The organism is Nostoc sp. (assembly GCF_036917615.1).
GTDB lineage: Bacteria > Cyanobacteriota > Cyanobacteriia > Cyanobacteriales > Nostocaceae > Nostoc.
Genome location: NZ_JBALCZ010000019.1, coordinates 1 through 57,671, shown reverse-complemented (window position 1 = coordinate 57,671; position 57,671 = coordinate 1). Strand labels below are relative to the sequence as shown.

General features: G+C 42.8%; 49 protein-coding genes, 2 tRNA genes, 2 pseudogenes, 1 riboswitch and 1 other annotated feature (1 of these 55 running past the window's edge). Of the genes and pseudogenes, 23 read left to right on the top strand and 30 right to left on the bottom strand.

Annotated features, from left to right (window positions below; translation table 11 throughout):
* From V7K85_RS05825 to V7K85_RS05810, 4 genes and pseudogenes are all read left to right on the top strand, one after another.
* Positions 1-1,237, top strand: the 3' end of a protein-coding gene (locus V7K85_RS05825; protein WP_334811713.1) for a tetratricopeptide repeat protein. The gene continues 1,349 nt to the left of window position 1, outside the view; only the last 1,237 of its 2,586 coding nucleotides appear in the window; its start codon lies off the left edge, out of view; it ends in the stop codon at positions 1,235-1,237.
* An 18-nt stretch (positions 1,238-1,255) separates the two neighbouring features.
* Positions 1,256-1,429 (top strand): annotated as a pseudogene (locus V7K85_RS05820) (tetratricopeptide repeat protein); the annotation flags it as partial.
* A complete protein-coding gene (locus tag V7K85_RS05815; RefSeq protein WP_334812032.1) occupies positions 1,430-1,759 on the top strand; it encodes a tetratricopeptide repeat protein in 330 nt (109 codons plus the stop codon).
* Positions 1,760-2,007: 248 nt separating this feature from the next.
* Positions 2,008-3,177, top strand: a complete 1,170-nt coding sequence (locus V7K85_RS05810) for a trypsin-like peptidase domain-containing protein (protein WP_334811711.1) — start codon at positions 2,008-2,010, stop codon at positions 3,175-3,177.
* A gap of 127 nt (positions 3,178-3,304) precedes the next feature.
* On the opposite strand, the gene V7K85_RS05805 is transcribed toward V7K85_RS05810, so the two are convergent.
* From V7K85_RS05805 to V7K85_RS05790, 4 genes are all read right to left on the bottom strand, one after another.
* Positions 3,305-4,513 (bottom strand): 4-hydroxy-3-methylbut-2-enyl diphosphate reductase, encoded by a 1,209-nt coding sequence (locus tag V7K85_RS05805; protein ID WP_334811709.1) that lies wholly within the window; start codon positions 4,511-4,513, stop codon positions 3,305-3,307.
* Positions 4,514-4,631: 118 nt separating this feature from the next.
* Positions 4,632-5,465 (bottom strand): SGNH/GDSL hydrolase family protein, encoded by an 834-nt coding sequence (locus V7K85_RS05800; protein WP_334811707.1) that lies wholly within the window; start codon positions 5,463-5,465, stop codon positions 4,632-4,634.
* A 196-nt stretch (positions 5,466-5,661) separates the two neighbouring features.
* A complete protein-coding gene (locus V7K85_RS05795) occupies positions 5,662-7,092 on the bottom strand; it encodes an ammonium transporter (RefSeq protein ID WP_442940548.1) in 1,431 nt (476 codons plus the stop codon).
* A 439-nt stretch (positions 7,093-7,531) separates the two neighbouring features.
* Positions 7,532-7,855 carry a YnfA family protein gene (locus V7K85_RS05790; RefSeq protein WP_334811703.1) on the bottom strand — a complete coding sequence of 108 codons (324 nt, stop codon included), beginning with the start codon at positions 7,853-7,855 and terminating at the stop codon, positions 7,532-7,534.
* A 272-nt stretch (positions 7,856-8,127) separates the two neighbouring features.
* Here V7K85_RS05790 and V7K85_RS05785 point away from each other — a divergent pair, with 272 nt between their 5' ends.
* From V7K85_RS05785 to V7K85_RS05765, 5 genes are all read left to right on the top strand, one after another.
* The gene (locus V7K85_RS05785) at positions 8,128-12,822 is read left to right on the top strand and encodes a GAF domain-containing protein (protein ID WP_334811701.1); all 4,695 of its coding nucleotides are present in this window, start codon (positions 8,128-8,130) and stop codon (positions 12,820-12,822) included.
* Between the two features lie 195 nt (positions 12,823-13,017).
* Positions 13,018-13,443, top strand: coding sequence for a DUF4363 domain-containing protein (locus V7K85_RS05780; protein WP_334811700.1), 426 nt, complete (start codon positions 13,018-13,020; stop codon positions 13,441-13,443).
* A gap of 20 nt (positions 13,444-13,463) precedes the next feature.
* On the top strand, positions 13,464-14,105 hold the full coding sequence (locus tag V7K85_RS05775; RefSeq protein ID WP_334811698.1) for an RNA-guided endonuclease InsQ/TnpB family protein: 642 nt from the start codon (positions 13,464-13,466) through the stop codon (positions 14,103-14,105).
* A complete protein-coding gene (locus tag V7K85_RS05770; RefSeq protein WP_334811697.1) occupies positions 14,105-14,386 on the top strand; it encodes a peptidase in 282 nt (93 codons plus the stop codon). The genes V7K85_RS05775 and V7K85_RS05770 overlap by 1 nt, the downstream gene beginning before the upstream one ends.
* A 737-nt stretch (positions 14,387-15,123) precedes the next feature.
* Complete coding sequence (locus V7K85_RS05765; protein WP_334811696.1) at positions 15,124-16,122, top strand: RNA polymerase sigma factor, RpoD/SigA family; 999 nt, start codon at positions 15,124-15,126, stop codon at positions 16,120-16,122.
* Positions 16,123-16,388: 266 nt separating this feature from the next.
* On the opposite strand, the gene V7K85_RS05760 is transcribed toward V7K85_RS05765, so the two are convergent.
* The 5 genes and pseudogenes from V7K85_RS05760 to V7K85_RS05740 form a co-directional block, all read right to left on the bottom strand.
* Positions 16,389-17,048 (bottom strand): ThiF family adenylyltransferase, encoded by a 660-nt coding sequence (locus V7K85_RS05760; protein ID WP_334811695.1) that lies wholly within the window; start codon positions 17,046-17,048, stop codon positions 16,389-16,391.
* Between the two features lie 5 nt (positions 17,049-17,053).
* Positions 17,054-17,886: pseudogene (locus tag V7K85_RS05755) on the bottom strand (hypothetical protein).
* A 144-nt stretch (positions 17,887-18,030) separates the two neighbouring features.
* Positions 18,031-18,086 (bottom strand) — a sequence feature (23S ribosomal RNA rRNA prediction is too short).
* Between the two features lie 168 nt (positions 18,087-18,254).
* Entirely contained in the window at positions 18,255-19,688 is a 1,434-nt protein-coding gene (locus tag V7K85_RS05750) for a hypothetical protein (protein ID WP_334811694.1), read from the bottom strand.
* Between the two features lie 310 nt (positions 19,689-19,998).
* The gene (locus tag V7K85_RS05745; RefSeq protein WP_298918255.1) at positions 19,999-20,187 is read right to left on the bottom strand and encodes a hypothetical protein; all 189 of its coding nucleotides are present in this window, start codon (positions 20,185-20,187) and stop codon (positions 19,999-20,001) included.
* Between the two features lie 104 nt (positions 20,188-20,291).
* Positions 20,292-20,360, bottom strand: a tRNA-Ser gene (locus tag V7K85_RS05740).
* Positions 20,361-20,604: 244 nt separating this feature from the next.
* Here V7K85_RS05740 and V7K85_RS05735 point away from each other — a divergent pair.
* Positions 20,605-21,141 carry a hypothetical protein gene (locus tag V7K85_RS05735; RefSeq protein WP_334811693.1) on the top strand — a complete coding sequence of 179 codons (537 nt, stop codon included), beginning with the start codon at positions 20,605-20,607 and terminating at the stop codon, positions 21,139-21,141.
* A 264-nt stretch (positions 21,142-21,405) separates the two neighbouring features.
* On the opposite strand, the gene V7K85_RS05730 is transcribed toward V7K85_RS05735, so the two are convergent.
* The 12 genes from V7K85_RS05730 to V7K85_RS05675 form a co-directional block, all read right to left on the bottom strand.
* Complete coding sequence (locus tag V7K85_RS05730) at positions 21,406-21,606, bottom strand: hypothetical protein (protein ID WP_334811692.1); 201 nt, start codon at positions 21,604-21,606, stop codon at positions 21,406-21,408.
* A 113-nt stretch (positions 21,607-21,719) separates the two neighbouring features.
* Positions 21,720-21,790 (bottom strand) — tRNA-Lys (locus tag V7K85_RS05725).
* A 575-nt stretch (positions 21,791-22,365) separates the two neighbouring features.
* Complete coding sequence (locus V7K85_RS05720) at positions 22,366-23,862, bottom strand: aldehyde dehydrogenase family protein (protein WP_334812029.1); 1,497 nt, start codon at positions 23,860-23,862, stop codon at positions 22,366-22,368.
* 194 nt (positions 23,863-24,056) lie between these two features.
* A complete protein-coding gene (locus tag V7K85_RS05715; protein ID WP_334811691.1) occupies positions 24,057-24,935 on the bottom strand; it encodes a pentapeptide repeat-containing protein in 879 nt (292 codons plus the stop codon).
* 299 nt (positions 24,936-25,234) lie between these two features.
* Positions 25,235-25,957 carry a cyclase family protein gene (locus V7K85_RS05710; RefSeq protein ID WP_334811690.1) on the bottom strand — a complete coding sequence of 241 codons (723 nt, stop codon included), beginning with the start codon at positions 25,955-25,957 and terminating at the stop codon, positions 25,235-25,237.
* Positions 25,958-25,971: 14 nt separating this feature from the next.
* Positions 25,972-26,259 carry a hypothetical protein gene (locus V7K85_RS05705; RefSeq protein ID WP_334811689.1) on the bottom strand — a complete coding sequence of 96 codons (288 nt, stop codon included), beginning with the start codon at positions 26,257-26,259 and terminating at the stop codon, positions 25,972-25,974.
* Between the two features lie 442 nt (positions 26,260-26,701).
* Entirely contained in the window at positions 26,702-30,001 is a 3,300-nt protein-coding gene (locus V7K85_RS05700) for a PAS domain S-box protein (protein WP_334811688.1), read from the bottom strand.
* A gap of 976 nt (positions 30,002-30,977) precedes the next feature.
* The gene (locus tag V7K85_RS05695; RefSeq protein ID WP_334811687.1) at positions 30,978-32,156 is read right to left on the bottom strand and encodes a cysteine desulfurase family protein; all 1,179 of its coding nucleotides are present in this window, start codon (positions 32,154-32,156) and stop codon (positions 30,978-30,980) included.
* A gap of 3 nt (positions 32,157-32,159) precedes the next feature.
* The gene (locus tag V7K85_RS05690; protein ID WP_334811685.1) at positions 32,160-32,786 is read right to left on the bottom strand and encodes a restriction endonuclease subunit R; all 627 of its coding nucleotides are present in this window, start codon (positions 32,784-32,786) and stop codon (positions 32,160-32,162) included.
* A gap of 173 nt (positions 32,787-32,959) precedes the next feature.
* Entirely contained in the window at positions 32,960-33,439 is a 480-nt protein-coding gene (bcp, locus tag V7K85_RS05685; RefSeq protein WP_334811684.1) for a thioredoxin-dependent thiol peroxidase, read from the bottom strand.
* A gap of 165 nt (positions 33,440-33,604) precedes the next feature.
* Positions 33,605-34,516: a hypothetical protein gene (locus V7K85_RS05680; RefSeq protein ID WP_334811683.1), complete on the bottom strand. Its 912-nt coding sequence runs from the start codon at positions 34,514-34,516 to the stop codon at positions 33,605-33,607.
* Positions 34,517-34,518: 2 nt separating this feature from the next.
* The gene (locus V7K85_RS05675) at positions 34,519-35,370 is read right to left on the bottom strand and encodes a serine/threonine-protein kinase (protein WP_334811682.1); all 852 of its coding nucleotides are present in this window, start codon (positions 35,368-35,370) and stop codon (positions 34,519-34,521) included.
* Between the two features lie 244 nt (positions 35,371-35,614).
* Here V7K85_RS05675 and V7K85_RS05670 point away from each other — a divergent pair, with 244 nt between their 5' ends.
* The 6 genes from V7K85_RS05670 to V7K85_RS05645 all read left to right on the top strand — a co-directional run bounded on the left by V7K85_RS05670 (position 35,615) and on the right by V7K85_RS05645 (position 42,391).
* On the top strand, positions 35,615-36,511 hold the full coding sequence (locus V7K85_RS05670; protein WP_334811681.1) for an FAD-binding domain-containing protein: 897 nt from the start codon (positions 35,615-35,617) through the stop codon (positions 36,509-36,511).
* A gap of 62 nt (positions 36,512-36,573) precedes the next feature.
* Positions 36,574-36,990 carry a hypothetical protein gene (locus V7K85_RS05665; protein WP_334811680.1) on the top strand — a complete coding sequence of 139 codons (417 nt, stop codon included), beginning with the start codon at positions 36,574-36,576 and terminating at the stop codon, positions 36,988-36,990.
* Between the two features lie 370 nt (positions 36,991-37,360).
* Positions 37,361-37,449, top strand: a riboswitch (adenosylcobalamin-variant (AdoCbl-variant) riboswitch).
* Complete coding sequence (cobG, locus tag V7K85_RS05660) at positions 37,436-39,061, top strand: precorrin-3B synthase (RefSeq protein WP_334811679.1); 1,626 nt, start codon at positions 37,436-37,438, stop codon at positions 39,059-39,061. (Overlaps the previous riboswitch by 14 nt.)
* A 55-nt stretch (positions 39,062-39,116) precedes the next feature.
* Positions 39,117-39,743 carry a precorrin-8X methylmutase gene (locus tag V7K85_RS05655; protein WP_334811678.1) on the top strand — a complete coding sequence of 209 codons (627 nt, stop codon included), beginning with the start codon at positions 39,117-39,119 and terminating at the stop codon, positions 39,741-39,743.
* Between the two features lie 2 nt (positions 39,744-39,745).
* On the top strand, positions 39,746-40,450 hold the full coding sequence (locus tag V7K85_RS05650; protein ID WP_334811677.1) for a precorrin-2 C(20)-methyltransferase: 705 nt from the start codon (positions 39,746-39,748) through the stop codon (positions 40,448-40,450).
* A gap of 477 nt (positions 40,451-40,927) precedes the next feature.
* Positions 40,928-42,391 (top strand): calcium-binding protein, encoded by a 1,464-nt coding sequence (locus V7K85_RS05645; RefSeq protein WP_334811676.1) that lies wholly within the window; start codon positions 40,928-40,930, stop codon positions 42,389-42,391.
* A gap of 126 nt (positions 42,392-42,517) precedes the next feature.
* Here V7K85_RS05645 and V7K85_RS05640 read toward each other — a convergent pair whose 3' ends face one another.
* From V7K85_RS05640 to V7K85_RS05615, 6 genes are all read right to left on the bottom strand, one after another.
* Complete coding sequence (locus tag V7K85_RS05640; protein WP_334811675.1) at positions 42,518-43,204, bottom strand: PHP domain-containing protein; 687 nt, start codon at positions 43,202-43,204, stop codon at positions 42,518-42,520.
* 446 nt (positions 43,205-43,650) lie between these two features.
* Positions 43,651-44,814 (bottom strand): AIR synthase related protein, encoded by a 1,164-nt coding sequence (locus tag V7K85_RS05635; RefSeq protein WP_334811674.1) that lies wholly within the window; start codon positions 44,812-44,814, stop codon positions 43,651-43,653.
* A 63-nt stretch (positions 44,815-44,877) separates the two neighbouring features.
* Positions 44,878-45,084: a hypothetical protein gene (locus V7K85_RS05630; protein WP_334811673.1), complete on the bottom strand. Its 207-nt coding sequence runs from the start codon at positions 45,082-45,084 to the stop codon at positions 44,878-44,880.
* Between the two features lie 30 nt (positions 45,085-45,114).
* Positions 45,115-45,663, bottom strand: a complete 549-nt coding sequence (locus tag V7K85_RS05625) for a hypothetical protein (RefSeq protein WP_334811672.1) — start codon at positions 45,661-45,663, stop codon at positions 45,115-45,117.
* A gap of 45 nt (positions 45,664-45,708) precedes the next feature.
* Entirely contained in the window at positions 45,709-46,524 is an 816-nt protein-coding gene (locus V7K85_RS05620; protein ID WP_334811671.1) for a cytochrome c peroxidase, read from the bottom strand.
* A gap of 3 nt (positions 46,525-46,527) precedes the next feature.
* On the bottom strand, positions 46,528-46,698 hold the full coding sequence (locus V7K85_RS05615) for a hypothetical protein (protein ID WP_334811670.1): 171 nt from the start codon (positions 46,696-46,698) through the stop codon (positions 46,528-46,530).
* A 604-nt stretch (positions 46,699-47,302) separates the two neighbouring features.
* Here V7K85_RS05615 and V7K85_RS05610 point away from each other — a divergent pair.
* From V7K85_RS05610 to V7K85_RS05590, 5 genes are read left to right on the top strand one after another with little or no spacing between them, the layout of a single operon-like run.
* Complete coding sequence (locus V7K85_RS05610; protein WP_334811669.1) at positions 47,303-47,701, top strand: hypothetical protein; 399 nt, start codon at positions 47,303-47,305, stop codon at positions 47,699-47,701.
* A gap of 2 nt (positions 47,702-47,703) precedes the next feature.
* Positions 47,704-48,540 (top strand): hypothetical protein, encoded by an 837-nt coding sequence (locus V7K85_RS05605; RefSeq protein WP_334811667.1) that lies wholly within the window; start codon positions 47,704-47,706, stop codon positions 48,538-48,540.
* Positions 48,537-49,265 (top strand): HAMP domain-containing protein, encoded by a 729-nt coding sequence (locus V7K85_RS05600; RefSeq protein ID WP_334811666.1) that lies wholly within the window; start codon positions 48,537-48,539, stop codon positions 49,263-49,265. Before V7K85_RS05605 ends, V7K85_RS05600 begins: the two co-directional genes overlap by 4 nt.
* An 18-nt stretch (positions 49,266-49,283) precedes the next feature.
* Positions 49,284-49,922 carry an adenylate/guanylate cyclase domain-containing protein gene (locus V7K85_RS05595; RefSeq protein WP_334812027.1) on the top strand — a complete coding sequence of 213 codons (639 nt, stop codon included), beginning with the start codon at positions 49,284-49,286 and terminating at the stop codon, positions 49,920-49,922.
* Positions 49,919-50,269 (top strand): hypothetical protein, encoded by a 351-nt coding sequence (locus tag V7K85_RS05590; protein WP_334811665.1) that lies wholly within the window; start codon positions 49,919-49,921, stop codon positions 50,267-50,269. Before V7K85_RS05595 ends, V7K85_RS05590 begins: the two co-directional genes overlap by 4 nt.
* A 726-nt stretch (positions 50,270-50,995) precedes the next feature.
* On the opposite strand, the gene V7K85_RS05585 is transcribed toward V7K85_RS05590, so the two are convergent.
* From V7K85_RS05585 to V7K85_RS05575, 3 genes are all read right to left on the bottom strand, one after another.
* A complete protein-coding gene (locus tag V7K85_RS05585) occupies positions 50,996-51,598 on the bottom strand; it encodes a superoxide dismutase (protein ID WP_334811664.1) in 603 nt (200 codons plus the stop codon).
* Positions 51,599-52,092: 494 nt separating this feature from the next.
* Positions 52,093-53,700 carry a bifunctional pantoate--beta-alanine ligase/(d)CMP kinase gene (locus V7K85_RS05580; RefSeq protein ID WP_334811663.1) on the bottom strand — a complete coding sequence of 536 codons (1,608 nt, stop codon included), beginning with the start codon at positions 53,698-53,700 and terminating at the stop codon, positions 52,093-52,095.
* 380 nt (positions 53,701-54,080) lie between these two features.
* Complete coding sequence (locus tag V7K85_RS05575) at positions 54,081-55,187, bottom strand: septal ring lytic transglycosylase RlpA family protein (RefSeq protein WP_334811662.1); 1,107 nt, start codon at positions 55,185-55,187, stop codon at positions 54,081-54,083.
* An 897-nt stretch (positions 55,188-56,084) separates the two neighbouring features.
* Between V7K85_RS05575 and glsA the strand changes: the two genes are divergently transcribed.
* On the top strand, positions 56,085-57,068 hold the full coding sequence (gene glsA, locus V7K85_RS05570; RefSeq protein ID WP_334811661.1) for a glutaminase A: 984 nt from the start codon (positions 56,085-56,087) through the stop codon (positions 57,066-57,068).
* A 256-nt stretch (positions 57,069-57,324) separates the two neighbouring features.
* Positions 57,325-57,594, top strand: coding sequence for a hypothetical protein (locus V7K85_RS05565; RefSeq protein ID WP_334811660.1), 270 nt, complete (start codon positions 57,325-57,327; stop codon positions 57,592-57,594).
* The last annotated feature ends 77 nt before the right edge of the window (positions 57,595-57,671 follow it).

Sequence of the window (57,671 nt, the reverse complement as noted above, 5' to 3'; positions counted from 1 at the left end):
CATTAATACAAGTATTGAACCCAATGGAATAGGAGAAAAACAAGAAATAGGATTAGGTTTAGGAGTCCCAATTAATAGCATTTTCGGTTTGCTGACAAAATCTGGATTGAAACCAGAAGTGTTAAAGGTAGTAACTCAAGCACCTCCTAAACTAACAGAAACAGAAATTAATACACTAAAAAATCATCCTTTATTCGTTGCTCAAAAGCCTTCACAAAATGCTACTGAGTACGATTGGCTAAATTATGGCAATCAACTGTGGCGTTTAGAGAAATACTCGGAATCTGTGGCAGCTTTGCAACAAGCAATTAAGCTCAAACCAGATTTTTATGAAGCTTATTTTGCTCTTGGTTTAGCGGAATATGCCCAGAAAAAATATCCACAAGCCTTAGTAGCTTACGAGCAAGCAATCAAAATTAACCGCGATTCTGATAAAGTTTGGTCATACAAATATGGAATACTATTCTATTTGCAAAAATACCCAGAAGCACTAGTAGCAATTGACAAAGCAATTGAATACAATAGTAGCGATGTTGGTTTTTATCTACAACGCAGTGTGGTACTTAACAAATTAAAACGCTACCCGGAAGCTCTAGTGGCAGTGACTAAAGCAATTGAGATGAAACCCCTATTTTTAGGGTACAATATACGGGTTTTGATCCGCTATCGCTTGAAAGATTATCAAGCAGTGTTAGCAGATTTGAATCAAGCGATTAAACTTCAACCTGATGATGCTGATAGCTATAGTACACGCGGTGATGTTTATTTAGAATTGAAAAATTATCAAGCAGCACTTGCAGATTTTAATCAAGCAATTCAACTCCAACCCGATGGTGCTGTTAACTATAATTTACGGGGTATTGTTTATTCAGAGTTAAAAAATTATCAAGAAGCAGCACTTGCAGATTATAATCAAGCGATTAAACTTCAACCTGATGATGCTGATAACTATATTTCACGGGCTGATGTTTATTTCCACTTAAAAAATTATCAAGCAGCACTTGCAGATTATAATCAAGCGATTAAACTTCAACCTGATGATGCCTACGCCTACTTTCACCGGGGTATTGTTTATTCAAAGTTAAAACATTATCAAGCAGCATTAGCAGATTATAATCAAGCGATTAAACTTCAACCTGATGATGATTTTAAGTATAGTTTACGGGGTGATGTTTATTCGCAGTTAAAAGATTATCAAGCAGCACTAGCAGATTTTAATCAAGCGATTAAACTTTAACCTGATGATGCCCTATATTACCTTATGCGGAGTATTGCTTACTTTAAATTGAAAGATTATCAAGGGGCACTTGCAGATTTGAATCAAGTTATTAAACTTCAGCCTGATAATGCCAATGCCTACTCTTTACGAGGCGTTATCTACCAGAAACAAGGAAGCGATCGCGCCGCACTAGCAGATTACAATCAGGCGATCGCTAAAGATGGAAAATTAGTAGCACCTATCATCAACATTGGCTACATCAAATACGAAAAAGGAGATGTAGAAGGAGCAATACAGCAGTGGGAAAAAGCAGTTCAAATTGATGGTAGTGTAGCAGAACCACAAATGGCGATCGCAGTTGCTTTATATGCCAAAGGTGAGCAAGAAAAGGCTCTCAACATGGCACTAGCCGCCTTACGTTTAGATAAAAGCTATGCTGATATCGAAGTTCTCAAACAAAATCTTTGGGGGACGCACTTAGTTGCAGAAGCACAAAAACTCTTGACAACTCCTAGTATTCAGGCTTTTATCAAGCAGTAGCAGAGGTTGTGATGTTGAGAAAAACTTCACCTAAATAGTGTTTTCTCAGATATTGAAGAATTTGTTCTCAAATTCTGAGTTGGTTTGGTGATTCAGAATAAGATGCTTATCAGTTGAATTCGATGTCTCATGCCAAAACGCAAGGAAGAGTCCGAAAGGAACAATTTCTGAAAGCAGTCTTTTAAGTATACTTCACGCGGATTTGTCTTGTTACTAAGGTTATTTCATTTATTAAGGATGGTTGGAAAATGAACAGAAAATTTTTAACAATCGGAACTTCAGCAGTTTTGACAACTGTTCTTGGGGGAATTTGTGTTGGTAGTTTATTTGGTTGCCAACTACCTGGAATGGCTAAAAACCCTCAAATATTTGAGCCTAATTTACGAGGAGAGAATACTAAAGAAATCAAATCAAGTATTCTTGTAGCAGAAAATTCTGAAGAACAAAACCGGATTAAACTATACGAAAAAGCTAGTCAATCTGTAGTTGCGATCGCTACTGGTTTCGGACATGGTAGTGGCTTTATTGTGAGTCCAGATGGTTTAGTTTTAACTAATGCTCACGTTGTCAAAGATAGTTCTAAAACTGTTGCAATAGTACTGGCTGATGGTACACAAGTTTTAGCTGATGTGGTTGGTTTTGGATCTGACGGTTTAGATTTAGCTGCACTGAAGATTCGCAATCAAAAAAATCTACCCTACCTGCGTTTAGCTACACCCGGATCAGCACAAGTAGGTCAATCTGTCTATGCTATTGGTACTCCCCTGAGTCTGGAATTGCAAAATACTTTAACCTATGGTATTATCAGCCGCATTGATAAAAAATTGGGCTTAATTCAACATGATGCTGCTGTTAATCCCGGCAATTCTGGAGGCCCACTGCTAAACTCTAATGGGCAAGTAATTGGTGTCAACAGTGCAATTTTTAATGATACTGATATCGATCCCAAATTGAAAAGATTTATTGGCATTAGTTTTGCAATTCCTACAGAATTAATCCAGCCTTTTTTGGTAGCTATAGAACAAGGTAATGCTCAGTTAGCAAGTGGACGTAAAGAACCTAATAATAGTAAAGATACGGATTTACCTTTGAATGGTCAAGTTTTACAAGCGGGACTGAAAAATGGCGATCGCATTTTACCAAATAATAGCTATTTTCACACTTATGTGTTTGAAGGTAAAGCAGGTCAACAGATAACTATTGAGATGGATAGTCAGCAAATAGACTCTCACTTATACTTACTGCTTCCTGCTAAAGAACGACTAATAGCAGAAAATGACGACATTTCCCCAAAGGATTTTAATGCTCGATTGACTGTTACCTTACCAGAAAATGGTATCTACTATCTGTTGGCTAACACTTTTGAAGCAGGAGAATCTGGTAGTTACAGTTTACGCGCAGCGATATCTCAGCAGTAATTTATTTTTAGTTGGTGAACTATTGGGTATAAATAAACATACTCAAATCCCCGACTTCCCAAAGAAGTCGGGGATCTATCTCCTGAGTATTTTATATTTAATTAGGTTGCTATACACCCCCTAAAATTTAAACTGCTGCTGCTCTTGCCTTGACTGCAAAAATTTTATTAATCACATCTTCTACCACCTTATCTGGCGTGGAAGCACCAGAAGTAATTCCCACAACAATTTCTCTGTCTGGTAACCAGTTTTTTGTAGTTATTAACTGCCCATTTAATTGTCGATGTTCAATGGAATATCCTGATTTAATCCGTTCAACAGTATCAATATGATAAGAAGGAATTCCCCGCTCAAAAGCAATTTGTTGCAATTGAGTAGTATTCGATGAATTAAACCCACCAATTACTACCATTAAATCTAAATTATGCTCCACCAATTCCAACATGGCATCTTGCCGTTCTTGGGTGGCATCACAGATAGTATTGAAGCTTTGAAAATGCTGATTTAACTCTGTGGGGCCATACTTCTGCAACATAGTCCGTTCAAAAAGCTTGCCGATTTGCTCAGTTTCGCCTTTAAGCATCGTAGTTTGGTTGGCAATGCCAACCCTTTCTAAATCTTGATCAGGGTCAAATCCTGCTGAACAAGCTTTAGCAAATTTTGTCAAAAATTCTTCCCGGTTCCCACCATTGATAATATAGTTAGCAACATATTCCGCTTCTGGCAAATTCAACACAATTAAATACTTGCCAGCAAAAGAACTAGTAGCAACTGTTTCTTCGTGCTTATATTTACCGTGAATTATTGATGTATAATCGATTTTTTTGTGCTTTTCTACTGTATTCCAAACTTTAGATACCCAAGGACAAGTTGTATCAACAATTTTGCAGCCTTTATCGTGAAGGATCTGCATTTCTTGAACGCTAGCCCCAAAAGCGGGTAATATGACTACATCACCAGTTCCAACAACAGAAAAGTCTTTATTCTTTCCTTCAATGGGGATGAATTCTACTTCCATCTCCTGCATTCGCTGATTTACAGAAGGGTTGTGGATAATCTCGTTAGTAATCCAGATGTGTTCTGTGGGGAAGTGCTGACGAGTTTCGTAGGCCATTGCCACAGCGCGTTCTACACCCCAGCAAAAACCAAAAGCTTGTGCTAGTCTGATTGTCACATCACCCCGTTGTAGAGTGTAATTGCGATCGCGAATTTCCTGAATTAAGTTACTCTGATACTCAGATTGCAACTGGGTGGCAACTTCTGCTTGATGACCAAAGCCCTTGCGATTGTAATTTTCTGAATGTTGGAGCGTGCGCTTAAAAGCTTTTGTATCCATTAGATTTGTCTACTTAAACCACTATTTTTTATTTTCTCGCGCCAAGACGCGATTTATACAAAGTTGTATTCAAAGATATTACTTCTTTTTGTCCTTTACCCTTTTCCCCCAAAGGACGTTAACGCTGGGGTTTTAATTCAATTTCGCTATAAATCTGCAATGCAGAACGCCAAACTATATAGCCTTCAGGACTTAAGTGTAAGCCATCAGTAGTAAATTCGCGGCGGAGATTACCTTGCTTGTTGGTAAACAGGGGATATAAATTGAGATATTTGACACCTTTTTTGGTAGATATGCTTTGCAGTTGCTGATTAAACTCGCGAATGCGACTATTGGCAACAGCCAGAAGTTTATCTCGTCCTTTCCAAGTTGCTTCTTCTGCCCCATGTGGCAAAATCGATTGGACAACAATTTGCGCTGTGGGATGCACCTTTCGTAAGTAACTGATAATTTGCCGCTGATTATCTAAAATTACCCCGTCGCTCATCCCTCCAATTAGGTCATTAATGCCAATCATTACAAAAATCACCTCTGGCTGGGTGCGGTCAAATATCTTCAATCTTTTCAAGAGTCCATTGCTGGTTTCGCCAGAAATTCCTTGATTGAGCCAATTTTTACCTTCAGGTAATAACTCAGGGGGAAACCACAAACTCAGAGAATCTCCCACCAGGATGCTTAAATGCGGAGTCCGGTGGTCAGCGGCTACCTTGGCTTCTTGCTTGAGGATGTCTACCCACTCTTGGTAAGTGAGTTGGTGACGGCGACCCAAATCAGGTGTAACAATTTGGTGATCGCTGTTCAGGTTGATTGGCTCTGGGGATGTTATTATCCCAAAAAAAGCGGTCAATCTCTGCTGTTGCCAAATTAGCAGAATGACCGCCAACATTAAGATGCCGTTGGTTAACAGCGAGAAAAATGCCCAGATAGGAAAGGTTTTAAAAGAAGTAGACACGACTAGCGAAATTTACCAATTATTTGAATCAAATTTTAACGCTAGCGATCGCAAATTACCCAAATTTTAGATTTTGAATTTTGAATTTTGGTGAAGCAGCACGGTCTTGGAAGTTTCCCCTATGAGTGACTGCACCAAGCCGAAGGAATTGAAAGAAAAATCTCAAATCCAAAATTGAATGACTCAGCACTCAGTACTACTGAATGGAACCATCGCCAAACTCGGAGTTGTAACCTTCTTCACCATGTTCATTGATATCCAAACCTTGTAATTCAGCTTCCTGTTTGACTCGCAGTCCGACTGTAGCATCGATAATCTTAATAATAATCCACGTACCAACACCTGCGAGCGCATAGGCAACGGCAATTGCAACTAGTTGAACTCCTAATTCCCCAAAATTACCACGTAGCACTCCGTCTTTACCTCCTCCGTTGATTTCAGTCGTGGCAAAGATGCCCGTTAAAATTGCCCCCACTGTACCACCAACACCATGCACAAAATAGCTATCTAAAGCATCGTCAATTTTTAGCTTGTGCTTGTAACTTATCGAATAGAAGCAAACAAAGGCGGTGACGAAACCAATTAAAATTGCTGATAGCGGTGTCACAAATCCGGCGGCGGGAGTAATGCCGACTAAACCAGCAACGAGTCCTGTAGCTGCTCCCACAGCGGTTGGTTTACCCCGTAAAACCCCTTCCAAAATTAGGAACATTAAAGCCCCCGCCGCCGCCGCTGTATTGGTGGCAACAAAGGCTGATGTTGCCACATTTGTGACTAAGTTACCAGAAGTTCCACTAGCAACAGATAGGGCACTCCCAGCGTTGAAACCGAACCAGCCAAACCACAGCAAGCCAGCACCCAGCAAAATATACGGAACGTTGTGCGGAGGGCTAAGACGATCGGGATGGGTTTTCCGAGCGCCAAGGACGCTCGCAGCTACCAGGGCAGAAACGCCAGAACTGATATGAACTACTGTACCGCCTGCAAAGTCGAGGGCACCTAATCCACCATACAAACCCAAGAATCCACCTTTCGCCCATACCATGTGGGCGAGGGGAGCATAAACAAAGGTTGACCACAGCAGGACAAACAGCGAATAGGCGCGGAAACTCATCCGCTCAACGATCGCCCCAGAAATTAAGGCTGGGGTGATAATGGCAAACATCGCTTGATAAATCATGAACGCCTGGTGGGGAATCGTTCCAGCGTAGGAGACAACATCAGCATATTTGGAGTCTGCTGCTTTGAGCGCATCTTCGTATGGCAGATGCGGCAAGTAGCCTTGAATCTCTAAACCGACACCATTCAACCCCAACCATTGCAATCCACCGATGAACGGTAAACCTGGCGCAAAGGCAAGACTATAGCCCCACAGAATCCAGGTAACTCCCACGATCGCCATCAACACAAAGCTCATCATCAATGTGTTTAGGACGTTGCGCGATCGCACAAATCCACCATAGAAGAACGCCAATCCTGGTGTCATTAGCAGCACTAGTGCGGCTGAAATCAGCATAAATGCCGTATCTCCAGTATCAGCAGTAGGCACAGTCACGGCTGGTGTTTGGGCAAAAGCGTTGCCCATCAGCGGTACTCCCAAAATCAATAGGGTGATAGCCCCAATCATTACAACTTTCTTCAACACTTGTTTTTCTTCCTAAGCACCTATTTTTTGTATACTTAACTACATTTGATTCCTTTTGGTTAGACATTTTTGTCTTTAAAGATACTTAATCTTAATTTTCTTGAAATGTTAACAAAAAAAATATAATCCTGATTGTAGTTGCCAAAATTTAAATAAGAGTGTAGCCATGCAATCATTACATCTTTTATTGAAAAATAACATTTTATTCAAGCGCTATGACATTCCAAATTTTTAGTTACCTATTGTTACAAACCAAGATAATTGTGAGAATTTATAATAATTCTCAATTATCAGATAATTTACCGAAATATCTGATGATTTTTCTTTATATCTCACGTATAAACCCGTTGAGATCCGCATGGTTGCTTCTCACCAATTAGCGCTCTTTTATTACTCTCATTAGAGAATATAGACATTTTAGTTAAGTTCTGGGTGCAAACATGATAATTAAAACACTCACTAAAGCGAAACTTGCTCCTATTAGGTCGTAGCGGTCTGGAGTTACCCCGTCTACCTTCCAACCCCAAAGCATTGCCATTGCGATAAACACGCCACCGTAAGCCGCATACACTCTGCCAAAACTTGCCGGTTGGAGAGTTGCAATAACCCCATAGAAAGCTAAAGCAATTCCACCCAATATGCCCCACCAGAACGGCTTACCTTCGCGCAACCACAACCAGACTAAGTAGCCGCCCCCAATTTCAAATAAACCAGCCCAGAAAAAATACAGCAGGGACTTAATCATTTGACCGATTCTTTAATAAGGTCGAACTCAGTGAAATTACGCTAACGCTTTTAACCAAACTATTGTCATTAATTGAAGTAAGTTTGTTGAACTGGATATTGGGCATTGGGCATTGGGCATTAGGCATTAGGCATTGGGCATTAGGCATAGAGCATTGGGCATTGGTTATTTCCTTCCCCCCTGCCTCCCCTGCCTCCCCTGCCCCCCCTGCCTCCCCTGCCCCCTGCCCCCTGCTTCTTCCCCAGTCCCCAAAATGTAGATAAGGCTCAAGGATGAAAGCACCATTACCTGATAACGAAGCACAAAGAATCGAGACGCTTTTGGAGTATAAGATTCTCGACACACCATCTGAAGCCGCTTTTGACGACCTCACCCGTTTAGCCTCGTATATTTGTCAGACTCCTATTGCTTTAATTAGCTTAGTTGATACAAACCGTCAGTGGTTCAAGTCAAAAGTCGGTTTGGATGCCCTAGAAACACATCGAGATTTGGCATTCTGTGCCCATGCTATTCTACAGCCTGATGTTTTGGTTGTGCCTGATGCAACAGATGACGAAAGGTTCGCTGCAAACCCACTGGTCACTTCTGACCCAAATATTCGGTTTTATGCTGGTGTACCTCTGATTAATCCTGAGGGATATGCACTAGGAACCCTATGTGTGATTGACTACCTACCACGAGAACTTACTCCAGATCAGATAGAGGCATTACGAACCTTAGGTCGTCAAGTCATCAAGCAACTGGAATTGCAGCGAAATTTAGCAAGTTTGGTACTTATGACCAACAAAGACAAACAGGCGCAGAGGATACGTAAGCAATTTTTCAAAAAGATTGCGACAGGTTTTGGTTTAGCGTCGGCAATTTTAGTTTTGATTGGTGTGGTTTCCGATCAAAATACAAGAGTATCTATTAATAATTCGATTTTAGTAAAAAATACTTATAAAAAAATCAACAGTCTAGAAGAACTACAGTCTCAGATAAAGGATGCGGAGACTGGACAACGTAGTTACATCCTCACTGGAAAACAAATTTATCTTAAACCTTATCAAGCAGCACTTGCTAACGTCGATCAAGAAATTGCCAATTTGAAGAATTTGACAGCAGATCAACCGAACCAACAAAAGCAGATTACAACCCTTGAATCTCTGATAACGGCTAAACTTACTGAACTAAAACAGACTATTGACTTGCGCCAGAATAAGGGATTAGAAGCGGCGTTGCAAGTACTACTGAAAAATGAGGAACAAAATCTCATAAATGATATCCGCAAGATGATCAATGAGATGGAGAACGAGGAAAAGGGGCGACTCCAGCAGCAATCACAAGTAAAAAAAGCCAGGAGTCACAACACAATTTTGACACTTACGATCGCCATCTGCCTAAGTTTTATCGTTCTTGCTGTAGTTTACTACTTCATCTATCGTGAGGTCAGGGAGCGCAAAAGGACAGAAGAAGCCTTAAATCAAGAACGCAACTTTATCTCAACAGTCCTTGATACAGTCGGCGCGTTGGTAATAGTTCTTGACAGACAAGGGCAAATCGTTCGTTTCAATCAAGCTTGTGAGCAAATAACCGGTTACTCTTTCGATGAGGTGAGGGGTAGGTATTTCTGGAACTTGTTCCTACTTCCTGAAGAGGTGGAGTCAGTCAAAGCAGTTTTTGGGCAATTGCTAATTGGTAGAGGCTTCCTGAAGTACGAAAACTATTGGGTAATGAAGGATGGCAGTCGGCGACTTATTGCCTGGTCGAATACCTTCTTAAAAGACTATGAAGGATCAGTGGAATACATTGTTGGCACTGGCATTGACATCACCGATGGCAAACGAGCACAACAGCATTTAACTGCACAATATGCTGCAACCCGCGTTTTAGCGGAGTCCGCCACGACGCGCGAAGCTACTCGCCAAATCCTACAAGGGATCTGCGAGAGTTTGGGATGGGATTTGGGTGAAATTTGGATGGTGGATCAGCAAGCAAATGTGCTGCGTTTTCTCGATATGTGGCATAAAGCATCCCTTGAAGTGCAAGAGTTTGAAGCACTGAATCGGCAAACCACGTTTACACCAGGAATTGGACTACCTGGTCGGGTTTGGGCTAGTTCTGAACCTGTTTGGATCGCTGATGTCGTTAAAGAACTCAGTTTCTCCCGCTTCAAAATTAACGCTCAAGTAGAATTACACGCAGCTTTTGGTTTTCCGATCCGCAGCGGTCACAAAATCCTCGGTGTCATTACCTGCTTCAACCGTGAAATCCAGCCACCTGACCAAGATTTGGCAAAAACGATGAATTCTATCGGTGAGCAAGTGGGGCAGTTTATTGAGCGTAAACAAGCTGAAGAAGAAATACAACGCCAAAACTTGCGATCGCAACTATTTACTGAAATCACCCTCAAGATTCGCCAGTCTTTGCAAATCGAAGAAATTCTCCAAATCACTGTCGAGGAGGTGCAAAAGATTCTCCAGACTGACCGAGTTTTGATCTATCAGCTTTTGCCAGATGAGTCTGCACCCACTGTTATTGAAGCAGTAGTTTCTGGCTTACCAGCAATCAAAGAGCAAAATATCGCCGTCCCCTACTTTCAAGCCGAATATCTACAACAGCACTATCTACAGCAGTACCGTCAAGGACAGATTTTCGGGCTGGCTAACTTTGAGCTACCGGAAGTTGAACAAAGCCATCTGGAATTAATGCAACAGTTTGGGGTCAAAGTCAATTTGGTTGTGCCCATTCTTGTCAAAGAAGAACTTTGCGGTTTGCTCATAGTTCATCAGTGTGACGATTCGCACCACTGGTCTAGCTTTGAAACTGATCTTTTGCGGCAAATAGCCGACCAAGTAGGTATTGCCTTAGCCCAAGCCCAACTATTAGCAGCAGAAACTCGTCAGCGACAAGAACTTGAAATTGCCCGTCGCCAAGCCGAATTAGCTTCTCAGACTAAAAGTGCCTTTTTGGCAAATATAAGTCATGAAATTCGTACTCCGATGAACGCTGTATTGGGAATGACCAGTTTGGTGTTAGATACTCCCTTAGACGCAGAACAGCGAGATTTCATTGAAATAATTCGGAGTAGTGGAGATGCCCTTTTAAGTTTAATCAACGAGATTTTAGATCTTTCCAAACTTGAGGCTGGAGAGATGGCTCTCGAAACTCTAGATTTTGACCTATCCACTTGTGTTGAAGAAGTGGTGGAATTATTGGCTCCCTCAGCCCATAACAAGGGATTAGAAATTGCCGCACTGATTGAGCACAACGTTCCCACCCACCTCAAAGGAGACGCTGGTAGGCTGCGGCAAATTCTCATGAACCTAATCAGCAACGCTATCAAGTTCACCAGCGCTGGCGAAGTATTAGTGCAAGCCGAATTGCGAACGCTTTCCTCCACTACAGCCACCATCCATTTTGCGATCACCGATACGGGTCTTGGCATTAGCCCTGAAGACCAACGCAAACTCTTTGCGCCATTTACCCAAGTGGATGCTTCTACCACTCGCAAGTATGGTGGTACCGGTTTGGGATTAGCCATCTGTAAACAACTGGTCACCTTGATGGGAGGAGTGATTGGGGTAGAAAGTCAGATGGGGAAAGGATCTGAATTCTGGTTTGAGGTGCTTTTTACCAAGCAAGTTGAGCCTATTTTGCCAAAATACGATCGCGGACTTTTGAACAATCGCCGCTTGTTAATCGTGGATAACAACGCTACTAATTGCAAAATTATCTACCATCAAGCTACTCATTGGGGAATGCAGGTAGATCAAGCTGACAGTGTTGCTGCTGCACTCATTGCTATTCAGTCAGCTTGTGAGCAGGGGAAATCCTATGATATCGCCTTAGTTGACATCCAAATACTTCAAGCAAATAGCATGACAATAAAAGAACAAATTAAAGCCAATTCTGCAATTACTGAGATACCTTTGATTATGCTCACCTCTACTAATCAACTGGATGAAGTGCAGCAGGCGCTCAAAATCGGATTTGCGGCTTATTTGGTCAAACCCGTTAAGTCATCACGACTACGTGATATCATCATAACTATTTTAGAAACTCAGCCTGAATCAGAACAAGGGGCTAGAGGCTGGAGTCCAGAGGCTACTGAAGAAGTCCGAAGTACAGAAACTTCAGGCATTCTTACTTCCTCTTTCCATAACCCCTTGACTAAATCCAAGTTCAAGTTAAGAATTCTGCTAGCTGAAGATAATTTGGTGAATCAGAAAGTAGCCTTGAAGCAACTCGAGAGTTTGGGCTACAAAGCCGATGTCGTTGCGAATGGAAAGGAAGTTTTGCAGTTATTAGAAAAAATTCCTTACGATTTGATTCTAATGGATTGCCAAATGCCAATTCTCGACGGTTTGGAAACCACAAAAGAAATTCATCGTTGGCAAGAGGACGCCTTTGCCCTGCGCCGTCGTCCTGTGGTGATTGCGATGACGGCTAATGCGATGAAAGAAGATGAACAAATGTGTATAAATGCAGGAATGGACGACTATCTGAGTAAGCCAGTGTTTCAAGAAAAATTGGCTGCGACTCTAGAGCATTGGACAGGCGTGATCCTCTCAAAACTAGAGGCAGTTGTGTATGAGCAGACAGTTTCCATTGAGCTAGCAATTGATTGGGAACACTTGCATCGGATATCGGGAAATGACGCAGAATTTGAATTAAATCTATTGCAAATATGCGTTGAAGATATTGAACCCCGTTTAGAGATAATTAAAGCAGCGATCGCATCTCACAACTTTGGGCAAATAGCGCGAGAAGCTCATCACCTTAAAGGTATTAGTATCAACATTGGAGCCACAGCTATGTACCTAGCAGCTGACAAACTAGAACAATTGGTTTACCATCAAGACCTTAGAGATACTACTAACTTAATTTTAGAGTTAAAAGAATTTGTCAACTCCATTCAAGACTTTTTAATCAGAAACAAAGTAACAAATCACACTTTATTACCAATCCAAAATGATCGGGCATAAACCCGCAATTAAGATGCAAAAACAGCCTTGATGCAGCCGTGGTAGAATAATTAGGTATAGATTAATACAAGTTTTACACAGACAAAAACCTGCATAGAATCTTCCTACGTCTCCAACAACTTTAGACGACAGGTTTGCTGATATAGTAGCTGATACCGTCAGTACTTGGCGATTTATGATTATTCAAGAGGTATTATGAAACGCTTAATCTACATCATCCCCCTTACTGCAATTGGCTTACTGACATTGGTAGGATGCAACAGCGCTCCACAATCTACTACCCAGGCTCCTGCTACCACTGAAACTACAGCGGGGACAACAGTATCCAAAACTACTGGTGCTACGCAGGGAGGTTTTAGTACTTTGGTCAGTGTAGTTTCAAATACAAAAACTGCGGTGTCAGCCGGAAAGTTTGACAAAGCTCAACAGGAATTTGATAAGTTTGAAAACTCTTGGTCTAAGGTTGAGGATGGTGTCAAAACTAAATCTTCAAAAACCTATACTGTCATCGAAGATGCTGCGGACCAGGTGAAGGATGCGCTGAAAGCAAAAGATAAAGCGAAAGCTCTTAAAGGGTTACAAACACTTGACACAAATATCGCCACTGTTTCTAAAGGGTAGGTTAAATTGATAACGCTCACATGAGAACCGCTCACCAGTACCGATTAAGATTGACAAAATTGCAGCAAGCCACGATGGATAAGTGGCTTGAACTTGTCCGTCGTCAATACAACTATCGGTTAGCAGAGCGCTTGGACTGGTACGAGCAGAATCGATGTGACATTAATGCTTGTCCGCTCATCTGCTACTTACCAAAGTTGAGAGACCGTCCTGATTTCTATTCGCAGAAGCGGGATTTGGTCAACTCAAAAAAGCTGTTTCCTGAATATAAAGAGCTTCCTTCTCATACCTTGCAAGACGTGATTGCGCGGGTCGAAAAGACGTTTGACCGATGGTTAAGCGGTGACAGCAACGGTAAGCGAAGTGGTAAGCCCAGATTCAAAAGTCAGGGACGATTTCGGTCAATTGCATTTCCAGATCCCATCAAACCAGAACACATTGACGGGCGCGAAAGTGTCCGATCTGTCGTATCCTCGTGGCGCATTTCGCGGTTTATCCAACTTCCGAAAATTGGCAAGTTAAAGATGATTTTGCATCGTCCGTTACCCGATGGATTTAAGGTAAAGACGGCTGCAATCATCAAGAAGGTTGATGTCACACAAACAGTTCTATACCTCATCAAGTTGCAAACTGCTATAGTTTCCACTGGAGATTTTGGATAATGCGTTCATTTCGCAAGTACCACCGGACTCTGGCGATTATTTTAGCTTTACCGCTTGCTGTAACATTGTTAACTGGTATTGCAGCTACGCTGGTAGGTGAGTGGTCAGCTAACCTTGGAGTTGGGCGTAGTCTACTGCTTTCGATTCATCGTGGTGAAATCTTCGGTTTACAGGGAATCTACCCGATTTTGAACGGACTAGGACTATTAGGGTTGTTGGTTACTGGATTAAGTATGACTAGTTTGTTTGCTAAGAAAAGGTCAAAATCCGAGAAGGAGTAGAAAAGGTATAACTTTACTCAAGAGCGATCGCAGTCTTTTAAGATATAAAGACAAGTAGGTTCCGGTACGATCGTGAAAGTGTCATGAAGGCATAACCCATTGTCTCCAGTGCTGCAAAACCCATTGCAGAAGCAGTTTCCAGAGGTATTCCTAGTCCTTCCCAGCGAAGGCGACTTTTTAAATAGAATCCAAGGGAAAATCAACATCTCTATGCCAACATGTACAGGGAGTGATTTTCTTTGCTTAGATTCCCAGAACACGACTTGACTTAGGATAGAACTGTAAAGAGACAGAAGGAAGGAAAAAGTACTTTCATGCGTCATAGTATATATCATGTCTAGCTACTTACAGCAGAATTATTAAGTAAAACAGGCTTTATGTCTGATTTCGAGACTTAGGTTGTGTACTTCATCAAATTGAAATCCGCTGGAATTTGGACAGACATAACTTTTTCAATTCTTTGACAAGCTCCTGTAACATCAAGCTCTTAACTTAAAAAATATTAGTCTTAGCGAAATAATTATCCGTGACAACAACCAGAAAAATCTTGACAAATTCTTGACTTTATCTTTTAAAGTTAAGCTATAAAATGATTCCAGTCACGATTAACGTCAGCACCTTAATCATCAAAATTAAGAATTGCATTCTAATTTAGTTTTTGAATTTCACACTAATTCTCTCGGATTGAAATCTATTTCCCTCTAAACCAACAAGTATCTCTGAAGGTTTAAATAACTATGAATAATCTATCTAACCAGTTTCTAGAAGTAAGTAATAAAAATGAAAAACCTTCATATACTGCTGATACAGTGCGTGTTTATCTTTGCGAAATTGGACGTATACCTTTATTAACTCATGAGCAAGAGATTAATTTCGCCAAGCAAGTTCAACAAATGATGGTTTTACTGGCTGCGAAAGAAAAATTAGCTATTCAATTAAAACGTCAACCGACACAACAAGAGTGGATTGAAAATATAAATATCGGTGAAAAATCACTGCTGCAACAGCTACATCAGGGACATCAAGCCAAGCAGAAAATGATTCAGTCTAACCTGCGACTTGTAGTGTCTATTGCGAAAAAATATCAAAGACATAACCTAGATTTTCTCGACTTAATTCAAGAAGGAAGTTTAGGTTTAGAGCGAGGAGTTGAGAAATTTGACCCTACTAAAGGGTACAAGTTTTCAACTTATGGCTATTGGTGGATTCGTCAGGCAATTACACGAGCGATCGCCGAACAAGGACGTACTATCCGCTTGCCTATTCATATTACAGAAAAACTGAACAAAATCAAGCGTACTCAACGTGAACTAACTCAAAAATTAGGTCGTACTCCTACCGCAGTTGAGATTGCCGAACAACTATCTTTAGATCCCAAACAAATTCGAGATTATTTACTCTTAGCACGTAAAACTGTCTCTCTAGAATTGCGAGTTGGCTTAGAAAAAGATACAGAATTACAAGATATGTTGGAGGATGATGGACTCTCTCCAGAATTATACGCTGATCAAAAATTTCTCCAACAAAATATTCAACTTTTATTGTCAAATTTAACTCCCCAGCAACGAGAAATATTAACTTTACGTTTTGGTTTAACAGATGGAAATGAACTTTCTTTAGTGGAGATTGGTCAACGTATGGGTATTAGTCGAGAACGAGTACGACAGATAGAGCAACAAGCTTTAGGTACTCTACGAAGACATAAGAATAAGATAGACAACTATCTAGCTAGTTAATTCGTAATACTCGCCATTTGCGTAGCGTCTCGTAGAGAAGGCGAGAAGCAAGCTACGTAATGATGCTCTCTACCAGACGCGCAAGGGACGCAAACTCGCTAACGTAATTAAGTTTTGTAACTGGGACTTGTGTTGAGCGTAGCCGAAACATTTACACCCCGCCACAAAATTTGCCGCTTGTTAGTTGCTCTTTACTTAAACCCTGAGAATTTGGTAAATTCTGATCGGCGATGTCTACGACAACCTGCTAAAAGCGTCTATGCAACCTACAAAAACAAAGATTGAACAGTCAGATCCTTTAGGGTGATGGTGAAATTACGCTGTTCTGCTGTAGCAATGAATGAAACGATCGCTTCACACGCCACAGCCACGGTTAACATCACTAGGTTTCGTGCCAGGGGATAATCACAGACATCATCATTAACCTCAGAAGGAACGCGATAAACGTCATTCCAAATCACTTCTGCATAATCTGCTGATAGTCCAGCATGAAGACAAAGGATGCTTAATTGTTCAGCATAATCTTTCACTGCTTGACGTGCCACACTATTGTCAAAGACATCGACAATTAGCTGGCTGTCTTTGAGTAGTTGAGTTGTATTTGCTGGTGTCAACTCCTTTGTTTTGGCATCAACTTTAGTACCAATTGCTCGATATAAATTGTTCGCCAAGATTTTCGCCTTGAATGCTCCAACATCGGAACGGTAGTAAGGCTGAGTCGAAAGATTACGCTCCTCAATGCGATGGCTACGCCCGCCGCAGGCATCGCGATCAATTACTATAAGTTTATCAAAACCAGACCGAGCTAAGTTTTCCGCAATGTTAGCTCCTAATGCTCCAGCGCCACAAATTGTTACCGGATAATCCTTAAGCTTTGCGATCACAGCATTGGTGCGGTAAAGTTGTTCGTGAAAAAAGATACTCATTGTCCTCACCACTCTTGTTGTTCCATCACACCCACTAAGGATTGCAAGTCAAAATCGCGATCGCGTCCACTTAGGCAAATACCAGAACTAACAACAGTCAAATCAGTTTTAGCGATCGCACTACTATGGCGAACACCATCAGCAGTTGTCCAATCGACTGTCCAGTAGTCGTTGCGATCGTGGAATTGAGTTAAGGTACCGCCGCCCATTTGCAAAGCCTTTCTCAGTCGCTTTTCATCCTGTTGGGGTTGAGTAAATCCCTCAATCCGCCGAGTTGCTAATTGATACACTGTGCGAATTTCTGGAGTAATGCCCTTAAACTGTAATTCCTCAGCAGGAATGAGTTGCTTGACGGCAGATTGCAGAGTTTCAGCAATTACCGGATCGGTACAGCGATCTACTTCCTCGAACCAGCAAGACTGTCCATTCCATCGGGCAATGATTTGCTCAAAGGCGATACCCTCAGTAACTAAGTGGACTGCGATCGGTTTCACTACCTTCAACCGTTGACGCATATCTGCTTCATTCACGGGGTATGCCAACCAAGTTTGTTTCCGCAGTTGGTGTGCTAACCGCAGGCGTATTTGGGAAAGTTTTGCAGGTATTCCGCAATTTGGGGGAAGTCTGCTTCTGCTACAACGCTTGCTGTCTTCTCATCCACAGGCTGAAAAATACCCCAACCTTCAAATTTACTAGGCTTTGGCGTGAAGGTGTAGACCATCCCGGCTACCCTTGTGCGAACTCGTCCACCTTTAACACAAGGCGCAAGGAATTGGGTAGCAGACAACTCTGCTTCTGCGATCGCAATTTGGTTGATTAGCTTAAATATGTTAGTCATAACTAATACCAATTTTCAAAAATAAGGCTACCAATGCAACCCTAAAAACCGTGGTAAAATCTAACTTTCTTAATTACGAATTAATATAATTATGCGTGCAAGTTGGTGGAGCATTGCGTGTTCTCAGTTACTAGAGGGACTCCGCTGGTGAGCTTTTACACACTCTTTCAAGGATGGCTACTTTTAAGCCTACCTCCCAGGTTCTTCGCACTCCCCTTCACACGCCCACTGCATTTGGCAGTGTTACTTTTCCTCTCGTACTAGTATGTAGGCTCCACTAGTTGGGGCACGCAGGATATTATTATAATACAATATACTACAAAATCAATGAAAAAGCGATCGCGGTTGTCATTGCCATCCTTTAGAACTCATTTATCCTCTCGCACAGGCAACGGCATATCCAAAATCTCCATCAGTAAATCCAGACGAGAGGGGCGCGTTAGCAGTGGAACGATGTTCGGCAAGCTGTAGTAGTCACCCGCAAAAGTAAACGTATCTACAGGTGCTTGCTGCTGCTTCAATTGACTCTCCACCCAGTCGTAATGAGTACCCACACGGACAATCACCACATTGGGCATTATCGCCAACTCCCGGCAGTAAGTCTTGTAGACTTCACCAAAGTAAGGAGCCGCATTTTCGCCCTCATCCGTCACTATGATAATTTGGTCAACAACCTGCTTTTTCCGTCGCATTGCTTCCAATCCACAGCCGATGCTAGTGCTACCGCCTGCGTTGATGTGCTGGAAGGCACGCTCCCAGTCGGTCAACTCCTTGCCCTTTGCCGTAACAGCGTAAGGAATGGTGTCAAAGGCGTAGACAAACAGTTCTGCCTGAGTGATATCAGAGATTAGAGCAGCAAGTTGCTTACCGATCGCGATCGCATTTTCCATTGAACCAGACTTGTCCACCAATAAAGCAGTTGGACGAGCGATCGCACCACGCCGCTTTACCTGTTCGTTTGTCACCTTTTCCAGTTGAGCAACCGTGTCTGCGTCGAAATCTCCTGCGTCTGTCGCAATCTGTGCTTTGAATGCTGAGACACGCGTACTCTTAGACGCTTCTTCCAGCTTGGAATCAATCAGCTTCTTGACTTGTGGGTGATCCATTGCACCTCTAGTCTGGAGAGACTTGAGGTTGTTGATCGCTTCTTGAGGAGACATGCTGTTGATTAACGCCACCAGCACAACTGGTGTAAGTTGCTTGATCGCACCAATTGCGATCGTGTAGGGAATTTTGAACTCCACAATTAGCTGTGCCTGTTCGGCGGCATTTTCTGCCTTAGCAAGGTGCTTCAGCATATCTGCTAACGAACCCTCTGGAGGAGTATCGCCAAACAGAATCGCATTTGCCCGCTCATTTGGCTTGATATGTAGTGAAGCATATAAGTGCTTCATTGCCTTACGACCTCGCAAAGCAGCGCGATCAAACAGAGCCGGATTGCTCTCCCGTGTCTTCAAGTAACGCCGTACCGCAGTCCGAGCGGAACGAGGCAGCTTATTCTGCTGCTGCTTCATGAAGTCCACCACACGAGCCACCTGATAGGGTGGAAACTCTTGCAGCATAATAAATCCAGCATCTCGGTGTTCAGTCAAATTGCTAGTCAACAAGTGAGCAATAAATACTTCCTTGTGATCGCGGACATCACCATGACGCTGATACCAGATTGCCAGGTGTCCGTAGAAGATGGGATCGAGTTCAACAATTAACTGATGAATTTCTGCGACTTGCTCAAGTTTGCGGTGAGGAGTTGTGAGCAAACTGTTGAGCATTTCCAGGCGTAGGTCACGTTCTGCGGTTTTCATAAGAACCTCCTCTAGGAATTTTGGATTTTGGACTTTCCTGCGGAACGCTACGCGAACGGCTACGCTCAGTCGAACGATTTTAGATTTTGGATTGCAATCTAAAATCCAAAATTGAAGGAGGCAGATGTTGCACGCGGGGGGATAAAGTCACCGCGCAAGTTGTAGAAGCATTGTGTATAACTTGTGCATAGTTATGTAAGCTTCTGCGATCGGGGCGCGGCAACAACTGCCAGTTTTGATCTAAGGGATCGAAATCGTTGGCACTACTCCCTAAAAGTAGTAGCTGCGTAAGCTACCATCATATCTGCCGCTATTGCGACAGCACTTTTTGAAAGCAGCGACCAGAACCACAAAGACAAAGGTCATTGTTACCAAGCTTTTCCTGTAGTTCCTTGTCGCCATGAACAAGGCGGTCGCCACGTTTAACAGCTTTTTCAGATGGGTAGCCACGACGACGTTTACTTGATGATTCAAAAGCAGAAATCGTCAAATTCGTCAAAGTCTTCAGGCTCGATATTGAAAGAATTAATCTTTTTCATCGTTCTCACCTCCATGTTGAAATGAAATAAGATCACCTCGTGCAAGTCGAAAAAGCTGTTGATTCACACACGGGATTTGAACCCGTAGTTGCTTGATCTCAAGTCAAGTGCCTTACCATTTGGCTAGTATGTAAGCTTTTTCAGTTAGGGCACGAAGTGAAAATTTTAGTTTTTAGAAAGTTGATTTAAAATAAATCGAATTTCTTTCTTGTTACATTGCTTTTTACTAACAGCGTAAATCATTCGACCTCTATACAATGCGGCAGAACGATGAATTATAGCTTAAACCTAGAGTTAACAAAAATTTATCAGGAATGTTTTTTGTTTTAAGTATACTTCTCAGTAGACTTTGATAATTTATCTATTGTACTTGTACCATGAAAATTCGTAGAACTTTGCTGGGATTGACAATTAGCATACTTTCGGTAATGAGCCTTTCTGATATCTGGAACATTCAGAAGGTTTTAGCTGAATCTGTCAACGATACCAACTCCAAACAGGCAGTTTGCAGCAATTTTGTGACTGGTACATATCTGACGACAATCAAAAACAGCAAGGGAAAATTTGCTTCACGTGGACTGATCACTCTTACCAAGGAAGGCAATTTTATTGTCGGTGACTCAGACCAAGGTGGTGTGTCGGGTGTGTTCAATCCTTTTACCACTGGTCAGGGTACTTGGGCGTGTACTGGAAGGAAAGAGATTACTGCTAGAGCAATCGACTTTTCTCTGTCAAACCAAGGCGGTACTGGCATTGCTCGTGCTGATTATAGCGCTACATTTGATCCAACAACTCAAACAGTACAAGGGACAATCTCGCTTCATTTCTTTCCTCTACAAAGTAATCCCCTAGAGGGTAGTGGAACAAATGGAGGGACAACCTTCTTTACAGGGAAGCTTGTCACGGCTAAATAGTATCAGAGCAACATTGTGTGATAGTTTACGTAGTTTTACGTATTGCTGAAAAAATCTTGTAACGTGGACAAGCGATTAAGCAAGTCACACTATGAGCATTTACAAAGTTTATGTTTTAAACTTTCTTGCCTTCTGCTTTGAAAGTCCTAAGCTAGAAGTTACGATTGAAGAATTAAAAGTGATGAATAAAAGAAACTAATTTCTTCAAAACTTCTAACTCCTAACTCCTAACTCCTAACCTCTAACTCCCGTCTTCCAGGCACTTTAACCATAGACAGCTTCAGGGCGGATGATCAAATCACCACTGGGACGGCGATCAATTACGTAAACAGAGAGGCGATCGCTATTCACATCTAAATGCCGAGCAACGCGCTCCTTGACTGCCATATCATTCATCCCTGCTGCAATTCCCAATTGTGTTTTTGGGACATCAACGGAACGTCCTTCAAATCGAATATGAACCATTGCAATCACCTCTGATTTTAATTACGAATTGATATTAGTGGATCTGATCGGGATTGAACCGATACCCTCCCTGTGAGAGTTACACTCACACCTCGTGCAAGTTGAAAAAGCTGTGGTAACACCGCAGGAATTGAACCTGCACTTATCGTTTAAGATACGATCGCTCTACCATTGAGCAAGTATGTAAGCTTTTTCTGTCAGGCCACAAGTGACATCTGGGAACTCTACCGTTAGAGCTACAGACCCAAGGCAGGCATAATTGTGATGCTCTTATTCAGGCGATGTAACTCGACTTGCTAAGGAAGCGTCTACACGAAGTAGAGTCTAGTGGAACCGTCGGGAATTGTAGGCTTTGCCTTCCCGTTCGCGCTAGCGTTGCGTGGCAAAGGATACCCGAATCCTGCAACCGTCCGTTTGTTGGCTTCGCACCAGTCGAACACCAATCGCCACTCCAAAAGTGGGCACTGCCGAAGGAAGTTACTAAGCTAATCCCCAAAAAGTGGCATCTATGCAATTGTCAAGGTTTCAAGAGGTTTTAGTTTTGCCTTTTGAGGAGGCTTTTATCTTTATACTACAAATGTAGTATATACTCTACATAATGTCAAGGGGATACTACAAATTTCGCATTCCAATGCGTGTCAATTAGATCCTCTTTTTTAAAACAAGAGAGCTTACTCCCCTTCCCTTGTAGGGAAGGGGCTGTTCTTGTTAGGTCTTTTTTTATAGTCTACTCAGATGAAAATCGCGCTTATTGCGAAATTAACTGCGGTTATCTATCTGAGCGCGTTGCAAACTTCCAGAAAAGTCAACATAAACACTTTTCCATTCTGTGAAAACATCCAAGGCAGTAGTTCCAGCTTCGCGGTGTCCGTTACCGGTTTGTTTGACACCACCAAAGGGCAAGTGTACCTCTGCACCAATAGTAGGGCCGTTAATATAGGTGATACCTGCTTCGATGTCGCGCATGGCAGTAAAAGCCCGGTTGATATCGCGGGTGTAAACTGAAGAAGAAAGACCATAGTTGCTATCGTTGAGAATTGCGATCGCTTCCTCAAAGGAACTAACCTCAATCAATGCCACTACTGGTCCAAATATCTCTTCACGGGCAACTCGCATATCGGGAGTGACATCATCCAAAATAGTTGGTTGAAAGAAATAACCGTTTTTCAATGAGCCTTCACTGATAATTTCTCCACCAATTAAAACCTTTGCTCCTTCCTCACGGGCGATATCCAAATACTTACTCACCTGTTGGAGTTGCTTTTCATTGACAATCGGGCCAATATCTGTATTAAGGTCAGTGCCAGCACCCAAGCGTAACTTACTGGTACGCTCATAAAGCATGGTGGTAAATTTCTCTTTAATATCACGATGCAAAATTAGACGACTAGTAGCGGTACATCGTTGACCAGTTGTCCCAAAGGCTCCCCATACTGCACCATCGAGAGCAAGTTCTAAATCCGCATCTTCCATCACCACTTGGGCGTTTTTACCACCCATTTCCAGACAGACACGTTTGTGAGTGCGTCCGCAAGTAGCGCCGACAAAAGCGCCCGTTTCTGAAGAACCAGTAAACGACACCAAATCTACATTGGGATGCTCAACTAAAGCTTTACCCGCCTCCTCTCCCACACCATGCACCAAGTTAATTGCTCCTGGTGGTAAACCTGCTTGTTGAAAAATTTCAATCAATTTAGTTGCACAGGCGGAGGTATCTTCGGCAGGTTTGAGAATGACTGTATTGCCACACACCAAAGCTGGCATAGCTTTCCAGCAAGGAATTGCCACTGGGAAATTCCAAGGAGTAATTAAGGCACAAACTCCTATGGGCATTCGCACAGTCATGGCGAATTTATTGGACATTTCCGAGGGTGTGGTTTGCCCGAATAGTCGCCGTCCTTCGCCAGCAGTGTAAAAGGCACAGTCAATACCTTCTTGCACATCTCCCCTAGCTTCTGTCAGGGGTTTACCCATTTCCCGACTGATTAACTGGGCAAGTTCTTCTTTATGCTGGAGTAATATTTCCCCAACGCGAAAGATGTATTCTGCCCTAGCTGGGGCCGGAACTTTGCGCCAACTGTGGTAGGCCTTCCGGGCGGCGGCTACCGCTGTATCTACATCCTTAACTTGGGAACGGGGAAATGTGGCAACGATTTCGGTTTTGTCCGCAGGGTTGCGGCTTTCTAAAGTTGCTTCCCCTACAGCATTCAACCATTGACCGTCAATGTAATTGCGGCAAGATAGCGGAGTTATAATCACAAACACCTCCGACTGATAATCTAGTGGAATTTGTGTACTAAGTTTGCTTGCTTTCTACGTTATCGTCAAGTCAGAATTCAGGAGTCAGGAGTCAGGTTTTTATCTCGTGCAAAGCCAAGGCAGTGCGGCTTTACAGATTGATACCGTCCGCTGCATTGCATTTTTTCAACTGCATTTTTAACCCATAACTGTTAACATACCTTATTTCGAGTACTTCCATCTGACATGATAGTTCTACAGAAGATTGCACCATCAAAACAACACCTGTGGTCATCATCTTCCATATATGTTCCTTCAAAATTTGCATCACTTAAATCAACGGCAATGAAGGAGTTATCAGCTAAACCTACCTCTTTAAAAAGAGCGCCACTCAGGTCAGCAAAATCAAAAAAAGATGTTTGAATTCTTGAGCTTTCAAAATTACAGTTTCTCAAATCAGTATAACGCAATTCAAAGTCTGAAAGCCACAAACGCAGAACACTACCGCTCAATCTGATTCCTGTCAAATCTAAAGCGCGCTCTAACGTGAAAATTCTTTCTCCTGAGTCATAGCGTTTTTGTAATGATTTAACAGCCTCGCTAGGGTGATAGTTATAATTCTCAATATCTCCATTGGGTAATATGGCTTCATGAAAAATTACGTCACTGTAATTCCAATCCCAATTAGCATTTGTGAAAATTGTTTGGCGACAGAACGAACCTGCTAAGTTACATTCCTCTATTGTCGCTGACGTGAAATTTGTCCTAACTAGACTAGAGTCACAAAGAAACGTTTTGGTTAAATCAGCATTGGTTAAATTGCTGTCGTTAAAGTTAGTTACCTCTATTTGGGAGTTACTTAAATTAACATTGGTTAAATTGGCAGAACCTAAGTAGCAAGACCTCAGATTAGCACCGCTTATGTTTGCACTGCTTAAATTGGTTCCCATCAAACAAGTAGATTCAAGCCAAGCTTGATTGAGATTGATGTCACTCAAATCAAGGTGATTTAGCTGAAGACCTTTCAAAACGACTTTAGAAAAATCTCGTTCTCCTGATTCGTAACGTCTAAGAAACTCTTCAGCATTCATTACATACACACCTCAAAATGCGATAAAAATCACTGCTTCTTACAGAACTATTAGTACTAATTTAGCGAAAATATATTCTAAGCAATCTCTTAAAGCCATTACCGCGCAAGGAAGTTACCCAGTATGGGCGGCTGAAAGTCTTATCTTCAACAAGAATCTCATTCTAAGTTAGCCCCTACGGTGTAATTTTTTTAGCCTGAAGCAGCATTTTCTGAACGAGTTACGCCGTTTTATTGCCCTGTATATCATTATTAAGCATCAATTCTGAATTCTGACTCCTGAGTTCTGAATTCTTTGCCTTAAGGCACGAATGCCAAAACACCCACAGGAGAACCAGAACCACCACGTAACCTCAGAACCGCGATCGCTAGAGTAGTACCTTTAGGTGGCAGTTGCTCCAAATTTGTCAGATTCTCTAACACAATCCGCGGTTGTTCTAAAACTAAGCGGTTAATCGCAAAACTGTTATCCTGCCCAGGATCTACGCCATGAGTATCAATTCCTATTCCAGCAATTTGGCGTTCATTCAGTAAGAATTGAGTTGCATCGCTGCCAAACCCAGGAAAGTGGGCAATTCCTTGAGCATCATGATTTAGGAATGCACTTTTATCCAACCATTTTTCTTGCCATCCAGTATTCAGTATAACTACGCAGCCAGCAAAAATTTCACCGTATTGTTCTTCCCAAACCACAACATCAGCAATAGTCAGGGCATAATCAGGATTAACCGCTGTGGCTTGGCGAATATCTATGACCACCGCAGGTACAACCAATGACTGGGCTGGGTATTGGTCAATTCCCACGGCAGAACTATGAAAACTGTTAGGGGCGTTGATATGGGTAGCGCTATGTTCACCCAAGGAGAAACGTCGCAGATAATAGCCATCATTATTTAGTTCAGCCACAGTTTCAAATTCTACTGTGGGATCTCCAGACCATTGGGGAATATCTATGTCAATTACATGACTTAGGTGGATAACGCGTGTGTAGGTGATACTATTTTGACTTTGGGGTTGTATCATCCCAACCTTCTATTTTATTTGTACTCAGGGATTTTTTTCAAAGGTGCGATGCCTGTCTTGAAAAGTTCAGTTCGCCTTTGGCGTTGCCGCAGGCAGACGATCTCTACGAGACGCTGTTCGCGTTTGCGGACTCGCTCTAAGCGTACCCCTGCTCTTAAGCAAGCTACGCTTAGCGTCTCGTAGAGAAGCCATGCCGTTGGCGAACGCGAACAGCGTGTCGCAGACAAGCCTCTCGTTCGCGTTAGCGTCTCCAAAGGAGAAGAGAAGGCTTTACGCTGCGCTATCGGCGGGAAACGACGCAATACACTTTTCGCTGCGTCGAAGAGGCTGCGCTAACAGATTGGCAAAAACCGCCACAAGAGACGCCAGTTGCTTTTCCCTACAGCCCTTCTCCTAAAGGAGACGCTGTTCGCGTTCGGGCATCCGACGGCAGGCGCTAACCTCTCACTAATGGGAGAAGCAAAGACGCGCAAGCAACAATTCGGGAAACCGCAAGGTAGCACTGGCTCGACTTTTCGCTTGATTGGGCTATGCCTACGTAAAGATAGTACTACCATTAGAACATTTTTCAATCGATTTAACTGCAAGATTCCTACTTTTAATTCCCTATACTAGGAGAAATAATCCCCCCAATTCCTGTAAACTCAGGTTGCTGGGGGGTTTAAATGTTGCAGCAAAAAGTGAATTAATCTTAGTTAACAACCAACAGGTTAATTTTTAATTAAGTTTAGGTTAAGGTTAGGGTTACTCCTGTAGTGGAATCACGATGACAAACTCGGCACCTTCTCCTGGTGCTGAAATACACTGGATTTGCCCGCAATGTTTTTTGACAATAATTTGGTAGCTAATTGATAACCCCATGCCAGTGCCTTTACCCACAGGTTTTGTAGTGAAGAAGGGGTCAAATAAACGTTTGCGTACTTCCTCAGTCATCCCTTGACCATTGTCGGCAATGCTAATTATTACATGGTCTTCTTGAATAAGGGTGCGAATGCGAATTGTGGGCACGGGAAGAGGCAGAGGGGCAGGGGACAGGGAGCAGAGGGAAGGATCTTCTCCCCTACTCCCCACTCCCTCTTCTAAAGCATCGATCGCATTTGTCAACAGATTCATAAACACCTGATTCATCTGTCCAGCGTGACACACTATCGGTGGTAGGTTGCCGTAGTCTCGGATTATTTGGATTTCTGGATGTCCTAGTCTGGTTTTCAGGCGATTTTGCAATAGCAGCAAGGTGTTATCCATACCTTCATGAATATCCACTGGCTTTGTGCCGTCTTCATCAAGGCGAGAAAAATTGCGTAAAGAAAGGACAATCTGCCGAATGCGTTCGGCTCCCATATTCATAGAATCCAGGATTTTGGGTAAATCGTGCTTGAGAAAGTCTAAATCAATGGCGTAGATTTGTTCGTGAATCTCTGGTGTTGGTGGGCAGTAATTCTGTTGATAAAGTTCTACCAAGTGCAGTAAATCCTTGGTATATTCACGGGCGTGGCTAATATTGCCGTAGATAAAATTGACGGGATTATTGATTTCGTGGGCAATACCTGCAACCAATTGTCCTAAACTGGACATTTTTTCAGTTTGAATCAGTTGCGCTTGGGTTTGTTGAAGTTCTAGCAATGCCGCTTCTAGTTGCTGGGCTTTGTCTTGGGCAGTTTGGGTGGCGATACGACTTTGGGTGTAAAGTTTGGCTTGGTCAATGGCGATCGCTAGTTGAACTGTAACTGCTTGTAATAATTCTACTTCGTTGTCCAGCCAAGGTCGAAAGCCACTACAATAACCACAGCTAAATGTGCCAATTTCGCCAGATTGGGTGTGTACGGGCAGCGACATAAACGCAGTAAAACCAAAATCCTGCAAAAACTGCCGTACTATGAAATCGTTCACAGTTTCAGCATCATCAATGCGGATGATTTCTCTATTCAAGGTTTTGACTGCGATTAGTTCGATTTCTGAATTAGTTGCTTCTTGGTGGTTAAGCAAACAGGGTAAAAAGGAACTTTTCGCCTCATATACTTTCTCCCAGTAGGGTATATCAGCGTCTTGCCGATACAAAAAAAAGGCGCAGCGATCAATTTGGAATAAGTTGCGAATTTCCTGCACTGCGGTTTCTACAATGTAATTGAGATCCAAAGAAGCTCGAATTTGGCTAGAAAGACGATTTAGGAGTGCTTCTCGCTGAACACTTTCTTTTAGTGCAATTTCTGTTTGTTTGCGCTTGATGCCAATGGCAATCTCCTGGGCGGCAAATTCCAGTGCTGTGAAAGTTGATTCTGTAATCACTTGACGAGCAAACATGACTATCACCCCTACAGTTTCATCTTCAACAATTAGGGGATAGCCAGCGAAGGCGACCATACCCTCTCGCTGTGCCCACTCTTTGTTACCCACGCGGGGATCTGTTTGCACAGAGTTAGTTAGGTGAGGTTTACCCTCTTCGGCAATCAAACCAATTTTAAATTGACCGACTGGCACACGTTGATGCAGCCCATTAATGTGGGTGTACATCCCAGAACTGACTTGCAACTCTAATACGTTGTCTTGTTTGTTCAGTATCCAGATGCGAGCAAAGGCTGCATCTAAATGTTCAACTAAAGCATCGGTGCAACAGTGCATCATGTTCTGTAAGCTGTCACTCTGGGTAAGGGCGGCGTCTACATCAGCACGAAAATTCGCTAAACGCGCTCGTTCTGCTAGAGCTTCTTCTGCTTGTTTGCGGTCAGTGGTGTCATAGCAAATACCAACAAAGTTTAAAACATTACCATTGGCGTCTCTAATCGCAGATGAGTTGCTTGTATGCCATCGCCAACTACCATTTTTGTGTTTTACCCGATATTCAATTGCGTCTTGTTTCTGGCTTATTGTCAAAATTCTTTGAAAATAATCAGCACAGATAGGCACATCGTCAGGATGTATAAAGGGAATAAAGGATTTGCCTTCAACCTCTGCAACCTCATGCCCAAAAATTTCAGTCCAGTTAGGCGAAACGTAGGAAAATATCCCTTCAAGTGTCAGTGCAAAAATAATGTTATTGGCGTTTTCGACAATGCTGCGAAACTTAGCATCACTTTCTATAAATGCTGGTTGGATGTTGTCGCTGTTATCGCGGACAAGAACTATGATTTGCTGGTCTGGTAATGGTAACAACTTAGCTTCAAAATTATTCTTCCCTTCTAGTAGCGGTAAGGTATATTGAAAACTGACTAAAGATTGAGTTTCAATTACTTGAGTTATTGCTTGGTGGAAGCGATCGCCTACAGCAGTCGGTAGGCATTCTCGCAAACTCTTGCTCTGAGAATCTCCTGTTGGAATATATGAATTCTCCATCAATCCTTGCTTGTAATCCAGGATGGTTCCATCAGCATCAAGACGAAAGTACAAATCAGGAAGCACTTGCAAAATCGCTGCAAATTCTGATGTTTTTTGGTGTAACTGTGCTTCAACTGCTTGACGTTTTGCAGTTTCGGCTTGTAGTTGCTCTAGTGCTGTTGTTAATTCTGCTGTTTGTTTTTGCTCTGTAATTTCACGTAGGGAATCAGATAAATTTGTAGACGCCGAGGAGTTTTCTGTCAAGATAGGTTGACTTTCCACTATAAGCACTTCTGTTATATCCACACAATAACCGATGTAACCGACAAAGCTACCATCTGCTGCAAATCGTGGCGCGGCTGTATCTAAAATCCAGCGATATTCGCCATCAGCCCGACGCAGGCGATATTGCCTCTGAAACGAATCATGCGCTGCAAATGCTCCCAAGTATATATCTTCACATCGCTGTCTATCTTCTGGATGGACGCTACAAGTCCAGATATTGCCTATTTCCTCTGATCGCGCAGATGTAGACGCGCCTGTTGTTAAATATCTTCCAGTAAATTTCAGCCAATTTGAATTGAAGTAACAGTAAAGTGCATTGTATCCAGCTATCCAAATCATCACAGGAGCAGTATCCGCCTGCTGGCAAAATACTTTTTCATCCTGTTGTATTTCTGACGGGGCGGCTATGATTTGGTTAATGTAGCTCTCCACTTTTTTATAAAACACTTTTGCCTACCTGCTCTGCCTAAATTATTAAGGTAATAGTCTGAAAATAGGATTTTTTAATAGATAAATATAATCTTCATGTTAACCTGCTATTTATCTTAATACTTTATTTGTTTTAATAGCTGCAAAAATTATTCTTTTATTGTGAAAAAATTGATAAAATGCTGAAGTTATCATTAAGATTAACTCCAGCGTTTTTAGTTGAATTGAAACTACTCATGTGTGAATACGGTCCGGATAAGACTCGATCCCCCCAACCCCGCTTTTTAAGGGGAGCTAAAAATCAATACGCTTGGGTTAAGAAAATTCCTCAGTGTAGGCAGGCAGGGGAGGCAGGGGAAGAAAAATAGGCTTATCCCAAGCGTATTGAGCTAAAAATGGCTCTATTCCCCCCTTAAAAAGGGGGATAATGGGGGATCTTTAAGGACTGTGCAGCTTAACCGAACCGTATTGACTCATGTGTTAGGAAAATTGTTTTTATTTGTTTCTTCTTAAAATCCCCTAAAAATTCATCCTAGCTATGTAATTGATTGCTTAAAAAGCTGATTTAGCTTCACTGAAAACATATGATTTTCTGTGAGGCTTTTAGGTTTTTATAAAAGATTCACAATCCTAAATAATTTCGGTTTTATCGTTTCGGTTATGAGGAATTAAACAGGACTTACGCAAAAAGGCAGTGAAAGCCTTGATTTACCGTAGAGGCAATTCATGTAGACGCATACTCCTACGGAGAAGCAAGCTACGCAAAGCGTCTGTCTGCGACACGCTGCGCGAACGTAGAGAAGCAGCTTAAAGCAGGGTACATTGGTGTCAACTTAAGGCAAAAGCCTGTCTAGAAGAAGCTTTTAGAGATTGTCTCGAAAAGAAGTCTCCGACTCTATCGCTGCGAAAATAGCCAATCGCTCATCGGCAGCCAGCACTGTTCGCGCAGCGTCTTTACCAATTTAATAAGCTGCGTAATCGAAAATGGGCAAACCTATCTGTTGCAAATATTTTTTGAATTGGTATTACGTAAACTTTGAATGGTAGCGATCGCATGTTTCGCCACAATATCAATTTCCTCTTGGGTATTAAACCGTCCAATACCAAACCGCACTGAGGCATAAGCTAGCTGTTGGGGATGTCCTAGTGCTGTGAGAACATGGGAGGGTGCAGTAGTTGCCGAGGAGCAAGCAGAACCAGAAGATACGGCCATTACTGGCTGCAATCCTAGCAAAAGTGCGGCTCCATCCACTCCCTCAACACTGATATTCAAGTTTCCCGCCAATCGCTCTTGCGGATGTCCGTTGAGATGAATTCCTTCAACTTGGGAAAGCTGTTCCCACAAACTTTGCCTTAACTGGGTGAGGCGTTGGATTTCTGTTGCTTGTTCTGCCAAAGCGATTTCTACAGCTTTGCCAAAACCGACAATCTGCGGTGGATACAATGTCCCAGAACGCATCCCCCGCTCATGTCCTCCGCCATGCTGCTGAGGAGCCAGTTGCACTCTGGGGTTGCGCCTGCGGACGTACAGCGCCCCAATCCCCTTTGGCCCATATACTTTGTGTGCGGTTAACGACACCAAGTCAATTTTCATCGCTTGCACATCCAAGGGAATTTTACCAATAGCTTGGGCGGCATCGGTGTGAAACAGGACTTGGCGATCGCGGCACATTTCCCCAATTTCTGCCAAAGGCTGTAACACACCAATTTCGTTATTTGCAGCCATCACCGATACCAAAATCGTCTCCGGACGGAAAGCTTTTTTTAACTCACTTAAATCAATCAATCCATCTTTTTGGACAGGGAGAATAGTAATTTCAAAACCGAGAGTTTTTAAATAATTACAAGGATCAATAACTGCACTATGTTCAGTGGCAACAGTAATAATATGCTGACCTTTTTTAAAATAAGCTTCAGCAACACCTTTAATAGCTAAATTATTCGCTTCTGTTGCACCACTCGTAAAAACAATTTCTTCTGGTGTGGCGTTGATTGCTGCCGCTAATATCTCTCGTGTTTGCTTAACAGCAGCTTCTGATTCCCAACCATAAATATGGCTAATACTGGATGGGTTGCCAAAGTGTTCTGTGAAGTAGGGGAGGATTGCTGTTAATACCCGTTCATCTACGGGGGTGGTAGCATGGCAATCAAGATAGATAGGGCGAATAGACATAAATTAACTCATAATTTGACTCAAATTTTTTAATATACTTAGAACCTGATATAGTTCACTTTTTCGTTTCAAAAGTGTAAATTCATCAGACAATGCATACTTTGGTATATTTTGTTTAATCAGTTTTACAAAAATGAAATGACTACCATTGGTTACCAATCCAAAAGTAGGTTTGTCTTGATTAGGATTAGCCAACATATAAACAAGTGCTTGAGGTATAGCTTCTAAAAGAGAAAAGCTAGACCTTTTAGATTCAATTACTAATAACCATAATTGTTCTTGAATAACTAGAAAATCAATTCTACCTCTAATAACTTCTTCTTCATCTTCTGCGGAAATTTCTATTGATTGCTCGCCTCTCATATAAAAAGGCTCATCATAAAATCCAGCTAAATTGAGTAAAGGAGATAAAATTACTAACTTTACCGTTTCTTCTGACAAAGGAGGACGCTTGACTAAACGGAGAAAATGAAATTTTACTCTGTCTAAATCTTGCTTTTCTAAATCTGTAATTTCCGGTAAATTCTCAAACCATTCTGTGAAGAATGCCTCATCTTCGGCTAGCTGTAGACCAAATCTTTCTTCCAGATAAGCAAACCCGACATTTTGGGCTTGGATGACTTGAATCATATTTATTTCAAATTACGAGAAGTCTAATTCCTTACTTCAATCATCGCGCTGGCAATTTCTAGAGCGCCCTTTCACTAGACTTTGCTCAAATAGGCTGCTCACATCCTGCTTTATTACTATAAATATAATTCACGTAGCATTGCTGTAACTATACCTGCATCCAACCAATTGCGTTACGTGGCTGCTAATTCCCGTAATTTAGTTAAAACTGTCTGAGCATGACCTTTGGTTTTCACATTAGGCCAAGCATAGACAATAATTTTATCAGGTGAAATTAGAAAGGTTGAGCGAGCAACACCCATATATTCTTTACCCATAAACTTTTTCAATCGCCAAGCGCCGTAGGCTTCTGTCAGAAGATGTTCTGGGTCACTTAAAAGGGTGATTGACAAGTTATATTTGGTGATAAATTTACAATGGGATTTACCCGAATCTGGACTTACGCCTAAGATTTTCGCTCCCAGTGCGCTGAAATCTTGATACAACTCGGTGAAATCTTTCGCTTCGGTGGTACAGCCCGGTGTATCATCTTTGGGGTAGAAGTAGAAGACAACCCACTGACTGCTGAAATCGTCGAGAGTGACTGAATTACCATTTTGGTCAGGAGTGGAGAAATCTGGCGCTGGTTGTCCGACTTGGGGAATGTTGCTCATGATAGGGGTTTAAGAGATTGCGTAAGCGTAGCTCGTCGTAGACATGGCTTTAGAATTGTACATAAGTTGAGCAATCGCACGTAACCACTAATTACGAATAGTATTAGTTTTGGTTGAACAATAGCAAAACCCAAACAATTAGAGACAATTTTTAATTACAAGCTACTACTTAACTGAAAAGCTACGAAAACTTGCTTCAAAGATTGGTGATTGTTGTTCAAATTTATCTGCCCCAGTCGAAAAAATTACACTCCAAATAGTCCTGCCATCTTTCATGAGATAAGATATTTGTTTTTCGCTTCTACCTTTACCTGGTGATATTTCTGTGATTATCCGTCCTACCTGATAACCTTCAACCAACCCAGTTTTCATATCCACTATACGAATCTGAGCAGGAAGGTGCTTGCTCTCCTCTTGTAAGTAAGTTTCTAAATTAATCGTAAGAGTTACTTGTTCATTTGAGACAATTACATTAGTTAGGAAGCCTGAGTCGCCCTTGTTCGAGTCGAAAGCCAAAAGAAAAGCTAAGGGATTTTGTTGTACTTGTTGAGCAAACTGCTCAATTTCTGGATTGTGACTGCCTGACCTCTTCATTGATTTATATAACTTATCATGAAAATCTCCACTCTCCCAACTTGCTGGCAACCATAATTCTGCACCACCACCCTCAAACTTCTTCCAACCAGATGGAACACCTGAAGGTATATTTTCGTTGGAAATAGAAGGTTGTTGAGTGGAATCAGTATTTGCTGGCTCAGAATTGTTTGCTTGTAGCTCAGTTGGTGTTGAAGTCACCACTGGCTGACTTGGATGAGATTGAAGAGGCTTATAAATTCCCCGACTACCAAATTTAATTAAAAAAAGTATAGCGAAAGCAATTACTCCACCTGTGAATTGGGCAATCTGACTAGAAAATATATTGGTTTCATTTTTTGAATATTGAATTTGAGTAGTCGCTGAGGTTTTAAGTTGCCTACTTTGTTTAGGTTTTTCTAGTTTTGTAGGTGGTAATTGTGATGCTGAAGAAGAAGTAGAATATGACTGTACAGTTGAATTAATTTCTGATAAACACCTCAAAATCATTTGGGCATTTTGAGGTGTTTATCAGGAAATGCTTCCATCAGATAATCAATCAAACTAGCTACCTGCTTAGAAACTTGTAAGGCACTGTCTCGCCACATTAACTTAGCAGTTCGCGGGTCTTCAGAAAATTGCTCTGGAGACTTGCCAGTAAGTAAATAAACAAATGTCCGACCAAGGGCGAAGAAGTCTGATTGTGGTACGGCTTTACCATTGGCTTGTTCTAGTGGTGTATAGCCTGGTGAAATAATCCCTGTTATATTCTGCCCTGCTGCTTTTTGATAATAGGTTCGTGTAACTTCTCTTGCTGTACCAAAGTCAATCAAAGCCAGATGTCCATCTGCTTTGAGCATAATATTTGGTAGCTTGATATCTCTATGGAAAAAGTTCTGTTGATGCACTTCATGCAAAATATTTGCCAACTGGGTTAGCCATAAAAGTGCTAACTTTTCATCAATGGGGCGATTACCTCGTTGTTCCATATATTGGTGCAAATCCAACCCCTCAATTTTCTCCATTACCAACCAATGCAGTGGCGCTTGGCTATTTTTGGGAGAGAAGGTAAAGTACCCATCTCCCTTTGGAATTCCTGGATGATTCAGATGGTTTAATACTTGTGCCTCTTGCTGAAACAGCGATACCGCCTTGGTATCATCTAGCATCAGAACTTTTAAGACTTTGAGGGTGTTAGCGTGGTTGACTTCAAATGTTTTGGCAAAACCACCAGCGCCTAATTGGCGAGTCACTCGATACCGTCCTTCCAAAAGCAATTCTGAGCCACAGGCTTGACAAAACAGTATATTTTCAGAATTTTGGGGTCTTGGACATTGGGGATTGATGCAGAGGGTCATGGTGTTTTTTGCAACACAGTTTGCCCTGATAGTCTAGCCTTACTGGGATATTCACGTCACCAGTAAAAATTAGGACAATAAGCTATGCCTGCGGTTCTTGCAAGCCTATGCACTCATTCATCTTTGCTTACCATGAAAAAAGTTCTCTCATAAGGTTGAGAGCGATCGCTTGTGTTTATCCGCGATAATAATAACTTAGCCTACAAGTATTTTTGTTTATTTATTCCCACCCTTCAAAGTTCACATGACTAAAGATATGCAACGCGAATTTACCAACCGTGATGAGTTGGTAGCCTACCTCCGCGAACAATTCCCAGATGCAGCAGAACGCGATGACCACATCAGCGAAACTCTAGGAGGACGCAAAGCGGCAGAAGAAGCGCTGCAAAAAATTGACCGAGTAGGCTACGCGCAAACACGTAATTTTTTCATAGGTGCTGTGACGCGACTTTCGCCTTATATCCGCTATGGCGTTTTGAGTTTGCGAGAAATTCGAGATTATGTCCTTGAACAAGTACAGCAGCAAGACGATGCTACGAAACTAATTAACGAGTTAGGCTGGCGCGACTATTGGCAACGGTTGTATATAAAGTTAGGGGATGGAATCTGGAAAGACCAGGAAGAGTACAAAACTGGTTACACTGTAGGTGAATATACACCAGAATTGCCGCAAGATATCAGAGAAGGAATCACAGGCAGAGTTTGTATCGACAGCTTTAGCCGTGACTTGAAAGAAACTGGCTATCTACATAACCACGGCCGGATGTGGCTAGCGGCTTACATTGTCCATTGGCGGCGTATTCGTTGGCAAACAGGAGCCAAGTGGTTTCTCGAACACCTTTTAGATGGAGATCCTGCTAGCAATAATATGTCATGGCAGTGGGTTGCCAGCACATTTAGTCATAAACCGTATTTTTTCAACCGTGAGAACTTAGAACGCTACACCAAAAGCGTTTATTGCCAGAAATGTCCGCTTTACGGTCATTGTGATTTTGAAGGTAGTTATGAAGAATTAGAACAGCGACTTTTTCCCAAAGGGGAATTTAGTAAACAAGCCAATAGCCAAAGTTGGCAGCGTGAGAAGAAAGGGAAGGGGAGCAGGGGGAGTAGGGGAGGACAAGGGGGACAAGGAAGAGAATAATAACTCTTGACTATTGACTAATAACTAATGACTAATAACTAATGACTAATAACTAATGACTAATGACTAAACCGATTGTTTGGGTGCATGGAGACTGCCTCAGTCCATACAACCCCGTACTGCAAAAATACCCCGATGCCCCAGCTATCTGGGTTTGGGACAAGGCTTTGATAGAGGAATGGCAACTGAGTCTCAAACGCCTCGCTTTCATCTACGAATGCTTGCTAGAGTTACCCGTTGTTATCCGTCGTGGCGATATGGCACAAGAAATTTTAGCTTTTGCTGAAGAACATGATGCGAATTTAGTCGTCACAGCCAACAGTCCCAGTCCCCGGTTTGATGATATCTGCAATCAAATGGAGGGTTCTATAAAAGTGGAAGTGCTGGAGGTAGAGCCATTTTTTGACTATGAGGGCTATATTGACCTGAAGCGATTCTCGCGCTATTGGAAAGTGGCTCAAAATTATGTTTTTGAATAGCCCAATTGTAAAATTGTAATGTCTGGCGATCGCTTCTTCTACCAAAGTTTGATAGTTAGTTACAGCCATAAGATTGTGTTCTAAATAATTTAGTTTTTTAGATTTCTTGCTCTGAATAGCTTGATGAACTACGGCTAACTCTGTCAGCGTGAGTTCAACAAACCTCTCCCTGCCTTGAACTATCGTTCAAGTCTGTCCCTCTCCGAATCGGAGAGGGAGGGTTTTGCGTAGTAAAAACAAGGAGAGGTTTTTTATTAAGCTAATTAGGCGGTTACTACATGAGCCGTCGAACTCACGTCTTTGGGCGTGGATAGGTTGATTCCAAATATGAAGTATTAAATTTTCTGACTACCTTCTCGTGTTAAATTACTAGAGCTTGGAGTTGGGAAACTCCGGTGAAATTCCGGGACTGTGCCGCAGCTGTGATGGGATCGCCCAAGTCAGAATGCCAACTCTCAAGATGTCCTCAGTATACACTCACCGTCTACTCCCTGCGTTGCACGGGGAAGGAGTTTCAAGTTTGCTTGCTGGATTTGCCACTTGTCCTGGCTTGTTTTATCCTACACCCGCCGCAGATGGGATATTATCTCGGATTAGAATACCGGGTGGAATTATTAGAAGTCAGCAGTGCCGTGCGATCGCAGATATAGCAGAACAGCACGGTGGCGGCTATGTGGATGTGACTAATCGAGCTAACCTACAAGTCCGTGAAATCCGCACGGGGATAAATGCTGAGGTTCTGAAGTACCTACAGGATATGGGATTGGGTTCTCGTAATCCTGTTGTTGACCACATCCGCAATATTATGACCAGTCCAACTGCTGGTATCGACCCGCAGGAATTAATCGACACTCGCCCTTTTGTCCAAGGTTGGGATGATTATATTGCTGCACATCCGGCGCTTTCGGGACTGTCGGCAAAATTTAGCGTTTGCTTTGATGGTGGTGGGATAATTCGGGTGGGCGATCGCTTGAATGATATCTTATTTGTCGCTGTTTTAGTTGACGGTAATGTTTACTTCCGCCTCTATCTCAGTGTGGGCACGAAGGGACAACCGCCCAGCGATATAGGAATTTTGTTACCACCAGAGAAATGTTTACCCGTCTTGGCAGCTTTGGCAGAGGTCTATCTAGTTCATAGTAATACTACGAGTAAGCGTCGGCTACGTCTCTTAGAGTTATTGAATACTTTGGGTTGTGAAAACTATCTCCAGGAAGTTGAGCAGCGTCTACCTTTTTCTCTTTTTTGCAGTGAAACAAGAAAATACCTAACCCCCCAACCCCCTTCCCTAATAGGGAAGGGGGAGGAATTCTCTACTCTTTTACAAGGAGAGGGGAAGTATCAGCATATTGGCATCCACCCCCAACGTCAGCAAGGCTTATTTTACATTGGTGTTGTCTTGCCCCTTGGGCGACTGGAAAGTAAGCAAATGCGGGGTTTGGCAGATTTAGCAACAAAATACGGTAGCGGCACTCTCAGGCTAACCCCCTGGCAAAATTTGCTCCTCACAGATATTCCTCAGCAATGGGTTATTGATGTCGAAAGTGAAATTGCTTTCTTAGGATTAGATTCCTCAGCAACCAACATCAAGGGTGCATTAGTTGCCTGTTCTGGCAAAAAGGGTTGCGCCGCTTCAGCCACGGACACCAAGGATCATGCCTTGGCATTAGCAAAGTATCTTGAAACTAGCCTTACTCTGGATTGCCCTGTTAATATCCACTTTAGCGGCTGCGAAAAATCCTGCGCCCAGCATAGCAAAAGTGATATTACTCTGCTCGGTGTCAGCATTGAGACTGACAATGAAACTATGGAGGGCTATCACGTTTATGTTAGTGACAGCAAGCAGAAATTCGGACGTGAACTATATCAATATGTAACTTTTACCGAACTACCTGCATTAATAGAGCGGATGCTATATGTATATAAAATTCAACGCCTAAATTCTGATGAGTCCTTTGGGAAATTTGCTAATCGATATGCAATCGCCCAATTACAGCAGTTATTTCATAATATTCCTAAATCATTCGTGAACAACAAGATACCCGACATTTTAGAGAAGTCGGGTATCTGAGCCTTTCGATTTTCATCGGTCAATCCAAAATCCAAAATTTAAAATCCCAAATTGAATGCCCCACTACATCCGAGATGCCAACGAAATTTACCGTAATTCCTTTGCAATCATCCGGTCAGAAGCAAACCTAGATGTGCTGCCATCAGATGTAGCAAAAGTTGCTGTGCGTCTCATTCATGCCTGTGGGATGACGGATATTATCACTGACTTGGGATATTCACCAACAGCAGTACAATCCGCAAGGGCAGCACTGGCAGCAGGAGCGCCGATTCTATGCGATTGCCGGATGGTTGCCGATGGCGTCACTAGGCGGCGGTTGTCTGCAAATAATCAAGTTATCTGTACTCTCAATGATCCAGAAGTGCCAGAAATTGCCCAGCGTCTGGTTACTACAAGGTCGGCGGCAGCTTTAGAATTATGGCGATCGCACCTCCAAGGGGCAGTAATCGCAATTGGCAATGCGCCCACAGCACTGTTCCGACTGTTAGAAATGCTCGATGAAGGAGCTGACAAACCGGCTATTATCTTAGGCTTTCCAGTAGGGTTTGTTGGTGCAGCGGAATCGAAAGCCGCACTGGCAGCAGACAGCAGAAATGTACCATTTTTGACCTTACATGGTCGGCGCGGTGGGAGTGCGATCGCGGCAGCAGCAGTTAACGCCCTGGCAACGGAGGAAGAATGAATATGAAAACCAAAGGTCGTCTTTATGGAATCGGTGTCGGGCCAGGCGATCCAGAACTATTGACCCTGAAAGCGCTGCGGCTATTATGTGCGGCTCCCGTAGTTGCCTATCAATCAGCAACAGGTAAAGAGAGTATTGCTAGGGCGATCGTGGCGCAGTATCTTCCTGGTAATCAAATCGAGGTACTATTTCATCTCCCCCGCGCTTTGGAGCCAGAAAAGGCAAAGTCTATTTATGATCAAGAAATTCAACCAATCGCCGACCATTTAGCAGCTGGTCGAGATGTCGTGGTGCTATGTGAGGGTGATCCATTTTTCTATGGCTCATTCATGTACCTGTTCACACGGTTATCTGACCAGTACCAAACAGAAGTTGTCCCTGGAGTTTCCTCACTGATGGCTTGTCCGGTAGCCTTGGGTGTACCTTTCACCTACTACACCGATATTCTCACCGTCCTACCCGCCCCACTGCCAGCAGAAGAACTGACTACACATCTGCTGATCACCGACGCCGCCGCAATTATGAAGCTAGGTCGCCACTTTACCAAAGTGCGGGATATCCTGCATAAATTAGGGCTAGCATCACGGGCAAGATATATTGAGCGGGCATCTACGCCACAGCAACGCATTTTACCCCTAGATGAAGTTGATCCAGCCGAAGTACCCTATTTCTCGATGATTGTGATTCCTACCAAAAATCGACTATAGATGAATAGCCCTATAGCGTTTCCTAATCAAATGATATAAAACCTTGTTTTTCCGTGCTTGGTTCCAAACAAGGATTTTTTAGCTTTGCTGATCAAGCGAATCTTTTTCAAAGCTTCGCTTAATCAGGATTTTATTTTTCTCTCTTCAGAGATATAAGAAACTCTATTTATACAAGCCCAATTTATCCGGTCAATCATTAAATAAATTATTTTTCCAGATATAAAAGCAGATGAATTGGTGAGATTTTTTTATATTAAGAATGGTAGTATCTTGTATGGCGTACCACTACGCTAAAGGACCTCCAAATAAAAAAATACTTAACTACTTTTTGTGGGGTAAGCGTCTCGCCCGCCTGCGTTTTGGTGCGGGTAAAATGCCCATCCTATAAAATTGGATAATTTATTTTTTGGAAATCCTTAATGACATCTTAACTCAAGATAAATTCACACCAAATCTTTAATCAGGAGAGAAAGTTTTATGGCTGATATTGTGCTATTTCAAGGTAACAGGTACATTGGAGATACGACTTTTGTTGTCCAATCTTATGGAGCGCAAACTGCCACCAATTTTGAACTGCTCAATAGCAATGGCGTTTTGGTCGAAAGTAATATAGGTGTCAATTTCACCTATGATTCAGACGGATTCTTTAATTCTGGAACCATCACTTCTTTTTTTGAGTTCGCAAGTAACGGTCAACTCAAAGACCAGCAGACAAATCTGAATGTTGACGTTGCAACAAGACGGAGCCTTTTAACTGCCGGCACATCAGGATACGACTATAATCAATATGTTTATCGAGGTAATGACAGTTTCTTTGGATCTGCGGAGGATGATACCTTTGACGGCTCCAAAGGTAACGACACCATCAATGGTGGGGCAGGTATTGATGTCTTAAGCTTCCAAAAATTTAGTGAGGGAGTAATTGTTAATCTCTCAACAGGGCAGGCAATTACTTCTTTTGGCACATCGGTTATTTCCAACGTGGAAGACATCGAGGGATCAGCATTCGGCGATATACTGACTGGGAACTCTGGAAATAACCAGATCCAAGGGTTTGGCGGCGCTGATAGGATTAATGGCGGTGCCGGATTTGATACTGCTGTCTATTTCGATGCTAGTTCAGCAGTCAATGTTAATTTGTCCACCGGAGTTGTTACTGGTGGTAGCGGTGGTGATACCTTAGTTTCCATTGAGCGGGTCTTGGGATCTCGTTTTAATGACGTGCTGACTGGTTCTAATGCCAATGAATCTTTCTTAGGGGGATTTGGTGACGATACTATCAATGGTGGAGGTGGTATTGATACTGTTGAGTACGGTTTTGTGGGTTCCAGGGTTATCGTAGATCTTGCTAATGGATTCGCCACTGGTGGTGCAGGAACTGATGTTATTTCCAACGTTGAAAACATAAAAGGCTCGATTTTCGATGACATCCTCTCCGGTAGCTCTGGAGCCAATGTTATTGATGGCGACAATGGAAATGATATTTTGTTTGGTGGTGCTGGTGCTGATACTCTAATTGGCGGCCAAGGCACAGATGTATTTGCCTTCCAGTTTGGGCAATCAACAGTATCAGCAACCGATCGCATTACTGACTTCACCATTGGCACAGATAAAATTGGTTTACTTACTTCAGACGGATCAACCGTGATTACACCTACCAGTTTTAGCCGTGCCGCCGATAGCACTGCCACCAGTTTAGTAAATTTAGCCAATCAGGTATTTACCGATGCGAATGGAGCCTTAGCCGGAAATCAAGCTTTAGGGGTGAATGGTGCAGCCTTAGTCAAAATAACAAGTGGAGCGATCGCTGGAACTTACCTCGCGATCAACAATAGCACTGCTGGTTTTCAGGCAAATAGTGATTTGTTAGTCAATTTAACAGGATTAACGGGTACTTTACCGGCGTTAGGAAATATTGCAGTGAGCAGTTTCTTTGCTTAGTTAGCATATGATTTTCAAACTAACCTGCCGAATGTGGGTTGATATCAGGCTTGATTAGCGAAAATCCCAAATCAAATAACCTCCTGGCAGATTTAACCAGGAGAATTCAAAAAAATTGATTCATCTTTACAAGCGTTGTAGCAAGCTCAAACCGTGGGTATCAGTACCACAGGTATTGAAAAGAAAGTATTCATCAGCCAACTTTTGCACTTGTGCTGATTCCAATATGCTGGGTTGCCAGGGGTTAGGGTTATTGTAGGCGTAGAAAGTTTCCACGCCATCGATACCCTTTTGGGCAGCAGCTGGAATTAAGTCAAAATGCGATCGCTTGTAACGAACTGGATGAGCCAGAACTGCCAATCCCCCAGCTTCATGAATAGCAGCAATTACGTTACTTGCCTGATATTCTTGGCCTGTAGTCGCCCTTCTTTGCAGATAGGGTTTTATACTAGGGTGTTCTGTGCCGAAAGCGTAAGCCAAAATATGAACTTCTATATCCAAAAGGTTGGCATTGATTTCCACACCACTCCATAGGTGAGGAGTGCTTACACCAGGATTATTCCACTTCCAGTCTTCTAACCAAGCAAGTGCAGCTTGATAGCCGATAATACCATGATGGTCGGTGATCGCTAACCCTTTTAGCCCAATAGCGATCGCTTGCTCGATTAATCTACTCGGCTGCAACCTCCCATCCGAGTAGAGAGTGTGCATATGAAAGTTGAATAACCTCGGACAGCTATGTGCATCAATGTTCTGGAATACTTGCTTCAAAAGTTCTACCGAAGCAGTAGTCTGGGCCAAATTTACAGCCATAACTCCCTCTGAATAAAAATATATACTTTTAACACACTAAAACCCCACACCTACAGATGAGAAAGACCCAGCACTAAAAATTAGTGTTGGCGGCTACTTTCTCAGCTTTTTCAGCAAATTTTTCAATATGTTAAGACTACGTTAGCAAATCTTAACCTCAGTAGTCATGGGTGTTTTAGACTCCTTCAAATTTAAGTAGTAATAAATAATGCATCCGAAATTTCATAAATCCGCCTCTAGCATCTGTGGTAAATGACTTAGTTAAAGGCTTAGTAAAGTAATTATCTCTAGGAAGCCGGAAATACTACTTTATTTAATGTGTAAAAATAGTCATCTGTATAAGTAATTACACATTAATTTTAATCATAAGTAAGAATAATTATATGATTAAAAATAGATAATTATTTACAATAGCTCGAAGAAAACTGGCGATCGCTTGCGGCTGATTATACCCCTCGCGCAATCCCAAAAGAGTCTCCCTTTAACGTCACCCCAAGCGGTTTTACCACCACCTCGCGGCTAAGAGATGCTTCAACCCTTCCGGCAATCACAGCCGTGAGCTCCTGTTCTCTTGCGAGGATAACGATCCTCTCTGCATCCTGCTCCGACTCTGTATAGAATGCAAATCCTGCACCGTAATTGAACACGGAAAGCATCGTCGCTGCCCCGCCTTCAAGATGACCCTCGACAAAGGTAAATATCTCCGGCACTGGGAGCATAGTTTCGATAACATACCGGAGCGGCTTTACCGACCGCATCAGCTTTTGCCATCCATGGCCAGTGATGTTCTCCATCGCGGTGGGACGAATTCCTTCGCCAAGCACCGCCTGCACAAGCGGCGTGTAGAGATATGAAGCGGCATTCATCGCTTCCCAGAACTCCTGCCCACTTGGAAGTTTTGTTCTGTACCCGTCAGGGAGCGACTCAGCAAGCTTTCGCAGTGGGGTAAAGCCGTTCTCATGGGGCCCCGAACTTTCGACAAGAACAATGGTATTTCCGGCATCCAGACGCGAGCTATCAATGGGAGCGACACCAGCCGGCATGACCCCAAAAACCGAGCCGGCGATGTCGAGCCGGCCTGGAATCATCTTAGTTTTTAGTTGAGGAGTTTCCCCGGAGAGATACACACACCCGACTCGTTTGCACCCCTCAACTACTCCATCCAGAAACCCATCAAGGAAGGCAGGAGTAAAAATCGTTTCAGGAGTACTCGACGGCAGATATAAACCGAGAAGTATAGTCTGCATACCTGAGGTTGCGGCATCGTTCGTAAGACACGAGATAATCTTGATACCAATGTTCCACCAGAATCGTCGAAGTTCTTCTTCGGAAAGGTCGTCAGGTCGAGTATCGTCTGCGGTGCCCAGCCCTTCGGGAACAAGTGTCAAAGAAAGTTCTCTAGCCCCCGCCTCTAGAAACGGAGCAAGGTTGAAGCTGAAAGCGTTAGCACTTGCTCCAAGACCCGATGCGGGCACGGTGCCATAGGCGCTTGCAAAGCCAAGCGTGCGTTTTGCGGCATCGATGAAGCATCGTTTTGCGGCATCGAGAGTATCGTAATCGACTTGATCGAGAGCTTGAGCCATCAGGTTGCGTTTAAAGTTAATAGTCACAAGTTAGGAGTTAAAAGTTAGGAAAACTCATAACTCATAACTCCTAACTTCTAACTCCTAACTTTAAAATACCTCATCTTCAATACCGCGCCACCATTCCCCCAAATTCATCAAGTCTCGGTAAATGTCTTCTAATTCTTTGGTGTAGACATCGTTTGTAAGGGTGGCTCGACGCTCTTGTAATTTCTTGAGGCGCAGTTGTACCAATAGCCAAGGTTTGGTGATGCTATTAGTTGCTTCTATATATTGCGCTAGTTCTTTGCTATCCATATATTTTTATTTTTGATTTTACAGCAGTTTTTATGCATTACCACCCACGCCTAAGTCGTTTGTGGTAGGTCTGACACCGATGTTGTAAAAACCGTTGTCATAGACGGCTTGTTGGCCATCCCCCATTACCATACGTTCGAGTCGTTCGTTTTGTACGTTTTTCACCGAAGCATTGGTGAATTCTGCCCCACCATGACAGTTGATGCATTTAGCATTTCCCTCGAAAAGCTCTTTGCCTCTGATTTGTTGAGCAGTCAAGGCGTTGTGGTTCCCATCAAAGTATTGGTCGATAGGCGCATTGTTAGATACTAATGTGGACTCGTACAGTTGAACCGCTAGCCCAAAGAATAGTGACCAGTTGTACTCCAATTGCGTGTATTCTTCAGTGGTATTCGAGAGATCCGCTAACAAAACGACTTTCCGAGTATTACCGTTGGCTTTATCAATCTGGATTAACTGCGTAGATTGCCACCACTCCGGCCTGAAGGCCTCCGTAATCATCTGCTGGTAGGAAAGCGTTGTCAGACCCTTTTGAAGTCCTCTGCTGTACTGACCTAGTACACTATCGTCAGGATGCACGATTTGGTTTCCAAGGGGTCTCAAGGGAAGTAACTTGTGACCAATTTATCTCGGGAGAAGGAACTTTTTGCTCTTGGTAATATCGAATATGTTGAGAAACCCAGACCCAAATTTGTCACCAATCTCTGCAAAAGTGCGACCGTCTGCGGACATTTCAAAAGAACTGGTCGGTGGCCCTACTGCCTGGGAAGCTAGGGATGAATTTTTGAGCTTGACACTCACTGGTGTTAGCGGACTTAAGATGCTTGCTGCTTTGTAGACTTTAGCATTAGGGTCTCTTAACCCAAAGGGGTTAACCCCATTGAAGATGTTCTGCGCTCGTCCGTCCCAAAAGTTGCGGAAGTTGAACACTGCATTGATCACGGTCGGTGTGTTGCGTGGCTCCACCCGTCGGGTTTGTACGCCTCCCACGTTAAAGACCCGATCGTTCTGTTGAATCGCTGTGTCCTGAACACTACCAGAAGTGGTATTAACGAACTTTGTATTGAAGACTCCTTGAGAGGAAGTGATATCGTTAGTGTCAGATAGAACTTGGGACAAACGGGCATTTACATCTGCCAATTTGTGAAATGGGTAATCTCCTGGCTTAAGTGTGTAGTTCGGCTTACCGATGCTGAATGTATTGTCGGGATTCGGACTTCCGTCTGCATTCACGCGCAAAATCCCCGGATTTATCTGGTTTTTAGCTCTGTTATCCGCTCCAGCATGGAAGTGACAAGTAGCACAGGAACTTATACCATCGCTACCTACCTGCATATCCCAGAAAAGAGCTTTTCCCAGAGCGATCGCTTTTGTCTTATTCTGGATGAACTCTCCAAGATTGTCAGGCTCTGGAATCGCTACGGTCTTTAGCGAAGCCATCGGTTAAGAAGGCGCTATCTGTGCTGATACTGTATGTCCAGCTAGCACCATGATCGCAGCATTCGTTGCGATCGTTACACTGCTTTTTATTCTCCTTGACAACCTTGATGCCAAATTACTAACTCTGGCTACCACATCAACTATAAAATTGGTACTATTTTGGATTTTCCTCATCTTTTTATATGTACGTTGCTACTCGTTGTCAAGCGTTCAAGCATTACTGCTTCACCATTGTTAGAAAAGCATTAATATGCAATTACACATTTGACTCTAACCAGTTACCAAAGGTAGAATTCTATCTTTCGCTATCTATTTGCTCTGAAAAAGCCCTTGCTATTTTGGTAATCCCAGGAAATAAAATTTTTCCAATGTCTATCAGCTTAGATGGAAGTTTGAAATTCTTCCTCTAAACCTCTGAGCCTTATTTTTATCTATTAAAAGTATAAATTACTAATATTTTTTTACTGCGAAACTATGAGGTATTTTTTATAATATTAGAATTCCTTCACCAATTCTTCATCAAATATAGCAATCCTATCTGAGTTGCTCCCAATCTGAATGATAACGAACTGCCCTTCGGGTGACGCTCGTTCGCCCTTGGCGTGCCCGTAGACTCTCGTTCGCGTTAGCGATAATTGCTGTACTTTTTTTCACCGATGAATCGGGCCGTTGTCCTGCACGATTACTCTAATGCGTTGTGTTTTTTGGGCTTGTGCGGCTTCTGTGTCCATCATCTTATATTATTATATAGCAATACTATGTCGTAGCTTTTTAACGGATGCCTAAAGTCGTTTCCATTCACTCATATCGGGGTAGTACGGGTAAGTCTAATTTAACTGCCAATCTGATAAGCACCGTGGCTGCTCAGAGCAATCGTGTTGGTCTGGTCGATACAGATGTCCCCTCTTTGAAGATTCATAATTTGTTTTGTTTTGTTTTGTCTAGATCCAGAGCAGATGGGCAAAACCCTGAACAATTATTTATGGGACGAAAGTTTGATCGAGTATATGGCTTACGACGCCAAGAAGATGAATTGAGATGGAAATTAGCAGAATTGAAAATTGAAATTGACCAGAAGAAGCGCGAGAAAGAAGTGGTAATCCTGACGGAAAGCATCTATTTCCAGGAAGTGCAGCAAGAAATGGCAGAAGTCAACCTGGATGAATTTTGGAGTTAATTATGTTCGGACTGAACCACCTCAGCATTAAATCCAAGCTCCAGATCATGCTGTTGATTGCTAGCCTCGGTTCCATCCTTGTGGTGAGCTACCTGAGTTGGAGTAAAACACGGGAGACCTTAACCCATCGCATTTTTGATCAGTTAACCAGTGTGCGGACATCCAAAGCCTATCAGGTGGAGTCGTACTTTAAGAACTTAGAAAGTCATCTGCAAACCCTCTGCGAAGACCGGATGACGGTCGCGGCTATGGAGGAGTTTAATCAGTCCTTTGATGCGTTGGATCAGAGCGCTGCTTCTGTTGAACAAGATGCCAGAATTGAGTCCTATTACACCCAAAAATTCTTTCCCAGACTTGCCAAAAACATTGAAGGCGAACCCGTATTTGAAACCTATCGCCCAACCGGAAATGCTGCCCGCAAACTGCAATATCAATATATCGCTAATAATCCCAATCCAGTTGAAAAAAAAGATGCGTTAGATGATGCCAAAGACAACAGCAAATACAGTGCAGTGCATCGCCGCTATCATTCATTGTTCCGCAATTTAATTAAACGATTTGGCTACTATGATTTCTTTTTAATTGATGCGGAAACTGGAGATATTGTTTATACGGTTTATAAAGAAACTGACTTTGCTACCAATCTGTATGATGGTCCCTATCGCAATACAAACTTAGCGGAGGTGGTGCGTAAAGTTCGCGACAATCCTGATCGCGGTGCCATTCAACTGGTTGATTTCCAGTTTTATCGTCCGTCCTACAATGCCCCGGCTGCCTTTATGGCTTCTCCTATCTATGATGGCATCAAGCGAGTCGGATGGCAGTGCAGCTCCCCGTGAACGAAATCAACAACGTGCTGACGGGAAACAATAATTGGAGACAAGATGGACTGGGCGATACTGGAGAAACCTACTTGGTTGGTGAGGATTTACGCTTGCGCTCTACCGCACGCCTGCTAGTCGAAAACCCAACAGGTTATCTTGATATGTTGCGCCAGAATCGGCTGCGAGCGCAAACCGTTCACTTAATTGAACAAATGAAAACCTCGCTGTTACTCCATCCCATTCAAACCGATGCTGCCACAGAAGCGGTGCAAGGGATATCAGGGACAAAAATTATCCGGGGTTACCGTGGCTCTGATGTCCTCAGTTTCTATGCACCGCTGAACATTCATGGTGTCAACTGGGGGATTATTTCAGAAATGTCATTATCTGAGGCATACGCACCGATTAATGCCTTACAAACCTATCTCCTGCTTTTGACGGTCGTACTCATCTTACTAATGACCTTGTTTGCCGCGATCGCATCTCAACGGTTGATGCGACCGATCGATGTGATGATTGAGCGATCGCGCTTGGTCTTTCAAGGAGAATCAGAGGTAGGATCGGGTGATTTAAATCCTGAACTGGAAACCATAGCCCAGGATGAACTCGGTGAACTAGCACAAATTTTCAATGACATGGCATCTCAACTGCGCCAGAAAACAGCAACGATCGCCCAGAAAGCCCAGGAAAACGAAATGCTGTTGCTCAACATCCTGCCGCGTCCAGTCATGGAACGGTAGCGGCAAGGAGAAACTCGCATTGTCGAGCAGGCACAACAGGTAAGCGTTGTCGTGATTCAGATTGTGGGGTTGGCAAAATCGACTGAACAGCAGGGGTCTCAAACTGTTGCCAACGGTTTCAATGAATTCATCGCCCAATTAGACGATATGGGCGAAAAATGGGATGTTGAACGATTGGATTGTTTTGGCAATCGCTATATCGCCGCCTGTGGCTTGACCGAACCCCGGCTCGATCATGTCAAACGGGCGGTAGACTTTGCCCAACAAGCGTTGAACCTGGTCAAAGGGGTCAATCAAAAATACAATCTTGGCTTAAATTTGCGGATTGGCATTCACACAGGGGCTGTAACTGCCGCCGTGATTGGGCAGAAAAAATTCCGCTTTGACCTCTGGGGAGAACCGCTCAACATCGCCAGTCAGTTAGAGCAACAGGCACAGATAAACACGATTCGGGCCACCCAAGCCGTTTGCGATCGGGTGCAAGACCTGTTTTCCTTTGAACCAGACAAATCCATCATCCTAGAAGACAAGCGCATCCTGCCAACCTGGGTGCTTGGGCAAGCCGGAATGCGCGACTCGATCGGCGAACCCAGCTTCGGACTCAGTTTCGATAATCAAGATAGTCCTAACACCCACACCAAGAAGGACAACGGATGAGCAACTTATCAAGCGATCAATTTACTCTCCTCCAGGGACTGGTGTTGATTTTGGGATTGCCGCTGCTGGTGGTTGGACTGGGGGAACTGATTGAGCGATGCCGGCGCCATAAAAACCCTCTGGCATCCGTGTTGAATGCCACACGCAATCTGCTCTTACCCCTTTTAGCCTTGTGGCTAGTGATGCGTCAGTTTTTTCAGATGCCTGAAGACGCGATCGCCCTCCGCATGATTGGCAGTCTGTTTTGGATCGCCTGCATCTACACGACGCTACTGCTGCTCAATCGCAGTCAAGATTTCTGTGATTTGAACTATCTTGCGACCAAAATTGTCAACCATAGCTTGTAATAATACTTTTGTACTATTAGATAGCGATCGCACTATGCCAGTTGCGTAAGAAAAACGGCGTGAAAACGTATTAAATTTAACTCTAATCGAATTGGTTAAATTTTCGTTACATACTTATAAATTTTCCCGCCGACTTACTTAGTTCACAAATCTCACGAATAATTTAGGATTGCTATAGCTCAGTGTTACTTCAACCATAGCCAGAATAAGGCCCAAAGATGCGGTGCAGGGGGGAAAGACTTGCTGTAATTTCCCCCCTGCACTTAAATCAGTGAACAGTTATCATAGTTTCAGTCGGGGATTTAAATCAGTAAATAGTTATCACAGTTTCAGTCTCTGATAACTGTTGAAGTGGCGGACTCTGAGGAATGGGATAAATACATCATTATGAACTGATAACTGTTGAAGCTCCTCTGCTCCCTCATGTCTTTCATCTTCCCATCTTTCCAATCCTTTCTAGCTAATCAAAAACAGCCACGACACTAGTCATGACTGTTAATAATATTAATAAATTGACTTACTGTTTCTGCTTCACATAGCTAGCAAAAACTCCTGTCATAATCACTTCAAAACTGGCGATTAACGCTCTGTGCAACTTTTTACTCAAACCTAGCCCCTCAGCCCCTTTTCCTACCAGGGAATGAAGGGAATTCAAAGCCTCTCTGGTTGCACCAGAGAGAAATGGAAGTCAGGTAAGAAAATTAAGTTGCACATCACGTCAATTAATTAAGCTTTGGCCAAGTTTTCAGTAGCAAAGTCCCAGTTGACCAAGTTTTCTAAGAAATTCTTGATGAATGCCGGACGGGCGTTTCTGTAGTCAATGTAGTAGGCGTGTTCCCAAACATCTAAGGTTAGGAGTGCCTTTTGACCATGAGCTAGAGGGTTTTCTGCATTCGGTGTCTTAATCACCTTCAGCGTACCACCATCATCAATCAGCCAAGACCATCCGCTGCCAAATTGAGTTGTGGCGGCGTTCGAGAACTCTTCTTTGAATTTGTCGAAGCTACCAAAATCTTTATCAATTTTGGCTGCGAGATCACCAGTGGGTGCGCCGCCACCTGATGGTTTCAAGGAATTCCAAAAGAAGGTGTGGTTCCAAACTTGAGCAGCGTTGTTAAAGATTCCCGCCTTAGAGGAGTCTTTAAAGGAAATTTTGATCACTTCTTCCAGAGACTTATCGGCAAGTTCAGTACCTTCAGTAAGCTTGTTCAAGTTGTCTACATAAGCTTTGTGATGCTTGCCATAGTGATACTCAAAAGTCTCAGCTTTCATGCCATAAGGCTCTAAAGCATTCTTGTCAAAGGGTAGTGGTTCTTGTACAAATACCATTGTGTTAAATCCTCTCTTTATCGGTTTCCAGTTGAAAGCTATTGCAGAACCTTAGGAAATTAGCAGCTTTTGTTTTTGACAGTTTTATGTCTTTCATGATCAAACATAAAACTTAACTTCGTCATTCTACTACCAAAGTGAAGATGAAAACAAAGTACTTTTGTGATAAGTTAAATTGCTAACAATTCCTGACTATAAATAAAAATGGCTAATGTTTCATCGCCAGATACCGATAATTAATTAGGATTTAGCAATTAAAGCTTTCATACTTCTATCTTTAGTAGGATTAATTGTGATGGAATAAATCAGTCTAAAGCGAGATGAGTGAATACTAAAATAATCTAATATTTCTAATACAAGGCTTGGTTTTCAATAAATATAGCCAATACTCAAATTATCTATTTTGTTTTTAAATGCAGTTTTGAGGATGGTAAGTGAATAATCACTCACCCACCACCCTTTGCAACTAAAAAACTAACAGCAAATAGCGGTGATTACCACTGAGATAAACGCTGCTGGTAATAGTTAACAATTTGTGCGGTGACTTCAGATACGTCCAAACCATCGGTTTGAATTTCAATCGCATCCGCTGCTTTTTGTAAAGGAGAAACTTTGCGTGTACTATCTTTCCAGTCACGTTCGGCAATATCCCGTTCCAGCTGCTCTAAACTCACTTCGGGTTGACCTTGTTTGTTAAAGTCTTGCTGGCGGCGACGGGCGCGTTCACTAACAGAAGCGGTTAAGAAGATTTTAACTTCGGCATCAGGGAACACATGAGTGCCGATGTCCCGACCTTCAGCGACTAGACCACCTCTTTTACCCCAGTTTTGCTGTTGTTTAACCAGTGCTTGACGTACAGAACTTTGTGCGGCGATCGCCGATACTTGAGATGTGACCTCAATCGTGCGAATTGCCTGGGTAACATCAGTACCATTAATCCAAACCCGCACTGGAGATTGTAAATCCTGATTGGAAGTCAGTTCAATTTTACACTGGTTAGCTAATTCGGCGATCGCACACTGATCATCAATAGCAATCCCCTTTTGCAGTACTAACCAAGTGACAGCACGGTACATTGCTCCTGAATCTAAATAGACTAAATTCAGGCTTGCTGCCACTTGACGCGCCACTGTAGATTTTCCAGCACCAGCTGGGCCATCAATGGCGATGATGGGTTGGCGATCGCGCAATATCGTATTATCAATCAAACGTGTAGAACCAAGACGAGCTGCGATCGCCAACATTCCTTCCTCCTGAACTTTTTCTAAAGACATCAACGTAGTCGGTTCAACCAATTCAATATATTCCACTAAAACCGTGCTGACCATTGCCACTTCTTGCTGTACCACTGCTATCAACCTGTTGCTATTGCGTTCCCCAGCATGAAACGCAGCTTCAGCTCGTCGCAAGCCACGATATAAGACCGCTACCTGTTCTTTTGCCGTTGCAGTCAAATATTGATTACGAGAACTGAAGGCAAGACCTGACGGTTCCCGCACTGTTGGACAACCAACAATCTCTACTGGCAAATTTAAGTCAGCTACTAAGCGTTTAATGATTGCCAGTTGCTGACCATCCTTTTGACCAAAGTAGGCACGGTCAGGCTGTACCAAGTTGAAAAGTTTGGTCACAATCGTAGCGACACCCTGAAAGTGACCTAGCCGAGAACGACCACACAAGCCTGTTATCATAGCAGATGGGGGGATAACTTGTGTAACCTTTGATTCTTGTATACTCTTCTGAGGAACTGCCATTTCTTCCGGAATCGGTGCAAAAATGGCATCTACCCCAGCTTGTTCGCAAAGTTGTTGGTCTTGCTCTAAAGTGCGGGGGTAGCGTTGATAATCCTCGTTGGGAGCAAATTGTAGAGGATTGACGAAAATACTAACAACCACCGTAGAATTTTCTTGCCGCGCCCGTTGGATCAAGCTTAAATGACCTTGATGCAAATTCCCCATCGTTGGCACCAGACCGACTGCCGTCTGATACCAGCCAGTCATCTCATCTAATCTCAGATCCTCAGTAACTGCAATCAGCTTGTTTTCTGAGCAGCGTTTAGTTAAATAGCAGCGTAAAGCTGCGACTGTTGTCAGCAGGCGCACAAAAATACCCCTAGTTCTTATCGATCCCTCCCCCGTTAGTTTATATCTGAAATAGAGGGAAGAGATGATTGAACTAAGGGAATTAAGTGATACGGAACTGGGGAACTTGGGGATAAGGGGCGATGGGCATTGGGGAACCAGCGCCGTGGTGAGGCAGTCCCTTAGAGGGGGTTTCCCCCAGGAGGAACTGCCTTCTATGGTTTCCTGACTTGTACTCCGTACGGAGAAGCAAGCTACGCGTAGCGTCTCCCTTCAAAGAGGCGACTGGCGTCATTGGGCAAAACAATTCCGAGTTTCGAGTTCCAAGTTCTGAGTAAAGAAGTGAGATTCCCCACTCAACACTGGGTACTCAAAACTCCCTACTCCCTACTCCCTAATGATTATTTCCCTAAGACTTCAATATGCACTGGTGCCACGCCACTGCCCATCATTCCTAAAATTCGAGCCGCGCCAGCAGACAGGTCTATGACTCGACCCCGAACGAATGGACCTCGGTCGTTAATCCGCACTACCACACAACGACCATTGCGGGTGTTAGTTACACGGACTTGCGTACCAAAGGGTAAGCTACGATGGGCGGCAGTCATGCCTTCTGGATTGAACCTTTGACCACTAGCAGTCCGATTACCAGAACCGTCATAGCCGTAATAGGAAGCCATGCCTCCAAAAGAGATTCGCACTGGACCGACGGAAAGCTCTTGTGGCAATTTGGGTATTGATATTGGCAGACGCACTGGTAAATTCTCAATTTCTTTTAAGGGAGATGCATTGCCTAGTAGCCTCCGTAGGCGATTGGTTGCTTGCAATGCATCTTCCGCCAGATTGTTGGTAGTACCTGCTAATCGCGTATCTTCATTGATTTCGAGCAATTCTTCGCCATTAATTTTGATTACATAGCGATCGCTATTTTGCTGGACAGGGACGCTTTTGTTTTGCGCTTGATTAGCAACTGTAGATTCGCCCCCTGCTTTCCAACTTACGGTAATCTTACTCGCGTCCACATTTTCCCGGTTCAACTGGTTGATCTTAGCTGCTATTACACCAGCTATCTCAACTGCGTCATTGTCAACAGAGCTAATCTGGTTACCCACACCCGTTACGTTCCCAATACCCACTGCCTTAGGTGAATTGCTAGCAAGAAGGGCGTACGATTGTACGCCCCCTGTATCTCCAATTGCACCAACTTTTTTAGTTTCTAGACTCGTATCTGCTACAGAACTCAAAAAGGTGAGAACGGGAATATTTTTGATAAAAAGGGTTGCCGCCTTACGTCCCCCAATGTTGTGAGGATGAATTTCTGTAATCACAGCATCCAAGGTTTGTTTCCCTGCTGTTGATTGGAACTCTCCTACCTTCACCACATCAGTGGCAGGTGATTTTTGGGAAGCTAGTGCATTTCCCTTGGTGGTTTGAGTGCAACCGACTGTGGGTAACCCCAAAACAGTCACAAACAGGGTGACAATAGGCCAGAAATGTCTTTGATTCATGCGTCCGTTTTTTAAGCGACTGGAGAACTTAAGTTTTATGATTTGCGGGATTTTTAACTTTCGGAAAGTGACTTCCCTCCTGAAAAACTCGAACTCGTTCCGTTTTCACTTTTTATTTATAACTGCAACAGACTAGCATGAACCTTTTGGCTTGGGGATCAGGGTTTTAGCGTAATTCTTGGCAACTTTCTCAAATTTCGATTCCAATTTAAAGGGTCAAAGCTTTCCCAAATGAGGACTTTGGCTATGTAACGCTTTTTAATCCAACTCAAAAATTTCTTAAAAAAACGTTACCCTTGTTACACGCCAAAGTGACGATACCCTATTCACATCGGTTCTAAAGGTTCGCAACTATGCGTGTATTCTAGATAACATCTATTTGAGCTATTTGCTTTTAGAGGATAATATAAGTTTAATTAAATAGCATCTGCACAAATACTCTAAATTACTTATTTAATTAAATATTTAGATTTACCTATGAATAAGTCGTCATCCGAGTTACATCTGAAATAATTATCCAAATCAGTTTGAGTTTAATATCTTTTTTGAAAGTTTTTTCTACCTAGATTAATCATGACTTTTATTCTCCATGACTAGACTGAAAATAGTGATATATATAACTTGATATAACAGTATTACTGAGTATAAAAAAAAGGACAATACTCAACTTAATATTTTTCCGGATTAATGATGAAAAAATTAATAAAACTTCGCGATCGCTTGCAGACAAAATATTTGTAGTATTAAAAAAATACAGTAGGTAATTTTTACCCTAAGTAGTTGGCCAGGTAGATTTTTGAGAGCAAGCCGTATTTTCAAAAATCTTTGCGGCTGTAGGGATGTACATCTGCACCCCTACTATATATAGTAGGTATTTCGGGAAATGTTATCAGCCTGATGACAGAGCAAGCACATCAAGGAGATTTAGAAATAGATCCATCGCCATTATTAGCTGTTCTCAACGAGTTGCATTCCCAGTACAAGTCACTGCAAGAAGGTGCAGTGGCGAAATACATTCCGGAACTGGCAAAGGCAAACCCGGACTTGTTCAGCATTTGCATTGTGACAGTAGATGGTCAGGTTTACAAAGTTGGGGACTATGAGCAACTCTTTACCATTCAATCAATTTCCAAAGTGTTTGCTTATGGACTTGCCTTAGAAGATCATGGACTGGATTATGTTTTGACTAGAGTTGGGGTGGAACCGACGGGGGATGCATTCAACGCGATTATTTTAGATGAGCAATCGAAGCGACCTTATAATCCAATGGTAAATGCTGGAGTGATCGCCACCACTAGTTTAATCAAAGGTTCCGGGCCAACCGAACGCCTCAACCGAATGCTGGATATGTTCCGCCGATATATTGGCCGCGACGTGTTCGTTGACATTTCAGTTTTTACCTCAGAACGGAGTACAGGGCATCGCAACCGTGCAATGGCGCATCTGATGCTCAACTTTGGGATGATTGACCGGAACATTGAAGAAGCTTTGGATCTTTATTTCCAGCAGTGTGCTGTGATGGTGAATTGCCAAGACTTAGCGGTAATGGCGGCTACCCTTGCTAACAGAGGTATTAACCCCATCACCAAAGAACGGGCGGTAAATAAGCATTACATTAAAGATATGCTGAGTGTTATGTATACCTGTGGGATGTACAACTTTGCAGGTGAGTGGGCTTATAAAATTGGTATTCCGGCGAAAAGCGGTATTTGTGGTGGGATTATCGCCGTTGTTCCGCAGAAGATGGGCATTGGAGTTTTTTCGCCACTGCTGGATGTGCGTGGTAACAGTGTGCGGGGGGTAAAGGTGTGTGAAGAACTTTCTCAACGGTTAGGTTTACATCTATTTGATTGTTCAGGTGAAGAGGCAAAATTTGATTGAAGGAGGCAAAGGTAGGAGGAAGAACAGCCATACTATCTCCAATTTCAATAGCGAACCGATCACGGCAGTCGGAGGAATTAGTTTAAACGCCAATCCCATCTATCTTTAGCTAGTTAACTAGGTTTTCAATACCATATAAAATATTTTTGGCACATGAGATTTTTATATGAGTGAGTTCTTCACTAACTGTTCCAGATAGGCGAGATGGCTTCTATTTTCTAGTTATTTTAAGACGATAGTCGGGATTAAGATTATTATGCATGAAATTTCAAAGCAGACTGTAGAGACAACACAGAAACATGCTCAAAAAGCAGTTGAGCATACCAAAGATATGCAAGAGTTGGCTAAGAGTTTAAAAACAGATAGCCAAATTGAGGAAGAAGCAAAAGAACGGATCGATGCCTGTGTAGAAACCATGCAGGAACACGCACAGAAATTTCAAGATTTGGCGCATAGACTAACAGAAGATCCTTCAACAGATGTGTATTCAGAAGCAGTAGAGGAGCATATAAGAGCTGATTCGTAAAGAAAATCTAAAGAGAATTAAGTCTCGCTTTACTCAGGTTATAGGCTAAACCGAGAGCAGTTATGTTATTGTCGATG

Bases quoted from the DNA above. Each gene is read 5' to 3' on its own strand.
- V7K85_RS05750 (WP_334811694.1), bottom strand. From the start codon at position 19,688: ATGAAAACCGCAGAACGTGACCTACGCCTGGAAATGCTCAACAGTTTG.
- V7K85_RS05605 (WP_334811667.1), top strand. From the start codon at position 47,704: ATGTTCGGACTGAACCACCTCAGCATTAAATCCAAGCTCCAGATCATG.
- V7K85_RS05665 (WP_334811680.1), top strand. From the start codon at position 36,574: ATGACTAAACCGATTGTTTGGGTGCATGGAGACTGCCTCAGTCCATAC.
- V7K85_RS05610 (WP_334811669.1), top strand. From the start codon at position 47,303: ATGCCTAAAGTCGTTTCCATTCACTCATATCGGGGTAGTACGGGTAAG.
- V7K85_RS05645 (WP_334811676.1), top strand. From the start codon at position 40,928: ATGGCTGATATTGTGCTATTTCAAGGTAACAGGTACATTGGAGATACG.
- V7K85_RS05730 (WP_334811692.1), bottom strand. From the start codon at position 21,606: ATGGTTCATATTCGATTTGAAGGACGTTCCGTTGATGTCCCAAAAACA.
- V7K85_RS05810 (WP_334811711.1), top strand. From the start codon at position 2,008: ATGAACAGAAAATTTTTAACAATCGGAACTTCAGCAGTTTTGACAACT.
- V7K85_RS05735 (WP_334811693.1), top strand. From the start codon at position 20,605: ATGAAAATTCGTAGAACTTTGCTGGGATTGACAATTAGCATACTTTCG.
- V7K85_RS05695 (WP_334811687.1), bottom strand. From the start codon at position 32,156: ATGTCTATTCGCCCTATCTATCTTGATTGCCATGCTACCACCCCCGTA.
- V7K85_RS05670 (WP_334811681.1), top strand. From the start codon at position 35,615: ATGACTAAAGATATGCAACGCGAATTTACCAACCGTGATGAGTTGGTA.
- glsA (WP_334811661.1), top strand. From the start codon at position 56,085: ATGACAGAGCAAGCACATCAAGGAGATTTAGAAATAGATCCATCGCCA.
- V7K85_RS05650 (WP_334811677.1), top strand. From the start codon at position 39,746: ATGAAAACCAAAGGTCGTCTTTATGGAATCGGTGTCGGGCCAGGCGAT.
- V7K85_RS05790 (WP_334811703.1), bottom strand. From the start codon at position 7,855: ATGATTAAGTCCCTGCTGTATTTTTTCTGGGCTGGTTTATTTGAAATT.
- cobG (WP_334811679.1), top strand. From the start codon at position 37,436: ATGCCAACTCTCAAGATGTCCTCAGTATACACTCACCGTCTACTCCCT.
- bcp (WP_334811684.1), bottom strand. From the start codon at position 33,439: ATGAGCAACATTCCCCAAGTCGGACAACCAGCGCCAGATTTCTCCACT.
- V7K85_RS05615 (WP_334811670.1), bottom strand. From the start codon at position 46,698: ATGAGGAAAATCCAAAATAGTACCAATTTTATAGTTGATGTGGTAGCC.
- V7K85_RS05765 (WP_334811696.1), top strand. From the start codon at position 15,124: ATGAATAATCTATCTAACCAGTTTCTAGAAGTAAGTAATAAAAATGAA.
- V7K85_RS05565 (WP_334811660.1), top strand. From the start codon at position 57,325: ATGCATGAAATTTCAAAGCAGACTGTAGAGACAACACAGAAACATGCT.
- V7K85_RS05575 (WP_334811662.1), bottom strand. From the start codon at position 55,187: ATGAATCAAAGACATTTCTGGCCTATTGTCACCCTGTTTGTGACTGTT.
- V7K85_RS05795 (WP_442940548.1), bottom strand. From the start codon at position 7,092: ATGATTGGGGCTATCACCCTATTGATTTTGGGAGTACCGCTGATGGGC.
- V7K85_RS05585 (WP_334811664.1), bottom strand. From the start codon at position 51,598: ATGGTATTTGTACAAGAACCACTACCCTTTGACAAGAATGCTTTAGAG.
- V7K85_RS05780 (WP_334811700.1), top strand. From the start codon at position 13,018: ATGAAACGCTTAATCTACATCATCCCCCTTACTGCAATTGGCTTACTG.
- V7K85_RS05710 (WP_334811690.1), bottom strand. From the start codon at position 25,957: ATGATACAACCCCAAAGTCAAAATAGTATCACCTACACACGCGTTATC.
- V7K85_RS05630 (WP_334811673.1), bottom strand. From the start codon at position 45,084: ATGGATAGCAAAGAACTAGCGCAATATATAGAAGCAACTAATAGCATC.
- V7K85_RS05640 (WP_334811675.1), bottom strand. From the start codon at position 43,204: ATGGCTGTAAATTTGGCCCAGACTACTGCTTCGGTAGAACTTTTGAAG.
- V7K85_RS05675 (WP_334811682.1), bottom strand. From the start codon at position 35,370: ATGACCCTCTGCATCAATCCCCAATGTCCAAGACCCCAAAATTCTGAA.
- V7K85_RS05690 (WP_334811685.1), bottom strand. From the start codon at position 32,786: ATGATTCAAGTCATCCAAGCCCAAAATGTCGGGTTTGCTTATCTGGAA.
- V7K85_RS05770 (WP_334811697.1), top strand. From the start codon at position 14,105: ATGCGTTCATTTCGCAAGTACCACCGGACTCTGGCGATTATTTTAGCT.
- V7K85_RS05760 (WP_334811695.1), bottom strand. From the start codon at position 17,048: ATGAGTATCTTTTTTCACGAACAACTTTACCGCACCAATGCTGTGATC.
- V7K85_RS05655 (WP_334811678.1), top strand. From the start codon at position 39,117: ATGCCCCACTACATCCGAGATGCCAACGAAATTTACCGTAATTCCTTT.
- V7K85_RS05775 (WP_334811698.1), top strand. From the start codon at position 13,464: ATGAGAACCGCTCACCAGTACCGATTAAGATTGACAAAATTGCAGCAA.
- V7K85_RS05715 (WP_334811691.1), bottom strand. From the start codon at position 24,935: ATGAATGCTGAAGAGTTTCTTAGACGTTACGAATCAGGAGAACGAGAT.
- V7K85_RS05785 (WP_334811701.1), top strand. From the start codon at position 8,128: ATGAAAGCACCATTACCTGATAACGAAGCACAAAGAATCGAGACGCTT.
- V7K85_RS05620 (WP_334811671.1), bottom strand. From the start codon at position 46,524: ATGGCTTCGCTAAAGACCGTAGCGATTCCAGAGCCTGACAATCTTGGA.
- V7K85_RS05590 (WP_334811665.1), top strand. From the start codon at position 49,919: ATGAGCAACTTATCAAGCGATCAATTTACTCTCCTCCAGGGACTGGTG.
- V7K85_RS05805 (WP_334811709.1), bottom strand. From the start codon at position 4,513: ATGGATACAAAAGCTTTTAAGCGCACGCTCCAACATTCAGAAAATTAC.